This window comes from Winslowiella sp. 2C04 (genome assembly GCF_050037805.1).
GTDB lineage: Bacteria > Pseudomonadota > Gammaproteobacteria > Enterobacterales > Enterobacteriaceae > Erwinia > Erwinia toletana_A.
The window spans coordinates 4,144,042-4,201,712 of record NZ_CP188300.1; the positions used below are offsets into that span (position 1 = coordinate 4,144,042).

Sequence of the window (57,671 nt, forward strand, 5' to 3'; positions counted from 1 at the left end):
CATCCTGCGTGATGCCTTGCACGTCGAAAGCCAGCGGGTTACGTTCCCACTCAGCACGCTCCGCCTCTGCCGCTTTCAGCGCGGCCTCGACGCTGCTGATTTGCGCCTGATTAACGGTGGTATTCGTGATCTTCGCCCCACTGATGCTGACATTACCGTTGCCGGTGATGATGCCGTCAATGGTGCTCAGCGCCGTGGTCTCATCGGTGTTAAACACCGGATACCAGTGCACGGTATCGCGATCGTAATGATCGACGATATTTTCCTGTCGCCGTTCGTTGATCGAGTAACCTTTATTCTCAACGTTGCCGCCGCCTTCAATGCTCAGATTGCCATTCGCAGTAATCACGCTGGCGTCATTCAACAGTTGTTCCGTGATGCGCAACACCATGTTGCCACCTGCCAGAATGCGGGCACCGATACCTTCAGACACCAGCTTGTCGCGCGTAACCGTGCCGGTAACGGTGCGCTCACGGAAGTTGTTGTAATCGGTCACAAAAGGCACGTTAGCAATATCGAGATGCTTCTCGGGATCCCACTGCTCCAGGCTTCCCCAATCGAACTCGCGCCATACGGTATTCTGATAAGGGGTCGGCACGTTCTCCTGGCGGAATCCACGGGTTTCATAGAACGTCATGGCGTAGCTGCCGTCGGCATTCGGCTGCAATGCGAGGTAGTTAACCCACATATCGGTCATCACGCCCAGATTGTTCTTCACCCGAACCTGGGCGCGTTTGCCGCTGGCATCAATCGCCAGCAGCGTGCCGTAACGGTTGCTTTGCGCGGCGGCGTCATCCTGGAATGTCAGCTGCTGGGTAGTCGGTGCCATGGTGCTTTTATCGGGATTGACCGCCATGTCATAAGAGCGCCAGTAGTAGTTGTAGCGCTGCCATTTGTAGTCACTTTGCTCGGCATCGCGTTCAATCTCCAGCCCTTCACGCAGGTTATCCAGTCGGCGCGCTTCCAGCGTGACATCACCATCCGCTTCAATAAAGCTGGCCCGATTCTCAATCAGATCGTTGCTGCTGAGATGCAGACGATCGCCGCTGAACAGCAGAGCGCCGTCGCGGTTGGTCAGGCGCTCATTGGCCTGCAATTGCAGCGACCCGGTGGCCGCCATCACCGCATCACGGCCATGGTTATCAATGATGCGGCTCCGCACCGTGATCTCATCGCCCATCAGGGTCGCATCATTGTCGAGGGTATCGACCGCCAGCGTCATGCGGTCGGCTTCCAGCCGTCCGTAATTTAGCAGTTGCCCGGTAGTCAGCTGCACGACCTTGCCCACCAGCGAACCCTGGTTGGTAAAATCGGTGCTGGTGACGGTCAGATTGCCCGGCAGCAGCCAGTTACCCAGATTGGTCAGTACGCCCGCGACCGATAGCGTAACCGCGCTATTACTGCTGAGGGTATCACCGCTGCGCTGGGTGTAGTCCTGCTGCACGGCAAGCGTCAGTGCCTGCTGGCTCTGTAACGTACCGTTCTGATTATCGAAGGTGCGGGCGTTAAGGGTCAGCGTGTCGCCACTCTGAATGATCCCGCCCTGATTAAGCAGCGCCAGCGCTGAGGTGGCGGCTGGAATGCTGGCATTAAGGCCAAGTGCGCCATTCGCCAGAATGCGCCCCTGGCGGTTATCGAGGCTGGACAACCCGGAAAACAACAGCGAGCCACTGCTTTGCAAACGGCCAGCGGTATTGTCTATCTCGCGGGCGCTGACGGTGGTGCGCGTGGTGCCGAGCAGTAATCCGCCGTCACGGTTATTGAAATGGTCTGCCTGTAGCTCCAGTTCCGCCTGGCTACTGATGGTGCCCTGGCCGCTGTTGTCGAGCTGCTGCGCGTTCAGCTTCATCGCCCGGGTTGAGACCAGCTGGCCCGCCTGATTGTTTAACTGGGCAGTATTAAGCGTCAGCGCATCGCCACTGTGCAGCTTGCCCTGCTGATTATTCAGCGTATCAACGCGGTAAACACCGCTGCCCTGGCTGATAAAAGTGCCATTGCTGTTGTCCAGCCGCGCCGTTTGCAGAGTCAGCCCGCCGCCACTACTGACTACGCCCTGAACATTATCGACCTGCCCGGCGGTTATCTGCTGATCGCCATTACTGCGCAGCGCGCCGCCGTTATTATCCAGCAGCCCGATAATCCGCAGCCCAAGCTGCTGCTGGCTGTCGAAGGTGCCGCCGGAATTGAGAAGCGACTGCGCATCAAGCTGCAACCCTGCACCACTTTGTAACTTGCCCTGACGGTTATCCAGCGCCGCGTTTAACGTCAGTCGCATCTGCTGCTGACTGTACAGCAGACCGCTCTGACGGTTGTCCAGCGCCTGCGCTCTGAGTGTCAATGCGTCGCCGGACAAGAGCTGCCCAGCGGCATTATTCAGCTTGCCGGTTGCGGCATCGCCGGTGCTGCCCTGCACGCTCAGACGCTGCTGGGCACTGATTTTGCCCGCGCGGTTGTCAATATCCTGCGCGATGCGCAACACCAGGCTGGCAGCCGACTGCAATACGCCTTTGGCGTTATTCAGTATGCTGGCGGTGATTGTCGCATCTTGCTGGCTCTGAACGCTGCCGTTGCGATTATCAAAAGTTTTGCTGACGGCGCTCCAGCCCCCCTGGCTGCCGATCCAGCCCTGCTGATTAAAAATGTCCTGCGCCTGTAACGTCTGCGACAGCTTGCTGAAAATACGGCCGCTGGCGTTATCCAGCGCTCCGGTCAGCTGCATGTTCAGGCTGTCGAGCGAATTAATATTGCCCTGCGCATTGCGCAGCGCGGCGGCGCGCAGCACGGTACGGCCATTGCCGGTCAGGGTGCCGCTCTGGTTATCCAGCTCGCCGTTCAGGCCAAGTGAAAGCGCCTGCTGCGCCGTCAGTATCCCGGCCTGATTATTCACATTGCCGGTGCTGTTCAGCGTCAGCCCACCGCCTGACTGCAGTTTGCCGCTGGCATTATTAAGCGTGCCGGTTGTCGCCGTCACCAGACCGCCGCCCTGCGCGGTTCCGTTGCGGTTATCCCAGTTGCCGGTAGTGCGAAGGGATAGCGAGTTACCCGCTTCCAGCAGCCCTTTTGTATTATCCAGCGCCTGTTGCGCCAGCAAGTTCAGGTTTTGTGCGGCAATCACTTTACCCTGCGCGTTATCCAGCTGCTGCGCGAAGATCTCCAGCGATCCGCCGCTGATTTCACCCGCACGGTTGGACAGTGCACCCGCAGCGTTCAGCGTCAGCTGCTGGCCAGACAGCAGTTTACCCTCGTCATTGCGCACGCTCTGTGCGGCAACCGACAGCTGTTCGTTACCCTGTGCGGTACCGCCACGGTTATTGAGCTCGCCGTCGGTGCGGAGCGTCAGCCGCTCGCCAGCCGCCAGCAATCCCTCAGCATTATCCAACGCCTGACGGGCGCTCAGGCTGAGTGACTTCTCGCCTATCACTTTGCCCTGTGCATTGCTCAGGCGCTGCATCTGCAAATCAAGCGTTTCACCGCTGATTTCACCGGCACGGTTCTGCACCGCGCCCGCGGTTTTCAGCGTCAGCTGCTGACCTGACAACAGTTTGCCTTCGGCGTTATCGATGCTCTGTGCGCTGACGTTCAGCTGCGTTTCACTTTGTGCCGTGCCGCCACGGTTATTCCACTCGCCGTCGGTGTTAATCGTCAGGCGTCCAACGGCGCCAACCAGACCCTGCTGGTTATCCAACCGCTGGCTCGCCGTCAGGTTCAGATCCCCCTGACTGATCAGCTGCCCCTGATTATTGTTCAGGCGTTGCGTAGTCAGCTGTAACTGACTGCCGTTAAGCGTGCCGGAGCGGTTATCAACCGCGCCTCCGGCCTTCAGCGCCAGCTGTTTTCCGGCCAGCAGATTGCCGCTGCCATTGTTAATATCGCCGCGCGTATTAACATTGAGCGCCAACTGGCTTTTTACCGTACCAGACTGGTTATCCATACTGGCCGCATCCAGCGTCAGCTTGCCGTTGCTGCCCAGTTCACCGCTGCTGTTATTCAGCAGGCCGCCGATCTGCCAATGCTGATCAACGCCATCCAGCGCCACCAGACGACCGCGCTGATTAATCAGCGAGCCGGCATTCAGGCTGAGCTGGCGAGTCTCGATGCCGCCGTCGGTATTATCCAGCGTGCCGCCGAAGCTAAAGCGGCTCTCTCCGGCCCCCACCTGCGACCACGCGGCCTTCTGATTAAACAGATTACGCCCCGCGACATCCCACTGGCTGGCTTTAACCTGCGCCTGCTGCGCATCGACATCGCCTGCGGTATTGATCGCCAGCTTTCCGCTGTCGATTTTCGCCTGGCGCAGCGCCACGCCGCCTTGTTTTGCACTGACCGTAGCGCGGCTGGCTGCCAGCTGCGCCTGACTGATATCGACCCGCTGGCCGCTCAGGGTGACGTCCTTCTTACTCAGCAGGCTACCGCTGGCGCGGATATCGCCCTGACTGTTTAGCATCAGGTTTGACTCACGCACCAGCTGGCTGTTGATATCACTGCCTGCCAGCAGGTGACCACTGCTCTGAATATTGCCAGCGGCAGTCAGTTGAACATCGCCTGCCGCCGCCAGCGTACCGGACTGTTTTATTCCGCCACTGCGACTCTCGACAGACAGCGTGCCGCCGCTGTGCAGCTTGCCGCTGTGCTCAATGTCGTCTCTGGCAGCCAGCCGGATATCACCACCGGCCTGAGTGACCGCCTCCTGAGCGCCAGACTGCCAGATAAGCTTGCCTTCGCTGCTGACCGTCAGCGCTTTATCCGCCTGCAGCTGTCCGCCCTGATTACGCACTCCGACGCCCGCTTCGGTGCCGACCATGCTGATCAGACCGCTGTACATGCCGCCCATCTGTCCCATATCGATCGCCAGCTCGGGTTTGCTGCTGTCGCTGGCCAGTGCATTTACCGTTTTCGCGTCGGCGCTGATGCGGTTACGACCAGCAACTACCGAAACACCCTGTTTCGCCCAGACGCCAGCATTGATCTGCACCGCACGTGCCAAAATATCTACATATTCAGTATCATGACGCGTATCGCCGTTGAGGCCGCCGCCTTCAATGCGCACTACGCCGCGCTCAACCTGGTAGCCCGCCAGGCTGCCGTCAGCATTCAGCTGTGGCTTACCGGTGGTCAGCGTCATGCGCCCGGCGTTGATGGTGCCGCAGCCGTTACAGACGATTCCCGCCGGGTTAGCGACAATCACCTGCGCGCGACCACCGGCCACTTCAAGGAAGCCACGCAGCTGGCTGGGATTGTTACTGTTAACTTCGTTAAGGATCACCCGCGCCGGAGCGTTATTCGGATTGAGATTCGGGTTACCCTGGATCATCCCGGCCAGTTGGGTGGACGTCATCACCGCCGAGTTATTGAGGATCGCGCCTTTCTGGCCGACATCAAACTGCTGATAATGGTTATGCGACACGCCGGCCTGGTTGGGCGCGGTGATATTGACCTGCGGCAAGCCATTCTGCGTATTTATCACCTGCGGACGCTGACCCGGCGCGGCAGCGCCGTTCGCCACAATACCGTCGGCCAGTGCAGGCCCGGCAAACATTGCCAGCGCCAACAGCCATCCGGCACGGCGCAGCGTCACCCACAGTCGCGGCGCAGCGATGCCACGGCTTTGACCCGGTTCGGTACTGCAACTGCGTGCCAGCTCGGAGACCACCCGCAGTTCTCCGTGGGTGCGGCTGAAGATAAGGCGATAGCAATGTTTATTCATGGGTATTATCCGTAATAGAAGGCGGTCGCAACCGCCAGAATCCGTTCGGGCCTGTCAGGTCAGCATCAGCAAGCGTATAAGCTGCTCAGATTTCCAGATTGACGCTAAAGCCAGCCGTCGCCCCGGAGGTATGAAAGTTGTCCGGTTTCAGCAGCGGTACACCGGCAAACAGGTCATAGCTGAATCGCTGCCACAGTGCGCCACGCACGCCCAGCGCGCTGCCCGCCAGCTGATGGCCGACCAGATAACGCGTGCCCGGCCCCTCTACGCGACCGTAATCCAGCGCCAGATATAACTCGTGACCGCGCGACTGCACGTTCCACGCCAGCTCGTTGCGCCAGATCAGCCCTTTCTCACCGGACAGCACCTGTTCGCCATCGAAGCCGCGCACCGTATAACGCCCGGCAATGGCCATTCGTTCCTGCGGCGTCAGCGCGTTAGGGCTCCACTGCCCGCGCATCGCGCTGTTCACGCGCCAGGGCTGTTCACCCCAGTTAAAGGGCTGATTAACGCTGATATCACCCAGCAATATGCCGGTGCGGGCGCTGCCACTGTGCGTAGCCTCTTCCGGGGCCGGTATTGCACCGAATGCCCCGGTGCCGCGCCGCCAGTTGATATTGGCATCCAGCGTGGTATTGCCGAAATAACTGCGCTGATTAAATCCCAGTTCCCAGCCAGCGGTGCGGCGTTTTTGCTGATCGATCTCAATGCCGTCCACCGCATTGGTGGCGTGTTTACGGTAAGCGCGCAGATTCAGCGTGGTTTTATGCGACTGATTGCGAAACAGCAATCGCGAGACCGTCAGCTGCAAATTTTCGCTCTTGCCGCTGTAACTCAGTACTTCATTGGCGTTAGGGATATTCTGGTGATAGGTGTAATCGTTATAGTTGGCAGAAAATCCCCAGTAGCCGACCGGGAAAAAGTAGTTCAGGGTATGCGAGCGGTTGCCGAAGGGCCCTTTCTCGAACATATCCTTGCCGATATTGGCGTAAAACAGATCGTTCTGTGCAAAGGGCGCATCCACCGCCAGGGTGGCGGAGCCGAGATAACGGCCCGTGCTTTTGGAACCACTGTCGTCCATCCCCAGGCTGAGCCGCACCGGACGGCCCTCCTGCCAGTGCACCAGCAGATCGCTGGTCGCCTCCTGCTCGCCGGGCACAATTTTGATATCGGCGGCGGCGCTGGGCACCCGTTTAAAGTTCTCCAGCCCCTGTTCGATATCACGCAGATTGAGGATATCGCCAGACGACGCCGGAACAGCATTCCACAGCCGCCCCCGCCAGGAGACCGGTTGTTCAAAACGAATATTGTCAATGCGGCCGGGCTGAAGATTCAGCGTCAGCACGCCGGTAGTCAGATCCTGTTCCTGCGCCATCACCCGGGTGGTGACATAGCCGCCCGCCAGAATGGCGTTCTGCACCTTGTTGATCACCAACATAATTCCCTGGCTACCGAGGCAGCGGCCTTTGGCATCGTCTGCGGCATCCAGCGCCCACTGAAAACGCGCGGCGGAATCCCCCTCCAGGCGCAGGGAGTGAATAATAAAACAGGGCTTTTCATCGACCGGATAGTCAGGCAATGCCACGTCGGGACGCGTCAGGCGGACATCGCTGTTCGGGGTATTTTGCTCTCGCAGCGCGCGCTCACGCTCTTGCTGACGCAGCTGCTCGCGGGCATCAATCGTTGCGGCACTCTGGCCCGTCGTATCGGACACCGAAGCGGCAAACAGCGGAGCAGAGCTGATGGAAAGCCCCAACAGACCCCAATGGATAACACGAGGTAAAATTCGAGCGCAATCCCGGCGCATATATCGCTCCTTAAATTCGTTAATACCCCACTGCCGCCATTGCTGCCGTCAGCTTAAGAAAGTTGAGAAAGAGAATAATTAACATTTATATGAAATTATCGGAAAGAGACGATAATGTAGACGAATGTATTATGCTGATAATCACCTGGAGATCAATAAATATTTCCTGGTCGTGAGTGCGGCCGGAAATGTCTTATTAAAGTCCAGAATCTAACCGACGGGAAAAGTAAAGAAAGTGTAATTTACACATTAAAAACAGCAACTTAAAGGAATTTACAACACAGAAAATTAAAGAAATATCTTACTAAAGGTGATAACAAGACAAATAAGACACTCCTGCTGTTACCCTCAGACACTAAGAATATACCTGAATTTATTTGCTGGAAAGAATTGTAAATCGGTGAATTTATTAACTACATACGTTGATTAAATATCGACCATTGATGCTTGTGAAGATATTTATTTCTGCGAGTTTATTTTCTTAGAAAAGTGAAAGATGTGATTTTAATAATGCTGATTTCTTCTGTTTCTTTGAAAGCAACGGCGAAGGAGTGCTGCTTGCGGGGTATGCCGGGGGATGGAACGATGGTGAATTTATGAGCTTGCGATATTTCCTTACACGTTAATTTCTTGCTGATTAAACTCTTAAAACCATGGTTATTTAATCGTATAGGTAAATCGCTCACCTTTGGTGATTTTCCCTTTGTCATCCTGATAATATGTTTCTCCATTTGCTTTAAACTTTATAAGATTTTCACTGGTCGTGTTTATCTCCATTAGATTATTTTCTTTTCTTATACATCTGGCCTCAACGCTCATATCATTAAAACATAACAGATGATCGGTGCTTTTACTGGGGAAAAAAGTATTCTTATCGGGTTGCTCTATCTCATAGCCGTCACCAAAATCCCAAAAGCTGACGGAGAATCTGCCATTACTATCTGACACTGGTATACCATATTTTTCCCTGAGCATGATTTTATTACTTTCCCACCAGTTGACCTTCCCTCGACTTGTCAAAGGGAAATTTTTTACTAAAACCTTCGTCCAGTGCTGGTCTTTATGGACTGCAATTATCTTTACTGGCTTAGTACACAGCCAGATGAAATAAATCAATACTGAAAGAGAAACGATTATCACCATCTTTAAATAAATAATCTTCATTTGCGTCTCTCTTTGATCATAATATTCTCTTCCAAATTAGTCATGAGGTGAGCTATTCGTAGGCTTACAAGTCGATGAGCGAATCTTTCAAACGTCTCACAATAAATAAAATCTAGCAGATGCTTTAGAAAATCAAACCTTACTCTACGCACGCCAGCAAGACGTACCTCCATTAGTTCTTCATCGCTGGTATCAACTGTCACGGTTGCAACACCACGGGCATAGTAATTGATAGCGACAGCGCGCTGCATATCCTCCCGTAATGCATTCCCCTTTAACGCCGCCGATATGTTTATAGCCTTTTTCTTACTATTGCTTTTGCTGTTTTATCTGTATTGGTTAACTAGTTAATAAACAGTATACTATCTGCTTTTTATAATTTTACCGCTTTGATCCTGATAATAGCTACTATCACCCAAAGAAAAACTAATCCGATTATTAGGTATTGCGCTGATTCCCATTTTCCAGTTTTCTTTTCTTACACATCTGGCTTCCACTTTCATATCATAAAAGCAAAATAAGTGATCGGTGCTTCTGGATGGAAAAAATGTACTTCTGTCGCGTTCTTCAATCTCATAGCCATCACCAATGCCCCAGATAACGACAGAGTATATACCATCGTTATGAAGCTCTGGAATTCCATAATTTTCCTCAAGATATTGTTTATTAGATAACCACCAGTTCAGCTTTCCATGATCTGTATAAGGAAAGTTATCCACTACCAGATAGCGTCTGTTTTGGTCTTTATGAACATCGATGATTTTAACAGGTCGTGTAGATTTGTAGGCTGAATAAGTCGCAAAAGTTAATAGCATAAATAACGCTATCTGCCAGGAGAATTTTTTCAGTTTCATTCTAAAAAACCCTTAATTTCAACAGTTGCCTCCATATTGGTCATAAAAGGTTTATAACCAAATTTTTCCCAGCTTTGCAGAAGAAACCAGATGCGAAAAATAGGAAGGTTATGAAATCTAAGATCCATAATGTCGATATCATCAAGACCAAAATGATCCTGACCACGATAATGGATAGTTGCGTTGTACGCGTTCCCTTCTACCAGCAATGATATCATTGTGATATGGGTTGCATAAATGCCGTGAACGGAAATCCCCAATCCATTTACACGATCTATCCACCTGTCAAACCTGGGAAGAACCGTATAACTTAACTCCTCACCGAATCGTTCTCTATTACTTGCTGGATAAGCACCTGTATTCAAGTCAATATTGTTTTTAATGACCCATTTTATCTTTTCCAGCGAACTTTCTTTAGACTTATCACCCACTATCTGCTGATGATATGCCTTATCCAATAATTCATCCTTAAAAGGTTCACCTCTTCCTGTTTGCAGATGATCAACCAGACGGATAAACAATTTTCGATATCCCATAAAGGAGACGGGCGCGGAATAGCGCCGGAACTGCTCAAATAATATTGCCGCAATGTCTTCATGGCTGCGTTTTTCTGTAATGATTGCCGGTCGGGCAAAACTGTAGTTGCCTGATGGATAGCGCGATACTTCGCTGGTATAAGGGTTAACCCCTTCAACTATCTCCCTTAAGCCAAAATATTCCTTCAAATGAAATTCTGATAAATCACCATACCTCATATCATCAGCACGATAATCATTCATTTTATTCTTAGTCTGATATACAGTAAATGGAAAGCGTAACGGAGTGCAGTTAAGATCTGGGGTGGACGACATAGGGGATTCCTTTTCGATATAAAGTGGCTTCATGCCTTAAGCTGTAATTTATCGTTCAGCGAATTTTTTTGATAAGATTATTTTTGATAAATATTTATTATGCGTATTAATCTGGAGCGCGATCACACTTCTGCTGAATTTTCGATTGTGCATGGGCTACTGACAGGCTGGCGGCCATCTGCTGGTAACGACCTGGAGATGAACGACGTGCTAAAGCTTACTCCAGCTGGTTTATGACCTGACAGTGAGATAATTTTATAAGGAATAGCAGTGGATATCCGACAACTCGAGTACTTTGTTTGTGTCGCTGAACTGGGGAGTTTTACCCGCGCTTCAATTGCACTGAACGTGGCTCAACCCGTTCTGAGCCGCCAGATTCGTCAACTTGAAGTAGAAGTCGGTCAGAATTTATTGGTGCGTAACGGGCGCGGAGCCTTTTGCAGCGAAGCAGGAAAACTGCTGCTTGGCCATGCACGCGGGATATTGCACCAGATGGAACGCACGCGAGGAGAGTTAGAAAGATTGCGAGGAATCCGCACCGACCGCATCGCCGTGGGATTACCACCAACCCTTGCGCGTTCTTTGAGCCTGCCTCTGGTGAAGTCATTTCAGACGTTAATGCCTGATGCAACACTCTCAATTACGGAAGGCTTAAGCAGCCAGATTCAGGAGTCTCTGGTGAAAGCCCGGGTCGATATCGCCCTGCTTTATCACACTCAACCCACACCTGACATTGAGACGATACCGCTTCACAAGGAAGCTCTGTTTCTTGTTGAGCGTTGTGATGCGCCGGGATCGGGTGAAAACGTCACGCTGGAAGCGTTAGCGCAGATCCCGTTGGTTATGCCTGGCCGCTACAATGCTTTTCGTATTCTGGTCGAAGAAGCATTAAATACCCGCCGCCTGAAGCCGCTGATGGCAGTTGATGTTGATGGGGTCGGCACTATTCTTGAACTGGTGATAAGCGGCATTGGCGCGGCCATCCTGCCGAAAAATGCAATCGCCAATTTCGCCCATGCAGACAGGCTACGTCTGAGGGGCATCGCCCAGCAGGGCTTGTTTGCCCAGTTATCGCTGGCGACCAGCACTCGCCGACCGGGCACCCTGCTTCAGCAAGAAACCATCCGTCTTATTAAAGAATTATTATCTCGTTAGAGAGATGCCCTAATCTGCTTATCAATCATCAGCTAACCATCACATCTGCTGCTGCTCAAATTCAATTACCGGCGTAATTCAGGATTCCTGCAGAGGCGGATTTTTCAGATGCTGTTTAAGACAGTCGCGATCAAGTTCTTTCTCCCATGCCGCAACCACCAGCGTAGCAACACCGTTTCCGATCAGATTGGTCATTGCCAATCCGGTGCCTAAAAAACGATGCACGCCAAGAATCAGTACCATACCTTCAACGGGTACGACAGGCACCACCAGAAGCGTACTGGTAAGCATAATAAACGCTGCACCGGCAATGCCGCTGGCCCCTTTTGAGGTAAGCATAGCCACCCCCAATAACAGCAGTTGCTGACTGAGCGTAAGGTCGATGTTCAGCGCCTGCGCAATGAAAACTACCGCCATAGTTAAATAGAGATTAGTGCCGTCGAGGTTGAATGAATATCCGGTGGGTATCACTAAGCCAACCACGGAACGCGAGCAGCCAAGCTGTTCCATCTTTCGTAAGATCTGCGGCATAACCACTTCGGAGGAACTGGTACCCAGCACGATCAGCAGTTCATCTTTTATATAACTGATGAAGCTAAATATATTTATGCGGCATAAGTAACAAACCGCCCCCAGCACCACAATAATAAAAAACAGGCAAACAAGATAAAAACAGCCTACCAGTTTGAACAACGGGCCTAAGGATTCGGTACCATATTGCCCTACGGTAAAGGCAATCGCCCCAAACGCGCCAACAGATGAAAAGCGGGTGATCATATTCACTATTTTAAAAAACACCTGTGAAAAACCATCAATCATTAAAAATACCGGTTTTCCCTTTTCACCCAGTGCCGTCAGCGCCCAACCGAACAATACCGCCACCAGCAAAATACTGAGGATATCTCCCTGAACAAAAGCGCCAACTAAACTTTCCGGGATGATATGCAGCATAAAGCTGACAAAATCGAGATGATGCGCTTTATCGATATATCCCTGTACCAATGATGCGTCGAGGCTGGACTTATCAACATTAAAGCCAGCCCCAGGCTGCAGTAGATGGCTGCCAATCAGACCCACCAGCAGTGAGAAAGAGGAGATCACCTCAAAATAAAGAAGTGCTTTGCCACCCACCCGGCCTACTTTTTTCATATCCTGCATGCCAGCGATACCACTGACGATGGTGCAAAAGACCACCACGCCAATCATCATCCTGATGAGCTTGATAAAAGCTTCACCGAGTGGAGCCATCTGGACAGCAATAGAGGGCCAGTAATGGCCCAGAGCAATACCCAGCAACACACCAATAAAGACTTCAAAATAGAGCGTTTTATAAAAGGGCTTTTCCGAGCGGTTCATATGCGCCTCGTTAATTTGCACAGGACAAGAAAACGTCGTTTTAGTCAGGCAGACATCGCGTTATGGCTTTGTGGTATTGATGTCTTAAAGAAGTTCCGGCCAGTACAAATGAAGTGGATTATTAACCAGGAGTTTTTTCTGCAACTCTGCGGTTGGCGCGATAAACGGGATGATATCGACCAGAACACCATCATCTGGCATATGATCGTGAAGGTTTGGATGTGGCCAGTCTGTTCCCCACAACACGCGGTCAGGAAAATGGCCAACCAGATAGCGTGAGAAAGGCAGAACATCGCTGTAAGGCACACTTTCGCCCGGAGCGGGTAATGAACCAAGCTGACTGAGTCGTTCCGGGCAACTGACTTTGATCCAGATATGCGGATTATTTCGCATCAGACTTACAATTCGCTGAAACTGCTCGCCTTCAACAGGCTGGCTCACATCGGGTCTGCCCATATGGTCAATGACCACCGGCAAAGGGAGAGAAGTGAAAAAAGTTTCTAAATCAGACAGATCGCACGCTTCAAAGTAGACGACGACATGCCAGCCCAGCGGCGCAATGCGATAGGCAATACTTTCGAGCGTCTCACGTGAAGTAAAATCCACCAGCCGCTTCAGAAAATTAAACCTGACTGCCCGCACACCAGCATGGTGCATCTGCAACAGTTCTTCATCGCTGATATCCGCTGTGACGGTTGCAACACCACGAGCATAGCCAGCAGACGTGTTTAATGCGTCGATCAGTGCACGATTATCTGCGCCATGGCAGCTTGCCTGAACAATCACATTACGTGTGAAGCCCAATTTATCGCGCAGTGCAAATAACCCCTCTTTTCCGGCATCGCAGGGGGTGTATTTGCGCTCTGGCGCGTAAGGAAATTCATCGCCGGGACCGAATACATGACAATGCGCATCTACCGCGTCAGTGGGAAGTACATATTTCGGCGGTGAAGGGTGAGGATCAAAAGGGAGCCAGTTTGGTGATGGAATAAATTTCATTTCTTTCTCCTGTAGGGCTATTCATTGTTCTTCACAGGAGTATCAAATAACTTCACTACCGCTGATACCGACAAAGCTATCTAGCAGATATACCGAGAAAGCATAACGTGACAAGCTTCAAATTAAACTTGAGCGTTAATGCGTTCTGATGATGCGTCAATTAAGCGGTATTTCGACCATTAACCTCTATGGCTGCTCCTGCTGTTACAGGTCTTTTTATAGCGAATTAGAACCCTGTCGCTAAAAAATAATACAGCTCATATGCAGGCTAACTATTCCTCTGAACTGTTATGGACATCACGAATTTCCGGCAGAATGTGATCTTTGTGGCATCAGCTTTCCGGTTTCATCTCTGATGACTTTTACTAGCTTCAACAGCCACAGGCCCGTACTTTTCAGAGAGTTTCTGCGGGGCCAGTTCCAGAGGTGCGTTTCCGGCCAGCGCCGGGAATATTTTTTAAAGTCTGATTCTTCTTGCCCTGCTCCACGCTGATAACACACTGCGATGTCAGCAATGTCTTCATCAGCGAGATGAGGCGATCCCGATGTAGAGGCGTTTTATAACGAACGGAATATCATTATTCTCCGTGAGGCTAAAGCCGTCATTATTCTATTGAGCATTTTTCCAGGATTTTATTTTCGGTTTTTTAACTTTAAATTCAATGAGATGAGTTCTAAGACTTAAACGCTAGCATTGGTTAGTGTGTCATTGTAAGTCTGCTCTGGCTCTGCCAGAAATTAAACACTGTATGCAGACTTATTTTCAGGACAAAGTATAGAATTTCCTTCTGCGACACTGTTCATCTGCTAATAGTATTGTCTGATTCAATGATATAGTAATAAGATTGGTTGACTATTTCGTAGGGATGTAAATTTTAAGTCATAAAAGTTATCTTTTTGTTATATAACTTATTCGGATGGAATTATGTGGAAAAATAAGATCAATCTTCAGATCATAGTATGGACGACTTTGGTTGGTGGTTTTATCAGTTCACTGGTCAAATGGGGATCTGAAGTCAACATGCCGCCACGCGTACCGGGCGAGATTTCACCTCCTGCGGCGCATATAGATGCATGGCTGGGATGGTTAGGTATCAATTCCCACTCGCTTGATTACGTCTATCAAGGAGTCAGCATTCCTGGTGCTGTTACTTTATATCACTGGCTTTTCAGCTTTATCTTCGCTTTTGTCTATGTCGCGTGGTCTGCTTACTGCCCTAAAATCAGGCTTTTCTGGGGCGCTCTCTATGGCTTAATCATCACTGTCGTTATGCACGGATTCCTGATCCCTTTGCTGGGATTCAGAAATCCCGTCTACGCTGATGGCGCAGTAGGTTGGCTGTGGAACCTGAACTCCGCTGAACTATTCAGTGAGATTTTGGGGCATATCTATTGGTCGGTATCGATTGAAATTTGTATGGTGGCTGTGCTTGCTTACTTTTCAAGACCGATTAAAGGTGTGTGGGTGCAGAGATAATTCGTTCTTAAATGTTGGCTATGTGTAGACGTGGTATTTATATCCAGAGATCCTCCGGCATGCTCATCATGCCAACGAAGGAAATCGCGATAAGTGAATCCCGTTTAGATCATCACCGTGTTTAATACGGTTAAAATTAGTCGAACTGAGAAAGATATCTGCCGTCAGGCAGGTATCTTTAAAGTCATATACCAGATGGAAGTCTGAATAGGGTGGCATTAAGCTTCATATTTATTAAAAGGATAATCGTTTACTAATATAAGAATCGACGTCTTAAACAGATGTATGCTGAACTGTGCGAAGGCCGGACTCGAACATCGCAACTATCCTTATGATATTTAGTAATTAAAGCAATCCACATTGTCGATGATACCATCATTGATACCATCAGTCCCGATTAGTGATAATCGAACAGAATGTATTCGTCATTACGGGTTGATAGTGTAAAATCTATACATATTCTAATCAATGACCCTGAGCAATAGTTTATTAATGGAACTATAAACAATGTATAGAGCAAATCAAATCATAAAAGAAATAAGTAAAATGAATACTTATGCCCCCTATAATCAGATACATAAAAAAAGTAACTTACTTAGAAAGATTCAAGTATGTTCTTTTCTCACGTCTCTCATTTCTCTCGTCTTAATGGTCATAATGGCCGTTATCTACAAAGTCTTTGGCCTTCCCAAACAACCGTTTATTTTACCTGCATTCGTCCTGTATGCCCTCAATTCAATTGCCGGTATAATATACTTATTTACCCCTATAATTCCTGGCGTGAAGTTCATGCTCAACTTCAAAAAGGAAATTTTCAATGACCTTATTTGTGAAATTGATAATGATGAACAAAACATAGAAAAACTGATGCCTTATTCATTGACTGAATTAAACTATTCAATAGATTGGTTAAATATAAAGATACAAAGAGTAAAATCAAGGATAAATGATTTCTTTGGAGAAAAAACTGCTGTTTTATCAATAATTGGATTAGCTTACTCTGCAGTTCAAGGTTTTGGTGGGTTAGACAAATTAGGTGATACCATATCAAAAGGGCTCTTCAACTCTGGCACAACAAATACACTAATTGTATTTGGGTTGGCTTTTCTTTTAGGGTTATCACTTGGAGCATTAGCACTTAAAAATGTTGCAAATCATTTGCAATATCTAAAAGAGGTACTTGAATTAACGAAAAAAATAAAGCAAACGAATAATGAGTAGATCATTAGCATTTGTAACCTCCGTTACTCACAAAGTAGATTCATTGTTCATCTGAATATTTACATATTGATTTGATGGATTCAATGTTGGTAGTATGGTAAAGTTGCGATTATTTTTTACTGAGTTGATAACGGATGCTAAAGCCTTCTCATTTCAAAACCCCCCTCCGTTATCCTGGAGGTAAAGCAAAATTCTATCCACATATAGAGCAAATTCTCCGTTGTAACAACTTAGCAGGAGGTTGCTATGCGGAACCCTATGCTGGTGGAGCAGGTGTTGCCTTAGGTTTGCTACTCAACGGTCTTGTTGAAGACATTTTCATTAATGATATAGACCCAGCACTTTATGCTTTTTGGTCTGCCGTTGTAAATCATAACGAATCATTATGTGAAATGATTAATGAAATCCCCGTAACTATTGAGAACTGGCATATACAAAGAGACATACTACTTAATAATGATAATTATAGTATGCTTGAAGTCGCTTTATCGACTTTCTTTTTGAACAGGACAAACCGATCTGGCATTCTAAAAGCTGGAGTCATTGGCGGTAAAGAACAAAAAGGAAAATGGAAATTAGATGCCAGATTTAATAAACAGGACTTAATCAAAAGAATAAAGTTAATTGGCACCTATAGAGATAAAATCCATGTATCGAATCTGGATGCTGTAGATTTTCTATTGAACCAGAAAAATTCATTGCCTAAAAAAAGCCTGATCTATCTTGACCCACCTTACTATGTTAAGGGTGCTGAGTTATATCGTAATTTTTACTTGCATGATGATCATGTAAAAATCGCTAATACCTTGCGAAATATCACACTACCCTGGATTGTTTCTTACGATAATGTTAATGAAATAAGAGAAATCTATCAGGGCCTTAACATGGCTGATTATTCATTAAGTTATACAGCTCAGGATAAGAAGAAAGGGCTTGAGGTTATTATTTATAACGACGGGGTGAAGATCCCTGAGATTTGATTTTAAGGATGAGTTGAAATGATTAAAGAGATTGGCTTCAAAAAATTCAAGAAACTTATCGACATCGATTTTTCATTCGATAAGGATATTAACATCATCTCAGGAACCAACGGCACATGTAAAACGACATTGCTTCACTTAGTTAGCAATGGTTTTCAAATGCCACCCACTCGGTCCGCAAACTATTCAAATAATAATTGTCTCAAAGTAATTAAAGCTATAAATAAAATTGCCAATCCAAAAATGGAAGCAATAGTCAGGGAATCAAAAAGCTATACAGACCCTGCAGAGGGAGCAAAAGGAAACCTGTTTTCCATAAACTATTTAGATGGAAGTGAGTTGGGCTTTAGAAAACATAACTCACGAAATCCAGACGAAGCTCAAAGATACGCGATTAAGCCATTATACCCAAGAGGTGGTCCAAAACAATCACTGCCTTCAAAGCCAGTTTTATATTTAGGTTTATCACGATTATTTCCTATTGGGGAAACAAAGGATGGGGACCTTACAAAAATTGCTTTAAATCTACCCGATCAATATGTAAGTTACATATCCCAACTTTACAAAGATCTTCTCCAAATAAATATAACTAACATTGAGTCAAATAACATCGGTGATTTTAAGTCTGGACCTTTATTTGACACCGATAATCCCGAAATTGATTCCAACACAATATCTTCTGGAGAAGATAATTCGTTTATTATAATAAAAGCTTTAGTTAGTTTAAGGTATTACTTCGAATCATTAATTGAATCTGTTGATATTAAAGAAAGCATATTGTTGATTGATGAATTCGATGCAACTTTACATCCTTCATTGCAAATAAGGCTACTCGATAAAATAAATGAATATGCTAAGGCATATAAAATACAGGTTTTCTTTACCACCCATAGTTTAACTTTATTAGAATATGCTTTCTCCAAGAAATTTAATGCTATATATCTAATGAATAACATGAGTAAAGTTTTTTGTCTTGAAGATCCAGACTACCTCAAGATATCGATGTTCTTGAAAAATCAAAATAGAGATGAAACATATACCCGTAAAAAGATACCACTCTTCACAGAAGATGAAGAAGCTCGTTTCTTTCTCGAAGAACTATTTTCTTTTTGGATACATAGAAAGCCTGAAATGGCAATAATAAGAAGTTATTTCCATTTTGTAGAATGCTTTATTGGGGCTGATAACCTAAGAACAATTTTCAGAGATCCACATTTATCAGAAACTTCATTGAAATCGATCTGTATTCTCGATGGCGATCATCAAACTGATTTAAACCTAAGTACTATTGCACTTCCAGGCTCTTTAGCTCCGGAAGAATTATTTTTTGAACATGCCGAATTAATCTATAAAAGTGATGACGAATCTTTTTGGATCAACCCTGATATATATAATCAAGGTTTTACAAAAGAATATTATTTAACAAAAATTCAACCCCAAATATTGTCTATTGAGATTGATTACCAAAATAAAAAAGAACTTGGTCAATCGACTAAAGGGTTTAAGCGAGAGAGAAACAAGGCTCTTTTTAATGATAATATAAACTTCTTCCGTATGGTTTTACGCAATTGGTTAGAGAGGGAGGAGAACTATAAAGCTAACGAAGCCTTTTATAAAGGATTAAGAATCTTATTCCAAAAAGTTTGTGCTCAAAATGGTATCGATAGAAACACATGGAATTTTGAATTTAAAGAACTATCAGATCATTAACCTAACAAGACAGAGGAATAAAAAATGTCGAATAGATTTTTTGTATACTCAATATTCGTACCCAAAAACATAATGATTAATTACATAGGTTCTAATGCATCAATTCCAAATTTTAGTGATGATTCCAATGCAACAACAGAAATTTTTTTGATTTTTGATATGAAAAATAAAGTATCACTTCCCTATGCTTTCACTGATAATACGCTTGCATTAGAAAAGTGCAATTCTGAAAACAAAAGTTTTGGTGCAGATAATTTTGAATTTGATATAAGTGTAAAACCTGAGAATACAGTTAATATAGATGACAATGATTATATTTTTATATGTAACACTGAGCATGTGAAAATAATAAAAGATGCGTTAACAAAGTCTTCTACCAGCGAACGTAACATCGTGAATGGTATTAAGAAAATTGCTTTTGATTTAACTCCATCCCCTTCCTCAAGTAGCAGTTCCTACAAAGTATAGATAGCTGTAATAGAGGTTGATTTCATTCAACCTCTATCAAATACATTTTATCCTTTATTCCATTAATATGCAGTTGCAGCTTTTTACCATTATCAACATACCCATTACAGCATTTGGCATATATATTCGTTATGTTAATTCTAACTCGTTCTAAATCAATCATTGATTTTACGCATCTTTTCAGATAAAAAATATTATTCGCATTGAAAAATTCACTAAACTCACTTTCTATTTTTTAAAGAATTTATTTAGTATTACATCTGCAATTGACTCTAATTCATAAAAATAATATAACTGAATGATTTTCATGGCTTGAATTGGATTAAACTTTAATAATAGTTCATAACCTAATATTATCATTTCATTATTTTTATCTGTAATGCATTATCAGATAAAATCATCCGACTTTTTTGTATGTATAAAAAAATGGAATCCATTACATCAAAATGTTGATACTCTCCAGACCAAAAAGCAAATGCGAAGTATCTCATGAAATAGCCATAATTATTGTACGTCCTAATAAAAGGTCCATCCATAATATCTATATACTCAATCCCTCCTCTTCCAAAACATAAAAACAAATCCGATATCTCAAGCGTTTTCTTAACATCTAAAACACGCCTAATAAAATAGTCAGCACTAAGTTCACTTATCAATAAATTGTTCCTGTACATTTGATTATTTTCATTTATAAAAATACTTGCTGATTCATATTTAAGATAATCTTGATATAGAAAACGTGAATTAAATATGCTTAAAATGACTTCTGATATAATTTCTAGTTTATTATCAGGTAAACTAACGGGACCAGGACACTCTCTTATAAACCCTAATTCTTTACTTAATTTCATTTAATCACCTCCTAATCTATTATTAATGCATAACAATTAAAACATCAAATATTTATTAAGCAAGGGCTAACAAATAGAAGCTATGCTTCTATTTGTTCCCTTGTTTTTCGCCCTGCGGTTGAAAAAATAAAGAATTAAAATTAATAATTTGACTCTCAAATCATAGAAAGTTGTTCAAACTTTTGCATGATTAGACTCAGCTTTACTTCATATCTGTAAAAAATTTTTGTAACCCACTTAGCCTCACAATTATAACTTATTGATTTTTATGTATTTTACAAAAACTTCTTAGTATATTCTTGCAGTCACAATATCAACCTTACCAGTATGATTGACCGTAAGTAGAAGAAGGGATAAATTATCAGATAGAATCCAAGTACCGACGAGAGATTAGAATGAATGAACAACAGTTTGGTATCTATAGTTCTCTTGAAACTTTTATAGAACAGGAAATATTTAGAGAACTTTGCAGTAATATTTTTGGAATAGGTGTAACAAACAAAATTGAAGGTATTGATGGTGCTTTAGGTACACACCCAGGTTTAAAGAGAAAGCGGAACGAAGACAGGTTGGCTGTTGGCTCTATCACCCTTAACAATAGTCTCATTTATTGTGCAATTCTCTGTGATGGTGTCGGCGGTTCTGCCTTTGGTGACTTGGCTTCTTCATTAGCTATCGCAACTATATTCGGATATTTAAGTACAGAAAATACAAACGAGCATCTTCAGAAAAAAATAGAGAATGCTGTTCTGTATGCCGATAAAACTATACAAGATAAATTATTAGGAGATGGAGCTACAACTTTAAGCTTGTTAGTTGCTTCCTCGTCTGGTGAAATCTATGCACTTAACATTGGTGATAGTAGAATTTTTTCTTGGGAGCCATCTAAAAAGGCACTAACACAAGTAAGTTGTGATGACACTATTGAAAATGAAGTTAGTAAACTAAATATTAAAGATAAAACCGCCTTGGAAGCATTTGGCTTGAAGGGCACACTATCTCAGGCTTTGGGTGAATCCAATCGTAATAGTAATGATTTAAATTTTGTTTTCTATGATAAGTCATATTTCAATGAAGGTTTTATTTTAGTAAGCGATGGTGCATGGAAAGATTCTGAGACATCTTTCGATAAAGTTATAAAAAATGCAGCTAATTCTTTAGATGTAGTAAGAAGAACATTGGCTTTAGCGACCTGGTGCGGTGGAACCGATAATTCTTCGATTATTGCTTTTTCATCAAATCCTGTATTGACTACCGAAAATAAAAATTTTAGGCATAATCATTCAAATATAATCATAGGGGATACCAAATATAGTTTCCTTAACGAAAAGACAAATATTAAAAGAGCCTCTCTTTCATATAAAAACAAAAAGAAACCCCCTACTAAATCAAAGAAAGATGACACTAATTCAAAAGAGATAACGATTGTACCTATTGGAAACAATGACAAATAAGGCCTAATCTTTATAAAGAAAGGATACATTATGATGGCTAATAGATATGTAGATGTAGGCGAGGATTTACAATTTGGCGGATTTGGAGAAGTTAGGTTATTACATGACAACTTTCTTGGAAGGAAAATCTTATGTAAATCAATGTCCAACCCAGATAATAATGACCAACTTTACAATGAAATTATCGCTTTATCTAAGGCAAGATCTCGTCATGTAGTAGAGATATACGATGTTTTATTTGATCAAAATAGGAATGTCAGTGGCATTATTATAGAGTATCTTGATGGCAGAGATTTCTCTAAATTCTATTTAGAATATGATAATAATCCAGAAGAATTTCTAAAAATCTTATTCCAAATAGCCAGTGGTCTCTATGATCTTCACAAAGCTGGAATTACCCATAGGGATTTGAAGTTAGAAAATATTAAAGCCTCCAACGCCGGAGTCGTTAAAATTTTTGATTTCGGCATATCAGCAATAACAGATGACTATATCACGAAAAACAATCGTGGAACATTGATTTATGCGGCCCCAGAATTATATTATGAAAATGCAAGGATTAGTAGGGAAATGGATATCTATGCATTTGGGATAATTGCCTGGAATCTTGTCACCACCCAAAATAATTTTGACAGAGCATTGTTAGATACTCCTCCACATTCTAAACATCAATATCAATCCCTAGCTCATGTATGTAAAAATAAATTACCAGAAGAAATAATAAATTTAATTGATGCAACATTATGTCCAAATCCAGCTAATCGCCCCACAATAGAGGAAATAGTACCTTTATTGGCAAAATACTTAGTAATACACAAGCATAAAGGGATTTTCACGGAAAACACAAGAAATGTATATGAATTATCATCTACCCAAAAAGGTGTTAAATTAAAAATAGCTCCGCTGGGAGAGATAGATATATATTATGACGGCCTCGAATTTAAAATAACCTACGTTGATGGCGATGTTTTCATCAATAATATGAGACCAAAGGTAAACACCGTCTTACCTAATTCTTGTCTATTGACATTTGGTGCCCCCCATTTACGCAACAGACGGTTTATGACTTTTTCATCTTCACATCCAGAGGTGGTATTATGACCAAAGTTTCGTTTGAAAATGACACATTACTAATTGGCAGATACCATATAATTCGCTATTTAGCCGCAGGCGGTATGCAAGAAGTATATTTATGTCATGATACTGTTCTAAATAGAGAAGTAGTTTTAAAAACGCCAAAAGCAGGGACTAAGGATAGAAGATTTAAACGAGGCGCTGAAATGGGTGCCAGAATAAATCATTCCAATGTTGCATCTACTTTAGATTACTATGAAGATGAGAATTTAACATTTTTGATAGAGGAATTCATTTCTGGGCAAGATCTTTCCAAACGAATGTCTACTGAATTTCATTATTTAGACCCACATACATGTGCCCATGTAATAAAAAATCTTGCAAAAGCACTACATGAAGCTCATAAAGTAGGAATCTGTCATAGAGATTTAAAACCCAGCAATATAATGGTATCAAATGATTTTAATCTATCTATGGTCAAGTTAACAGATTTTGGTATTGCTAAACTAGCTGAAAGCGAAATCGAATCTGAAATAGAGCTTTTTGAGAAAGATGAAAGTACCTTAACAACATCTCAAACACTATTAGGAGCAGTACCTTACATGGCCCCTGAATGTTGGGATGACTGGAAAGGCGCAGGTAAGGAAATGGATATTTGGTCATTAGGGTGTATTGCTTACCATTTATTATCAGGTCAACTTCCTTTTGGTTCTGGTCGGAGAGCAATTAGAGAAGTTGCTAGATTCCAGGATAATAATACAAAACTTTTAAAACCGCAAAATATTGGGCTCCACGCATCTTCTGCAATTTTAGAAAAAGAATTATGGGCTTTGATCACAAATTGTATTGTTGCTGACCCTCAAAAACGGCCTACCGCTGAGAATATTCTAGATGCATTCGATTCTATTTGTTATTCGAATGAGCCACGTCGTTTCGGTACAATTTATGATTTTGGTGTGCCTTATCGAGAAACAGGCCATATAATTGACAACGGTAGACAAACGGGGATGTTATTTTTCCACTCTTCAGAGTTTTACGGTAACTCGTTACCTCAGCAGGGGAAAAATGTTACCTATTCAGTATATCCCGGATTACCACATGATAGATGCTCTACAATTCTATTATTGAAATAACATTAGAGAGATCTCATTCGAGATCTCTCTAATAACATACTATATAAAAAGTATTTATATAAAAACCTTCTGTAAATGAGGCATTTGACAATCAAAATAAATGATATATATATTTTGTAAAAGGGAATTTATGAAAATATCAAGAAAATATTCTAAATCATATATTTTTTCAAATGATAGTGATACAACAACTCCTTTAAATACTTCATTAAACAATCGTACATATTGTGTGAGTGTCCGTTTCAATGAAAAAGAACTGAAAATAATTAATTCTAAAAGAGGAGAGGTTAGTAAAGGTAAGTGGCTCCGTTTACTTGCACTTGAAAAAAATACACAAACCATACCTATGACCTGCTCCCCGTTGATTAGTACACCCCGATATTAGTAATGTCTTCATAAGCCACATGAGGACATCCCCATGAAGAAGCGTTTTTCCGACCAACAGATCATCAGTATTCTCCGCGAGGCCGAAGCCGGAGTATCCGCCCGTGAACTCTGCCGCAAGCACGCCATTTCCGATGCCACGTTTTACACCTGGCGTAAGAAGTATGGTGGTATGGAGGTGCCTGAGGTTATGCGCCTGAAGTCGCTTGAAGAAGAGAATGCCAGACTCAAGAAGCTGCTTGCCGAAGCCATGCTGGATAAGGAGGCGCTTCAGGTGGCTCTGGGGCGAAAGTACTGACGACAGACCAGAAGCGGGAAGCCGTGGTGTTGATGTGTGATGCGACCGGTCTGTCGCAACGTCGTGCCTGCAGGTCGACAGGTTTATCCCTGTCGACCTGCCGCTATGAGGCTCAGCGTCCGGCTGCAGATGCACATTTATCAGGACGCATCACTGAGCTGGCACTGGAGCGCAGGCGTTTTGGCTACCGTCGCATCTGGCAGTTGCTGCGCCGTGAAGGGCTTCATGTTAATCATAAGCGCGTGTACCGGCTTTATCACCTCAGTGACCTGGGCGTAAAACGCAGAAGACGTCGTAAAGGTCTGGCAACAGAACGTCTGCCGCTGCTCCGTCCGGCGGCGCCCAATCTGACCTGGTCGATGGATTTCGTCATGGACGCATTGGCCACCGGTCGCAGGATCAAGTGCCTTACCTGCTTGGACGACTTCACGAAGGAATGCCTGACGATCACTGTTGCCTTTGGGATTTCAGGCGTGCAGGTCACGCGTATTCTGGACAGCATTGCGCTGTTTCGCGGCTATCCGGCGACGATAAGAACTGATCAGGGCCCGGAATTTACCTGCCGCACGCTCGATCAATGGGCCTTTGAGCATGGCGTGGAGCTGCGGCTTATCCAGCCCGGCAAGCCGACACAGAACGGATTTATTGAGAGTTTTAACGGACGCTTTCGCGATGAATGCCTGAATGAACACTGGTTCAGTGACGTCAGTCATACCAGGAAAACCATCAGTGAATGGCGTCAGGATTATAATGAGTGCCGCCCGCACTCCGCGCTGAATTATCAGACGCCGTCTGAATTTGCGGCGGCCTGGAGAAAGGGTAATTCTGATAGTGAAGGATCCGACATTACTAAGTGAGCGTTGTATCTAATCCTGGGGGCAGGTCAAATGCTTCACACCTTCCAGTGGTTCACGCTCCCCAGGAATCGTCCACATCGCAGTTTCAAAATCTACTTCTGACCAGCGTGCGAAGCGCAGCTCACTAGAACGAATAAATACCAATAACGTTAGTCCTACAGCTAGCCTTGTTAGTGGTCTGCCGGTGTAGGTATCAACTCGATGAAGTAGTACAGGAATGCGATTAAGTTCCAGCGCAGCGCGATGCTGTCGTTTAGCCGTAGCAACTGCACCTGCTATCGCTTGTGCGGGGTTGTAATCGATTAAACCGCTCTGCACGGCAAATCGCATAATTGCTGTTGTTCGTTGCTGTAGACGTGCTGCCACCTCAAGACGTCCAGACATCTCCACTGCCTTAATCGGTGTAAGCAGATCTCTGGTTTTTAACTCTGCGATATTTCGCTTACCAATCGCATCGAACAAATTATCTTGCAGACTTTTAAGAACACGGACACTGTGCGATGCAGACCACTTCTGATTGCTGGCGTGCCACTCTCTGGCTACCACTTCAAACGTTATCGCCTCCTGCTCCTGCTCCACCTTAACAGCTTTCTTGTTCTCACTGGGATCAACACCATTAGCTAACAGCTTACGGGCTTCGTCCCGGTGCGCTCTGGCATCCGCCAGAGAGACTTCGGGGTATTTCCCCAGCGCCAGCATCTTCTCTTTACCACCAAAGCGATAACGCAGTCGCCAATATTTGGAACCGTTAGGGTGAACCAGCAACACCATGCCTTCACCGTCAGTCAGTTTATAGGCTTTTGCTTCAGGCTTAGCCGAACGAACCTTCACATCACTCAGAGCCATGATGAGTATCCTTTCAAGGGTTCTGTGTGGGTACAAACATTATCGAACCGAGATACACCCGCAGTTGTACCCGCATCAGTAAGTTGATGTAGATTGAATCAGGTTGACTTAGGTTGAGTGAAAAAGCGAGGAAAGCCTTGCGGGAACTGGATTTTAGGCATAAAAAAAGACCTCAGTTGAGGTCTATTTACGTACTGTTGGTGCCGAAGGCCGGACTCGAACCGGCACATCTTTCGATGGTTGATTTTGAATCAACTGCGTCTACCGATTTCGCCACTTCGGCACGAAGAGGTACGCGGAAAACGTTGGGGATTATACCGTTACCCCAGATCCGCGCAACCTTAATCCTCCGGGTTGCGATCTGAGTGCTGAAAAAAACAGCGCCGCAGCCCCAACCGCCGTATTTTTCAAGCTTTTAAACTTATACAGGCAATCACGTATGCAGCCGCTTTTATCACCGCTCAAATGCTCTCGCCGGAACTTCTGCAGCCGGTTAAAGTCCGAAAGTAACTGATGTCAGACGTAAAACGGTTTTTACGCTTCAAAAAACAGGAGTTTCCAATGAAGAAGTTTACTCAGCGGGTGTTGCTGGCGGCAAGTCTCTCATCTGCACTGGTGGCCGGCAGCGCCGCAGCAGCCAGCTGGCAGGATCAGCTGCACAGCGCGGCAACGCAACTTGGTCAGCAGAATAGCGGCACCAGCAGTGCTTCACAGGGCGGTTTGTCGCTTTCCTCACTGGCTGGCCTGCTGAACGGCGGCGATAAGGCGGTGAGCGCCAATAATATGACCAACGCTGCCGGTATTCTTGAATACTGCGTGAAGAATAACGTGGTGGATAACAATGTTGCCTCGGTTAAAGAGCAGGTGCTGGATAAGCTGGGTCTGACTACCCAGACGCAAAAAACTCAGCAAACTGATTATCAGCAGGGTCTGGCAGGTCTGTTAAATACCGGCAATGGCCAGCAGCTGAATCTGAAGAGCCTCGGCGAGACCGAAATGGGCAAGAAGGTGAAAACCAAAGCCTGTGATGTGGTGCTGAAGCAGGGCAAAAACTTTATCGCGTAAGCCACTTTTGGGCGGAAGCCATTCCGCCCTGTCTCTCCCCTTCCCCTTCACGTTGGCAAAGGATGCGCCTGATGTGCGCTAACCTGATATTTAGCCGATACTTATTGGTAAGTCGCGCATGATGAAAATAATGAATTTCACCAGCAATGCCGATGTCGTGAAGTTTTCACTAAATAGTCATGCCCGCTAATGGAGCCGCCACTATGAGCACACCCCTGTTGATTGCCCGCACTCAAGAAACTCAGCTGCATCTGCTGTCGAATATGGCAAACCGCCACGGCCTGATTACCGGCGCGACCGGCACCGGTAAGACCGTGACGTTGCAGAAGCTGGCGGAGTCGTTTTCAAATATCGGCGTGCCGGTGTTTATGGCGGATGTCAAAGGTGATTTGACCGGTATTGCCGCCGAGGGCGTCGCGTCTGAGAAGCTGTTGGCGCGGCTGGCAGCTATCGGCGTTAACGACTGGCAACCTCAGGCGAATCCTGCGGTGCTGTGGGATATTTTTGGCGAAAAAGGCCATCCGGTGCGCGCGACGGTGTCGGATCTTGGCCCGCTGCTGCTGGCACGTTTGTTGAATCTGAATGAGGTGCAGTCGGGCGTGCTGCAAATTATTTTCCGCATCGCCGACGATCAGGGATTGCTGCTGCTCGATTTTAAAGATCTGCGCGCCATGACGCAGTATATCGGTGATAACGCCAAATCTTTCCAGACGCAGTACGGCAATATTAACAGCGCCTCGGTCGGTGCGATTCAGCGCGGGCTGCTGTCGCTTGAGCAGCAAGGTGCCGAGTACTTTTTTGGCGAGCCCATGCTGGATATCAAAGACTGGATGCGCACTGATGCCAACGGAAAAGGCGTGATTAATATTCTGTCGGCGGAAAAGCTGTATCAGATGCCAAAACTGTACGCCACTACCCTGCTGTGGATGCTGTCGGAACTGTATGAGCAGCTGCCGGAAGCCGGTGATATCGATAAGCCAAAGCTGGTGTTTTTCTTTGATGAAGCGCATTTGCTGTTTAACGATGCGCCGCAGGTGCTGCTGGATAAGATTGAACAGGTGATCCGTCTGATTCGCTCGAAAGGCGTCGGCGTCTGGTTTGTTTCGCAGAACCCGTCGGATATTCCGGATGTGGTGCTCGGCCAGCTGGGTAACCGCATTCAGCATGCGCTGCGCGCCTTTACCCCACGCGATCAGAAAGCAGTAAAAGTTGCTGCGCAAACCATGCGCGCCAATCCGGCCTTCGATACCGTGACGGCGATTCAGGAGCTGGGGACTGGTGAAGCGCTGATTTCATTTCTTGATGAGAAAGGTAGCCCGTCGGTTGTGGAGCGTGCGATGGTGATTGCGCCTTGCTCACGGATGGGGCCGGTGAGCGCCGATGAGCGTAACGGGCTGATTAATCACTCGCCGCTGTCGGGCAAGTATGACGAAGCCGTCGATCGTGAATCCGCCTATGAGATGCTGCAAAAAGGCGTGCAGGCGGCCAGTGAACAGCAGCAGGCTCCTCAGGCTAAAGGCCAGTCCGCCGGTGTGGATGGCGGAATTCTCGGTGGACTGAAAGATATTCTGTTCGGCACTACCGGCCCGCGTGGCGGTAAGCGCGATGGCGTGGTGCAGACTATGGCGAAGAGCGCCACCCGCCAGATTACCAATCAAATTATCCGCGGTGTGTTGGGCAGCATTATGGGAGGCCGCAAGCGCTAAGCGAAGGTTATGGATAAAGAGACTGAATTAAAGAGAGTGAAGCGCATCGCCCTGCTGCTGCTGTGTATCGCGGCCGGGGTGTTTGTCACCACGCTGTTTTTCCCGCCGGGCTTTTGGGTCAGCGGGATTAAAGCGATCGCCGAAGCGGCGATGGTCGGCGCGCTGGCCGACTGGTTTGCGGTGGTGGCGCTGTTTCGCCGGGTGCCGGTGCCGTTTATTTCGCGCCATACGGCGATTATTCCGCGCAATAAAGATCGTATCGGTGACAATCTGGGCCGCTTTGTGCAGGAGAAGTTTCTGGATACCCAGTCGCTGCTGGCGCTGATCCGTCGGCACGATCCGGCGCAGATTATTGCCAACTGGCTGAGTGCGCCAGCGAATGCCGAGCGGCTTGGCCGTCATCTGTTGCAGCTGATGCGCGGCTTTCTTGATATGACCGACGATGCGCGCATTCAGCGCTTTATACGCCGCGCGGTGCATAAAGCGATCGATAAGGTCGATCTTACCCAGTCCAGCGCCATGCTGCTGGACAGCCTGACCAAAAATAATCGCCATCAGGAGCTGCTCGATGCGGCGATTGAGCAACTGCTGAAGCTGATTAATAAGCCCGGTACCCGTGATTTTATCGCCCTGCAGCTGGTGCGCTGGCTGAAGCGCGAACATCCGATTAAAGCCAAAATGCTGCCGACCGAGTGGCTGGGTGAACACAGTGCCGATCTGGTGTCGAACGCGGTGAATTCGATTCTTGATGATATCGGTCAGGATCGCGGTCACGAGCTGCGGCAGGGTTTTAACCGCGCGGTAGAGCGGCTGATTGAGAAGCTGAAGCACGATCCGGAGATGAAGCAGCGCGCTGAGAGTATCAAGGCTTATCTGAAAGAAGATGAGGCGCTGAATAATTATATTGCTGAACTGTGGGGCGATTTACGCGGCTGGCTGAAACAGGATCTGAACAGTGATGATTCGGCGGTACAGGCAAAAATTACCGCTGCCGCGCAGTGGTTTAGCGAAACGCTGCTGAATGATGCCAGCCTGCGCGCCTCGCTGAATCAGCATATGGAAGACGCCGCCAGCACCGTTGCACCGGATTTCGCCGCGTTTCTTACCCGCCATATTAGCGATACGGTGAAAAGCTGGGATGCACGCGATATGTCGCATCAGATTGAAGTGAATATCGGTAAAGACCTGCAGTTTATCCGCATTAACGGCACGCTGGTTGGCGGGACTATTGGGCTGATTCTCTATCTGCTGTCGCAGATACCGGCAGTGCTGCCGTTAATCGGGTAGCCAACGTACGGGCGGCGAGAATGTCGCCCGTACGTTTAACGGTGTTACCGGCGTTTCAGCAGCATAAACATGCTGATAGCGAAGAACGCCGCGCTGGGTAGTACTGCACCGAGGAAAGGTGGAATGTTATATACCAGACTGAGCGGGCCGAAGATCTGGTCCAGCACATAGAACAGGAAGCCAAAGCTGATACCGGTGACCACGCGCATACCCATCGACACGCTGCGCAGTGGGCCAAAGATAAACGACAGCGCCATCAGCATCATCACCGCCACTGATAACGGCTGGAAGATTTTACTCCACATATTCAACTCGTAACGTCCGGCTTCCTGACCACTCTGCCTCAGGTATTTGGTGTAGTCATACAGGCCGGTAATCGACAATGCGTCCGGGTCCAGTGCGACCACACCGAGCTTATCCGGGGTCAGGCTGGTTCGCCATTCACCGCTGACGGTCTGGCTGCCCGTTACCTGCAACGGATTGGTCAGGTTCGACTCATCCACCTGCGACAGCTTCCACACTTTATTGTCGTGATCATAGGTTGCAGAGGCGGCATAGCGCACGCTCTGTAAACGCCGCTGATCGTTAAAGCTGTAGATACTGATACCGCCGAGATCGTTATTGTCTTTCAGCCGCTGGATGTAGACAAAGTTGTTACCGTCTTTAGCCCACAAGCCGTTTTTGGTCGACAGCAGTGAACCGCCCAGCTGCTGCTGCGCACGATAGTTACGCGCCATCTGCTCGCCTTGCGGCGCAACAAATTCACCAATCACCATCGTCAGGATAACCAGCGGAATCGCCGTTTTCATCACCGACAGCGCAATCTGCAACCGGGTAAAGCCCGATGCCTGCATCACCACCAGTTCGCTACGCTGCGCCAGCGTACCAAGACCAAGCAGTGCGCCCAACAGCGCCGCCATCGGGAAGAAGATCCCAATATCTTTTGGCACGCTAAGGATGGTGAACAGACCCGCACCGAGCGCGGTGTAATCGCCCTGGCCCGTTCTGCGCAGCTGATCGACAAACTTTATAATGCCGGAGAGCGACACCAGCATGAACAGCGTCATCATGATGGTGTTAAAGATGGTTTTACCGATATATCTGTCGAGTACGCCAAACATTACACGCTACCTCCCTTGTTAAAGCGTGCACGAATCCGACGCATCGGTACCGTGTCCCACAAGTTAAGTGCAATGGCTAATGCCAGATACAGCAGGTTGACCATCCACATCCAAATCGCCGGGTCGAGACGCCCTTTCGCGCCGTTTGACCGTAACGAGCTTTGCAGCAGGAAGAAGATCAGATACAGCAGCATCGCCGGCAGCATCGACAGTACCCGGCCCTGACGTGGATTCACCACGCTGAGCGGCACCACCATCAGCGCCATCGCCAGCACCGCAAACACCATCGTCAGACGCCAGTGCAGCTCGCTGCGGAACTCCGGGTTGTCAGATTTCAGCAGATTAGCAAAGCTGGACTGCGCCGAGTCGTTAGGATCAATCACTGCCGCTTTGTAGCCGACTACCGCCTGATAATTCTCGAAATCGGTAATGCGGAAATCACGCAGTAACGCAGTGCCTTCGAAGCGGGTGCCGCGGTCCAGCGTCACCACCTGAGAACCGTCACGACGCTGCTCCATATGGCCGCTGTCAGCCAGCACCACCGAGGGACGCGCGTTGCCGCTTGGGCGCAGCTGTGCCAGGAACACATTGCCAAAGGCATTGCCTTTCACGTTCTCAATAAACAGCACCGAGTTACCATCGCTGGACTGCTGGAACTGTCCGGCGGCCAGCGCTGCCGCGCCAGGGTTAGCCTTGGCGTTTTGCGTCACTTCATTTTGATAACGCGCCGACCAGGGCCCGAGCCAGACGACGTTGATCGTTGCCACCACGGAGGTAAACAGCATCAAAATCATCGCGGCTTTGACCAGCACGGCTTTACTTAAGCCGCAGGCGTGCATCACCGTAATTTCGCTTTCGGTGTATAACCGGCCCAGCGTCATTAAGATGGCAAGAAACAGGCTCAACGGCAGGATAAGTTGTGCCATTTCCGGCACGCCGAGGCCTAACAATGTCAGAACTAAATTTGTCGGAATTTCGCCATCTACCGCGGCACCCAGAATCTTGACTAACTTCTGACAAAAGAAGATCAGCAGCAGGATAAAGAGGATTGCCAGCTGGCTTTTGAGCGTTTCCCGAACCAGATATCTAATGATGATCACGCTTAGTACGCCTGTGAAAACTTGTCTTTTTGCAGGAAAATCGATAGTTTCATCGCTTGTTCGCCATTTTTTCTCATCAATGGCAGTCGTCATAGCTAATATTGTATGACACAAGCGTTTAGATGACACAAAAAACCACGATTGTCATCGAAACTCAATCTGACGTCCGTTTACTAAACGTCGATACGCAACGGTTTTATGCGTTACGAAAGCGCTACATTCTAGCCGTAGCAGACGCCGTTGTCTTTAAGATTCAGGAGAGTGCATGGAGTTCAGTGTAAAAAGCGGTAGCCCGGAAAAACAGCGCAGTGCCTGTATTGTCGTTGGCGTCTTTGAACCGCGTCGGCTGTCACCGATTGCTGAACAGCTGGATAAAATCAGCGATGGCTACATTAGCGCCCTGCTGCGCCGTGGCGAACTGGAAGGAAAAGTAGGCCAGACTCTGCTTCTGCATCATGTGCCGAACATCCTGTCTGAGCGTATTCTATTGATTGGCTGCGGTAAAGAGCGCGAACTTGATGAGCGCCAGTACAAGCAGGTGATCCAGAAAACCATCAATACCCTGAATGATACCGGCTCGATGGAAGCAGTGTGTTTCCTCACCGAGCTGCACGTTAAAGGCCGTAATACCTACTGGAAAGTACGCCAGGCGGTAGAGACCTCGAAAGAGTCGCTGTACAGCTTCGATCAGCTGAAAAGTAACAAAGTCGAACCGCGTCGTCCGCTGCGTAAAATGGTGTTTAATGTGCCAACGCGCCGTGAACTGACCAGCGGTGAGCGTGCCATTCAGCATGGTCTGGCGGTCGCCGCCGGCGTGAAAGCGGCGAAAGATCTCAGTAATATGCCGCCAAATATTTGTAACGCCGCGTATCTGGCTTCACAGGCGCGTCAGTTGGCCGACAATTACAGCAAAAATATTACCACTCGCGTTATCGGCGAACAGCAGATGAAAGAGCTGGGCATGAATGCCTATCTGGCCGTCGGCCAGGGCTCACAAAATGAGTCGCTGATGTCGGTGATTGAGTACAAAGGCAATCCGGATCCGGACAGCAAGCCGATTGTGCTGGTCGGTAAAGGCCTGACCTTCGACTCCGGCGGTATCTCGATCAAACCCGCTGACTCGATGGACGAGATGAAGTACGACATGTGTGGTGCCGCGTCGGTCTATGGCGTGATGCGCATGGTGGCCGAACTGAATCTGCCGCTGAACGTGGTCGGCGTGCTGGCCGGGTGTGAAAATATGCCGGGTGGCCGCGCCTTCCGTCCGGGCGACGTGCTGACGACGATGTCCGGCCAGACGGTGGAAGTACTGAACACCGATGCCGAAGGTCGTCTGGTGCTTTGTGATACCCTGACCTACGTCGAACGTTTCGATCCGGACGTGGTTATCGATATTGCCACCCTGACCGGTGCCTGCGTGATTGCGCTGGGCCACCATATCAGCGGGCTGATGTCGAACCATAATCCGCTGGCGCATGAGTTGATTGGCGCGTCAGAGCAGGCCGGTGACCGCGCGTGGCGTCTGCCAATGGCCGATGAGTATCAGGATCAGCTGGAGTCGAACTTCGCCGATATGGCCAACATTGGTGGCCGTCCGGGTGGTGCGATTACCGCAGCCAGCTTCCTTGCGCGCTATGCGCGTAAGTACAACTGGGCTCATCTTGATATCGCCGGTACCGCATGGCGTTCAGGTAAAGCTAAAGGGGCGACCGGTCGTCCGGTCGCGCTGCTGTCGCAGTTCCTGTTAAATCGTGCGGGCTTAAACGGCGACGATTAATCGCGTATCATCTCCCGTCGGGGCGGCGTTTTCGCCGCCCGTTTCAATAACAGGCATCACAAATGAAAAACGCAACCTTCTATCTGCTGGAAACCGATACCCCGGTTGATGGACTCAGCGCACTTGAAGCGCTGGTGTGTGAACTGGCGGAAGCGCGCTGGCGCGCGGGGAAGCGTGTGCTGATTGCCTGCGAATCTGAACAGCAGGCGATTAAACTGGATGAAGCCTTATGGCAGCGTCCGGCCAGCGCCTTTGTTCCACACAATCTGGCTGGTGAAGGCCCGAAATATGGCGCACCGGTTGAGCTGGCCTGGCCACAGCGTCGTGGCAATGCGCCACGCGATCTGTTGATCAGCCTGCTGCCGCAGTTTGCAGATTTTGCCACTGCTTTCCATGAAGTGATAGACTTCGTACCTTACGAAGAATCTCTCAAACAGCTGGCGCGCGACCGCTATAAAGCTTATCGCAGCGTCGGATTCCACTTGAATACGGCAACGCCGCCTTTGCCCAGAACGACATAGCAGAAATGGAAAAGACATATAACCCGCAAGATATCGAACAGCCGCTTTACGAGCACTGGGAAAAGCAGGGCTACTTTAAACCGAATGGCGATACCAGCCAGGAAAGCTTCTGCATCATGATCCCGCCGCCGAACGTCACCGGTAGCTTGCATATGGGTCACGCTTTCCAGCAAACCATCATGGATACCATGATCCGTTACCAGCGCATGCAGGGTAAAAATACCCTGTGGCAGGCCGGTACCGATCACGCCGGTATTGCGACCCAGATGGTGGTTGAGCGCAAGATCGCCGCTGAAGAAGGCAAAACGCGTCAGGATTACGGTCGCGACGCGTTTATCGACAAAATCTGGCAGTGGAAAGCTGAATCCGGTGGCACCATTACCCGTCAGATGCGTCGTCTGGGTAACTCCGTGGACTGGGAGCGCGAGCGCTTCACCATGGATGAAGGCCTGTCCAATGCGGTGAAAGAAGTGTTTGTTCGCCTGCATAAAGAGAATCTGATTTATCGCGGCAAACGCCTGGTCAACTGGGACCCGAAACTGCGCACCGCCATTTCCGATCTGGAAGTGGAAAACCGCGAGTCCAAAGGTTCCATGTGGCACGTGCGTTATCCGCTGGCTGACGGCGTGAAAACCGCTGATGGCAAAGATTACCTGGTGGTTGCAACCACCCGTCCGGAAACCGTGCTGGGTGATACCGGCGTGGCGGTTAACCCGGAAGATCCGCGCTATAAAGATCTGATTGGCAAATTTGTGGTGTTGCCGCTGGTGAATCGCCGTATTCCGGTAGTCGGTGATGAACACGCCGACATGGAAAAAGGCACCGGCTGCGTGAAAATCACCCCGGCGCACGATTTCAACGACTATGAAGTCGGCCGTCGTCACAAGCTGCCCATGATCAATATTCTGACCTTTGACGGTGATATCCGTGAGAGCGCTCAGGTTTACGATACTAACGGCGAAGAGTCTGACGTCTATGACGGCGCAATCCCGGCTGAGTTCCAGAAACTGGAGCGTTTTGCCGCGCGTAAAGCGATTGTTGCCGCAGTTGACGCACTCGGCCTGCTGGAAGAGATCAAACCGCACGATCTGACGGTGCCTTACGGCGACCGTGGCGGCGTGGTGATTGAACCAATGCTGACCGATCAGTGGTACGTGCGCACCGCGCCGCTGGCGAAAGTAGCGGTAGAAGCGGTGGAGCAAGGTGATATCCAGTTCGTACCGAAGCAGTACGAAAACATGTACTTTTCATGGATGCGTGATATCCAGGACTGGTGTATTTCACGTCAGCTGTGGTGGGGTCACCGTATTCCGGCCTGGTACGACGAAGCCGGTAACGTCTATGTTGGCCGCAGCGAAGAAGAAGTGCGCGCGGAAAACAATCTCGGTGCAGAAATCGCCCTGAAGCAGGATGAAGACGTACTGGATACCTGGTTCTCTTCCGGCCTGTGGACTTTCTCAACTCTCGGCTGGCCAGAAAACACCGAAGCGCTGCGTACCTTCCATCCGACCAGCGTTATGGTCAGCGGTTTCGACATCATTTTCTTCTGGATTGCGCGCATGATCATGCTGACCATGCACTTTATGAAAGATGAAAACGGCAAGCCGCAGGTTCCATTTAAGACCGTGTATATGACCGGCCTGATCCGCGACGACGAAGGGCAGAAGATGTCCAAGTCAAAAGGTAACGTCATCGATCCGCTGGATATGGTTGACGGTATTTCGCTGGAAGCGCTGCTGGAAAAACGTACCGGCAATATGATGCAGCCGCAGATGGCCGAGAAGATCCGTAAGCGTACTGAAAAACAGTTCCCGAACGGCATCGAACCACACGGCACCGACGCACTGCGCTTTACGCTGGCTGCACTGGCTTCGACCGGTCGCGATATCAACTGGGATATGAAACGCCTGGAAGGTTATCGCAACTTCTGTAACAAGCTGTGGAACGCCAGCCGCTTTGTGCTGATGAACACCGAAGATCAGGATTGCGGTCAGAACGGTGGCGAAATGGTGCTGTCACTGGCCGATCGCTGGATTCTGGCAGAATTCAACCAGACGGTGAAAGCATATCGAGAAGCGCTGGATAGCTATCGCTTTGATATTGCTGCCAACATTCTGTACGAATTCACCTGGAACCAGTTCTGTGACTGGTATCTGGAGCTGACCAAGCCAGTTATGAACGGCGGTTCTGAAGCGGAACTGCGCGGTACGCGCCATACGCTGATTGAAGTGCTGGAGTCGCTGCTGCGCCTGGCGCATCCGATTATACCGTTTATCACCGAGACCATCTGGCAGCGGGTGAAAGTGCTGAAAAATATCAGCGACGACACCATTATGCTGCAACCGATCCCGGCGTTTGACGTTGAGAAAGTGGATGCAGCCGCGTTGGCCGACACCGAGTGGCTGAAGCTGGCAATTGTCGCAGTACGTAACATTCGTGCTGAGATGAATATTGCGCCAGGCAAGCCGTTACCGGTTCTGCTGCGTGGCGCGAATGCTGAAGCCCAGCGTCGCGTTACCGACAACCGCAGCTTCCTGCAGACGCTGGCGCGCCTGGAGAGCATCACCCTGCTGCCTGCCGATGACAAAGGCCCGGTATCGGTCACCAAACTGATCGACGGTGCTGAGCTGCTGATTCCAATGGCAGGCCTGGTGGATAAAGCTGCCGAGCTGGATCGTCTGGCGAAAGAAGTGACCAAGCTGGAAGTGGAGATTGACCGTATCGCCGGTAAACTCTCCAATGAAGGGTTTGTGTCACGCGCGCCGGAAGCGGTTGTGGCGAAAGAGCGTGAGCGCATGGAAGAGTGCGAGCAGGCTAAAGTGAAACTGATTGAACAGCAGGCGGTTATCGCCGCGCTGTAATCTGTACCAGCGTGGTCGGGTTCGCCCGGCCACGCTGCTGAGTTCCCCCTTCCCGGTTTAATTCCCGACATTCAGTAATGCCAGATTGCCCTCCAGCACGGTGGTTTGTGCCAGATAGCGCGCCAGGCGAATTTCAGCCAGCGGCGTACCAAGACCGAAGGTAAAAATAACAAGCAAACTGTTAGTCAGCATCAGGCCAATAAACGCCAGAGGGTGTGCGGTTGATTTCAGTTGGATATTCTCGCCCAGCCGGGTTTTATTTAAGATATCATTGCGCTGCGCCACCGACAGCCAGGCGGTGGAAATTCGGCTGCCGACCAGCAATACCATCAATATCATGGTAAGACGGGTAATATTTCCCATCATCAGCGCAAGGCTCATCTGCCAGTCTCCGGCAAACAGCATGGCGTATAATAAGGTTAAAAACAGCGAATCAATCATTAATCCGGCAGCAATAATAAATGGCATGATAATTAAAATACTAATAAGTACCATTTTGATAAAATCGCGCCTAATCAGATCTGCCTTAAAGCGCCTGTTAGCGAAGAGCATATTATTGATATACAGACTGTAGTACAGAGTGGTAACCATCCCCTTCACCACCGCCAGCCCAATAATAAACATCACCAGCGCTAAGCCAGCCAATACCAGTGAACGGGTAAGGCTTTCGCAATCGCTCGCCACCAGCCCGACGATGCTCACCACCAGATACCACGCGATAAACAGTAAAAGCGGGCAGAGATACAGGCTCCAGTAAGCACGCGCTGGGCGGCAATGATAGTTAAATTGCTGGCCTCGATAGCGGCTCATCAGCGCATTGTAGCGCCAGCGATTAATAATCAGCCACGGCATCAGCGCCAGAAATACCAGTATAAAGATGACGACAAAATCCGGCATCGTCGCTGACAGAATAAGCAGTAATATCAGCGCGGCAATGACAATAATACGCCCTTGCAGAATATCCAGCGGGCGGCCATGATAAGTAAAGCGGTCGCCATCAATTTCGGTATTTTGATAAAAATAACGCCGACGATGAACGGTTGCCCAGGCGGAATAGATGCCCAGCGTAAGAATCGTCAACGTCAGATTACTCAGCCACAGCGCGAGGTATTCCGTACACTTACCATGAAAAAGCACCGCATGTTTTTGCGGAACAGCAGGATCGGTTGCCATAAATTTTCTTCCTGAAAATTAATTATCCATTAAATACGCCGCAGGCAGCGTCCAGCATGATTATTGATCCGCTTATTTAAACCGGGCGTGTCATCGACGACAATAGTCATTCTTATCAGAAATCACGCGCTGACGGGCACTGGCCAGCGCACAGATAAGCGCAACAGCATTGCATCCACCCGCCAGCGGTGTTATTAAAACACTCCTCTTTTGCAAAATTATTATCGAGTGAGCAGTATGACAACCGCAACTCAGGCTGACGTTCGGGTACGCCCCATTATGCCAACTGATAACCCGCTGATTGCTCAGGTCATCCGCGAGGTATCCGCCGAATTTGGTCTGACGGCTGATAAAGGCTATACGGTATCCGATCCAAATCTGGATCGCTTATTTGAACTCTACAGTGAAGCCAACAGCGCATACTGGGTTGTCGAGCTTGATGGCAAAGTGGTCGGCGGCGGCGGTGTCGCACCGCTGCTGTGCAGTGAACCCGATATCTGCGAACTACAGAAGATGTATTTTTTACCCGGCGTGCGCGGGTTGGGTCTGGCGCGTACGCTGGCACTACAGGCGATGGAATTTGCCCGTGAACGCGGCTTTCAGCGCTGCTATCTGGAAACTACCGCGTCGCTGACGCGCGCAATCAAACTGTATGAACAGTTAGGTTTTCGCCATATCGACGGTCCGATGGGATGTACCGGGCATGTGGATTGTGAAGTGACGATGCTGCGGGATTTGTAACGCAGAAATCCCGCAGCATTGACGCGGGCGTCGAAAACGACGCCCTTACAGTGGCGTCCCCTGCGGAACGCCACTGTGAAAACGCAGCTCGCTGTCGGGTTGCTGAATCAGTTTCGCTTCGGTTTCACCAATCTTTCTGACCCGCGCGCTGATCTCTGTCGGCGAGATTCGGGCCGCCAGCGCCAGATAATCCTGATAATGGCGCGCCTCTGAACGCAGCAGCGACAGATAGAATTTCTCCAGCTCCTCATCCAGGTAAGGCGCCAGGCTGGCAAAACGCTCGCAGGAACGCGCTTCGATATACGCCCCGCAGATCAGTTTATCCACCAGCGTATCCGGCTCATGAGTGGTGACCTCACGCAGCAGCCCTTTGGCATAACGGCTGGCGGTGATTTTGATATACGGAATATTGCGCGACTGCATAATTTCCAGTACCTGATAAAAATGGTGCAGCTCTTCTTTAATCAGCAGCACCATCTTTTCCACCAGCTCATCGGCATACGGCAAATCGCCACGGGTTATCACGCTTTTCGACAGGCTTTTATGCGCATCTAAAAAGTGCAGATCGTAGTTTTCGCTATGGACGAAGTTTTCGTAAGGTTTGAGCCACGCCAGCAGCGCATCACCGCTCTCTTTGTCGGCGACATACTTACGGATTAGCCAGATGGCGGTTTGTGCCGCTTTCAGCTCACACACCAGGTGGTCGGTCAGCAGGATTGGCAGATTTTCGGCTTTGCGCGCCTCATCAATCCAGGCTTGCGGCGTCGTGCAGTGTAAGAAGCGGTGGATTGGAGCAAGCAGTTCAGAATAGTTCATTACGCCAGATTAAGTTCAGGGGCGGCGTTTTCGCCGCCCAGGTTAATGGTCTGCACCCAAATTAGTGGCGAACGCCAGTATCGTCTTCGTCGACTTCACCCTCTTCACCCTCTTCGCCTTCGTCATCCTGAGCATCAGGATCTTCAAAGTAGGTGCCCCAGCCGTCGTAATCCACGTTGTACTTCGCCGCAAGGATAACCAGTTGCTCAACCTGGGCATCAATCAGCTCAGCGTTCAGCGCACCTTCACTGATAATGTCGCAGCACATCACTTTAGTGCCGTCATCCAGATCCAGCTCTTCCGGTTCACTCACCTCGTAACCCAGCTTGAACGCATCCACCGCCACTTTTTCCAGTGAGTCGAAATTGTTACAGGAAAGATGATGTTCAATGGCATAGAGCGCATCGGGATCGCTGCCATCTTCCAGCAGTTCTTCGATAATCAGACGCGTTTCTTCGCGCTGCTCTTCCAGCAATTCTTCGTAAGCCATGATCCTGTTCCTCAAAATATTCGACAGTAAGTTTGATTATTTTCCCACAGCGCCGTTCGCGCCACTACACAAAACGAAAAGTTTCTTTTGGTCAGGCTTGAAAATGCATATTCATACGGTTAAATTGAATTTAAATTCAATTAAAGTGACACACGGAGTGCTGTATGAGTCAGTTATATCAACGCCATTTCCTCAGGCTGCTCGATTTTACCCCCGCTGAAATCAACGCCCTGCTGGCGCTGGCCTCAGCGTTAAAAAGTGATAAAAAAAACGGTGAAGAAGTTCAGCATCTGAAAGGAAAAAATATCGCGCTCATCTTCGAAAAAGACTCGACTCGTACCCGATGCTCTTTCGAAGTTGCCGCATTCGATCAGGGCGCTAACGTCACTTATCTTGGCCCAAGCGGCAGCCAGATTGGTCATAAAGAGTCGATCAAAGATACCGCCCGCGTGCTGGGCCGCATGTATCACGCTATTCAGTATCGCGGTCACGGTCAGGAAATCGTGCAGACGCTGGCGGAATACGCCGGAGTGCCGGTGTGGAATGGCCTGACCAACGAGTTCCATCCCACCCAGCTGCTGGCCGATCTGCTGACCATGCAGGAACATCTGCCGCAGAAATCCCTGCGAGAGATGACCTTTGTCTATGTTGGCGACGCCCGCAATAATATGGGTAATACCATGCTGGAAGCGGCGGCGCTGGTCGGGCTGGATCTGCGCCTGGTGGCGCCGAAAGGCTGCTGGCCGGAGGAGGCGCTGGTCGCTGAGTGTCGCCAGGCGGCAGAAAAAACCGGCGGTAAAATTACCCTGACGGAAGATATTGCCGAAGGCGTCAACGGAGCTGACTTTATTTACACCGATGTCTGGGTTTCGATGGGCGAGCCAAAAGAGGTGTGGCAGGAGCGTATCGCATTACTGCGCAATTACCAGGTTAATATGGCGATGTTGCAGCAAACCGGCAATCCACAGGTGAAGTTCCTTCACTGTCTGCCGGCATTTCATGACGATCAGACCGCGCTTGGTAAGCAGATGGCAGAGCAATACGGCCTGCATGGCGGCATGGAAGTCACCGATGAAGTATTTGAATCCGCCCACAGTATTGTGTTCGACCAGGCTGAAAACCGCCTGCACACCATCAAAGCCGTGATGGTGGCAACGCTGGCAAAACTGCCGTAGCAATCGCCAGGCAAACGGTTACTTCAACGACGATTTTCGCTTGATGCGAAATTTTGATTCAGTATAATGCCCGACACTTTGCCGGGAGGAAGTATGTATCTGAGCACCTTTGAGATTACCGCTCAACCACGTCTGCTTGCAGGCGGTGCACCTTTTTCCTTCCGTTGCATACCCGATCTTAAAAAAAGCCCCTCATTGAAGGGGCTTTTTTTTGTCCGTTTTTCGGCACGCCCAGAGGAGAGTGAAGATGGCCAATCCGCTGTATCACAAACATATTATTTCGATTAACGATCTGAATCGTGCTGAGCTGGAGCTGGTGCTGAACACTGCCGCCAGCCTGAAAGCCCGGCCACAGCCAGAACTGCTGAAGCACAATGTGATTGCCAGCTGCTTTTTTGAAGCCTCTACGCGTACGCGCCTCTCTTTTGAAACGGCGATGCATCGTTTAGGCGCGGCAGTGGTGGGCTTTGCCGACGGCAGCAACACCTCGCTGGGTAAGAAAGGCGAAACCCTCGCCGACACCATTTCGGTGATTGGCACCTATGTCGATGCCATTGTGATGCGTCATCCGCAGGAAGGCGCGGCACGGCTGGCGACCGAGTTCTCCGGCGGCGTGCCGATTCTGAATGCCGGTGACGGTGCCAATCAGCATCCTACCCAGACCTTACTCGACCTGTTTACCATTCAGGAAACCCAGAGCCGCCTCAGCAACCTGAATGTGGCGATGGTCGGTGACCTGAAATATGGCCGCACCGTGCACTCGCTGGCGCAGGCGCTGGCGAAATTCGACGGGAACCGTTTCTTCTTTATCGCCCCGGACGCGCTGGCCATGCCTGCCTACATCACCGATATGCTGGATGAGCAGGGCATTGCCTGGAGCCGCCACGACACCATTGAAGAGGTGATCCCGCAGGTCGATATTCTGTATATGACGCGGGTGCAGAAAGAGCGTCTTGATCCGTCGGAATACGCCAATGTGAAGGCACAGTTTGTACTGCGCGCGGCCGATCTGATCGGTGCGCGCGACAATATGAAGGTGCTGCACCCGCTGCCGCGCATTGATGAAATCACCACCGATGTTGATGCCACACCTCATGCCTGGTATTTCCAGCAGGCGGGCAACGGCATTTATGCACGTCAGGCGCTGCTGGCGCTGGTCCTGAATCGCGAACTGACTCTGTAAGGGGAAACAATTATGACGCAGGATACTAAACTGCAGGTTGAAGCAATTAAACGCGGCACGGTCATCGACCATATCCCGGCGCAGATCGGATTTAAATTGTTAACGCTGTTTCGCCTGACGGAAACCGATCAACGTATTACTATCGGCCTGAACCTGCCTTCCGGCGAGCTGGGACGCAAAGATCTGATCAAGATCGAAAATACCTTTCTGACCGACGATCAGATCAATCAGCTGGCGGTTTATGCGCCGCACGCCACGGTGAACCGAATTGATGAGTATGAAGTGGTCGGCAAGATCGCCCCGACGCTGCCGGATCGCATTGAGCGGGTGCTGACCTGCCCGAACAGCAACTGTATCAGCCGCAGCGAGCCGGTTACCTCCAGTTTTGCGGTGAAAAAACGCCACGATGATGTTCACCTGAAGTGCAAATATTGCGAAAAAGAGTTTGCCCATCACGTGGTGCTGGCGAACTGGTAATCACTTTGGTGCCGCCTATAATGGGCGGACAATCAGCAAAAAATGACAGGAGAAACGATGTCTCGTGAAATCAGTACTGAAAACGCACCCGCTGCGATTGGCCCGTATGTCCAGGGTGTCGATCTGGGCAGCATGATCATCACTTCAGGCCAGATTCCGGTCGATCCGAAAACCGGCGCAGTGGCGGATGAGGTCTCCGCGCAGGCACGCCAGTCGCTGGAAAACGTAAAAGCGATCGTTGAGGCGGCTGGCTTGCAGGTCGGCGATATCGTCAAAACCACGGTATTTGTCAAAGATCTGAATGATTTCGCTACCGTGAATGCGACTTACGAAGCATTTTTCAGCGAGCATAACGCCAGCTTCCCGGCGCGCTCCTGTGTTGAAGTGGCGCGTTTACCAAAAGATGTGAAGATTGAGATCGAAGCGATCGCCGTGCGTCGTTAAAGATGACGGGAGCCGAAAACGGCTCCCCTACGCTTAATTGGCGCGTAATAATTTCTCTATCGGATAGACCAGCGCAATAACCACTTCATCCTGCGTTTTTGCCGCCTCATCCAGCGTAGCCTGCATCTGTGCCACCTGATGGGCACCAAATGCCCGATGGCTCTCAAACGCATTTACCAGCGCAATCCCCATCTCACTGATTTGTGCCACCTGGCTGGCGAGCGGCTGCATCGCCTTCAGCTGATAGTTACTTTCGATCAGCGGCATCACCTGCGGAATATTGCTCTGCCATCGTAACAGCTGCTGACGAATCGCCTGCGCCGCCTGGCTGTTGCCGCGATCGGCAATTAACGCATCGACCTGTTGATCCAACTGACGCACTTTATCGCTCTCCGCCGGTAGCGCATCGGCCAGACGATTAAGCGGCTCAAACTGGTGGTAATTACCGGCCTGGAACTTCAGGTGCTGACGGGTGTAATACTGTGCCGGTTCCAGCGCTTCACTGAAAATCTGTAGCGGCACGATATCGCTGCTGTTCGCCAGACGCATCATCTGGCTTTGCGTCTGGGCATGCTGCTGCAATCCAACCGATACCGCAGACCAGCGATCGACCGCCGCCAGCCGTCGGTACATATTGGCTTCGTCAGTGACGTCTTTCGCCGACCATAACCGTTCAGCCACCGCAAATGCCCGTGGCCACAGTTTGATATCCAGTATGCTGGCATTGATATTTTCTGCCCACAGCGCCGCCTCACCCCCCATCAGGTTTTCCTGCTGCTGTTGCTCATCCGGCACCACCGGCTGAATCCCTGTCGGAATCTGCGCCAGCTTGCTGCCAGTGGCCGGATAACGCACATTCCCGACCCGCAGATAACCGCTGAGCTGCTCTCCGCTTAAGCTGACCACCGGCTGCACCTCGCCCATCCAGCTGTCGACGCTAAAACTGAGCTGATTCGGTGACAACCAGTGGATATCGCGCACCATACGCCGCGACTTGCCGCTAAAGTCTATAAAACCGCGCCAGCCATCAGCGCCATCGATCAGCGTAAAACTGCCGGTGACCGCACTGCCTTTCAGCCGTGGCATGCTGAATTGCCAGCTTTGTGCATGTTCATCGGCGTGTAGGCGATCGGCCCCCTCCAGCCCGTGCGGAGAGACTTCATTGCGATAGTGATAAGCAGCCGGCTGCGGCTGATCAAGATAGAAACCGGTGGATAAAATACCGCGAAAATTGTCCTTCGCCACCGCACCGAACGCATCCTGCCCCTGCCACGACTGAATCAAAATAGATCGCGGCAGATCGGGATGATAAATTTCATCCCAGCCCACCATCTGACGCTGATGTTTTTCGAGGATCTTCTCGACCCGCGCATTAAACCAGGCCTGTAAGGCATGCTCATCTTTCAGATTGTGCTGCTGCATAAACTGCTGAATCTGAGCGGACGCCTGCCACTGGCTGGCATCCACTTCATCACCACCAATATGCAGATAAGGATCAGGAAAAATTTCGGCCATCTCCCCCACCAGCGTATCGATAAAGCGATAAACCTCGTCGCGGGTTGGGTCCAGCAGCGGTTTAAACACCCCCCAACCGCGTTCCATGCTGTAAGGGCCAGGCGCAGCGATCAGCTCCGGCATCGCCACGGCTATCGCTGACGCATGCCCCGGCAGGTCCAGCTCCGGCACCACGCGAATGCCGCGATCGGCGGCGTAGCGCACGATACTCTTCATCTGGTCCTGAGTGTAAAACAATCCATCGCTGGCTTGCTGCTGTAGCTGTGGATAGTGGCTCGAGGCAAAGCGCCAGCCCTGATCGTCAGTCAGATGCCAGTGAAATACGTTCATTCGCGCAGCGGCGATGCCGTCAATCTGGCGTTTAATGGTCTCCAGCGGCATAAAGTGACGCGCCGAGTCGATCAGTACGCCGCGCCAGGGAAAGCGCGGTTTATCACTGATGCTGACCAGTGGAATAGCGCTGTTCTGGCTGTCGTTCTGAATCAGCTGTAATAGCGTCTCCATGCCTCTCATGGCGCCGAAGCGGCTATGAGCATTGAGAGTCACCCCCTGCTCCGTCACATCCAGCCGGTAGCTTTCGTCACTGTCCGGCAGCGGTTGTGGATCGACCGCTTGCTCAATAATTATCCTGATGGTCGGATTCGCGACCTGCGCCGGTTGCGGTTCCAGCTCCCAGCCAGTTTGGCGCGCAATGCGCTGTCGCCAACGTTGTTCGGCACCGGCCAGATAATCACCGCTGATTTGCAGCGTCAGCTGACGATCCAGCACCAGCTTGCCGCCGCTGGCGGGTTGCTCAACCTGCTGTGGCCACGGCATTAACGGCAAATCGCCAGCCGGAGCAGCAAAAGTATGAAAGGTAAACAGTAACGAAGCGGCAAGCAGGGTATGGCGGAAATGCATCATTAACTCCCTTTTTAAGACGACGGAGCAAAAATCAGGCAGACCTCCATAAAACATAATTCGCGATTAACAGCAAGTTGGCGATGGCGAAACTTTGGCCTGCTCGTAAATTTTTGCAACATCCTTATTAACGGATTTACTTAACTTTTTTTCCGCGGCCGAGTGACGCTATCTTGTTGTGTCACGGTTATTTCTCGCGTCTTGATGTTCCCGGCTGACTTAATTTCAGACTGATTCCTGGTCAGCTTTGGTATCGAACCGCCAGTAACTGGCTAATCTTATAGGATGCAAAAAAGACCGAAGATACTGAACCGCTAATTGGGTGGAACATTTCGCCCCTTAAATTCAGGACTGAGCAATGAATAAAATTCCACCGTGGTGGCAGAACGGCGTCATCTATCAAATCTATCCCAAGAGCTTTCAGGATACGACCGGTAGCGGAACAGGCGATCTGGCGGGTGTGATTCAGCGACTCGACTACCTGAAATTGCTCGGGGTGGATGCCCTCTGGCTGACGCCGTTTTATATCTCTCCGCAGGTCGATAACGGTTATGACGTGGCTAACTACACCGCTATCGATCCCTCGTTTGGCACCCTGACCGATTTCGATAACCTGGTTGAACAGGCGCACAAGCGCGGTTTGCGCGTTATTCTCGATATGGTGTTTAACCACTCTTCAACCCAGCATCACTGGTTTCACGACGCGCTCGATCGCGAAAGCCCTTACCGCTCTTACTATATCTGGCGCGATCAGAGTGAAGCCGGTGGCCCACCCAATAACTGGCGTTCCAAGTTCGGTGGCAATGCCTGGCGCTGGCACGCCGAGAGCGGCCAGTACTATATGCATCTGTGGGCACCCGAGCAGGCGGACCTGAACTGGGAGAATGATAATCTGCGCGCTGAGCTTAAGCAGATTGTTAACTTCTGGGCCGATCGCGGCATTGATGGCCTGCGCCTCGACGTGGTGAATCTGGTTTCCAAGCATCAGGATTTCCCGGACGATCCTGCCGGTGACGGCCTGCGGCTGTATACCGACGGGCCGCGTATTCATGAATATATGCAGGAGATGAGCCGCGATGTGTTTCGCCCACGCGAACTGATGACGGTGGGAGAGATGTCCTCCGCCACGCTGGAGCATTGTCAGCGCTACGGTTCGCTGGAAGGTGAAGAGCTGTCAATGGTGTTTAGTTTTGACCATGTTGAAGTCGATTTTTATCAGGGTCAGAAATGGACGCTGACGCCGCTCGATCTGGTAGCGCTGAAAAATATCTTCACCCACTGGCAGCAGGGCATGCATAACGTAGCGTGGAACGCGCTATTCTGGTGTAACCACGATCAGCCACGAGTGGTTTCACGCTGGGGCGATGAGGGAGAATACCGCGTGCAGTCGGCCAAGCTGCTGGCGATGGCGCTGCACGGTATGCAGGGCACGCCGTATATCTTTCAGGGGGAAGAGCTGGGGATGACCAATCCGCACTTCACCCGCATCATCGATTATCGCGATATTGAAAGCCACAATATGTATGCCGAGCTGCGTGCGCAGGGGCGCGACAATGACAATCTGCTGGAAATTCTTGCCAGTAAGTCACGCGACAACGGCCGTACGCCGATGCAGTGGGATGCCAGCGAAAATGCCGGTTTTAGCGCAGGTACGCCGTGGATTGGTATGAGCGATAACTACCAGACGGTTAATGCCGAAGCGGCAATTGCTGATGAGAACTCGGTATTTTATACCTATAAGCAACTGATTCAGCTGCGTAAAAGCCATGGCATTCTTACATGGGGTGATTATCAGGATCTGCTCCCCGACCATCCGTATTTATGGTGCTATCGTCGGCAATATAACGATGAAACGCTGGTGGTGGTGGCGAACCTCAGCGGTGAAGCGCAGTCGTGGCAACCCGATGTATTCGCTGGCCGCTGGCAGGTATTGATGAGCAACTATGATGATGCTCGCCCGGCACCGGGTGAAATGATGTTGCGCCCCTATGAAGCGGTGTGGTGGTATCAGAAAGCACGCTGACAGTGATACCGGCGGCGTTTCCTGCCTTCATACCCTGCATAGCATCTTAACGGGAGTGGTAAACGGCTCCCGTTCGTTCTTCTGGTCAATTTTTCTCTCATCGAAAGCCGTTTGCCGATCTTTTCTGCCGCAATCATCAATCTTTGCTTTGCATCAACAAAGATGCGGATAATTACGATCAAAACACCACATATAGCGCTTACACTGCCTGTCAAAGTCTACATATAGATATTTCACTAACAGGAGAGCGGCGGTGGCAATAGTTGTGATCAAAAGAGATGGCTGCCAGGTAGCCTTTAACGAGCAGCGCATCTGCGCGGCGATTGCCAGTGCAGCGCGCGCGGTACAGATTGAGGATTACGACTATTTTGCCACCGTGGCGAGCCAGGTCAGCCGGAAAATTGTTGGCAAAGATCGCGTCGATATCCACGAGATCCAGCACGCAGTGGAAGATCTGCTGATGGCGGGGCGCTATCCACAGCTGGCACGCTGTTATATTGAGTATCGCCACGATCGCGATCGGGCGCGTGAGCAGCGCGGCAAGCTGAATAAAGCGATTCGCGGGCTGGTCGAGCAGACCGATCCGACGCTGCTGAATGAAAATGCCAACAAAGACAGCAAAGTGATCCCCACGCAGCGCGATTTGCTGGCGGGCATTGTGGCGAAACACTATGCGCAACAAACGATGTTGCCGCGAGATGTGGTCTCGGCGCATGAGCGCGGTGAAATTCACTATCACGATCTCGATTACTCCCCCTTCTTCCCGATGTTTAACTGCATGCTGATTGATTTAAAAGGGATGCTGAACAACGGCTTTAAGATGGGCAATGCCGAAATTGAACCGCCTAAATCGATCTCGACGGCGACCGCGGTTACCGCACAAATTATTGCTCAGGTCGCCAGCCATATTTACGGCGGCACCACCATTAACCGCATCGATGAAGTGCTGGCACCGTTTGTACAAGCCAGTTTTGCCAGGCATCAGGCGGTGGCAGAACAGTGGCAAATTCCGGACAGCACCGGCTACGCCCATGCGCGTACCGAGAAAGAGTGCTACGACGCCTTTCAGTCGCTGGAGTACGAGGTCAATACCCTGCATACCGCCAACGGGCAGACGCCGTTTGTCACCTTTGGCTTTGGCCTCGGCACCTGCTGGGCGGCACGTCTGATCCAGCAATCGATTCTGCGCAATCGCCTTGCCGGACTGGGTAAAAATCATAAAACCGCCGTCTTCCCCAAACTGGTGTTTGCCATCCGTTCCGGCGTTAACCACCAGCCGGGCGATGTAAATTACGATATTAAACAGCTGGCGCTGGAGTGCGCCAGCAAGCGGATGTACCCCGATATTCTTAACTATGATCAAGTGGTTAAGGTTACCGGCTCGTTTAAAACGCCTATGGGCTGCCGCAGCTTTTTGGGCGTTTATCAGCAGGATGGCGAACTGCTGCATGAAGGGCGCAACAATATTGGCGTGATCAGCCTGAATCTGCCGCGTATCGCGCTGGAAGCCGCCGGCGATGAAGCACGCTTCTGGACGCTGCTCGATCAGCGCTTGCTGCTGGCGAAGCGTGCCTTAATGACGCGTATCGCCCGGCTGGAAGGCGTGAAAGCGCGGGTTGCGCCGATTCTGTATATGGAAGGCGCGTGCGGCGTACGCCTGCAGCCCGACGATGACATTGCGCCGATCTTTAAAAACGGTCGCGCTTCGATTTCGCTGGGCTATATCGGCATTCATGAAACCATTAATGCACTCAGCGGCGGAAAAACGCATCTTTATGACGACGCCGCGCTACAGGAAAAGGCGCTGGCTATCGTCGCACGTATGCGTGATGCCACAGAGCAGTGGAAAGAGGAAACCGGCTATGGTTTCAGCCTCTACAGTACGCCAAGCGAAAACCTGTGTGACCGTTTCTGCCGTCTTGATGCGGCGCAGTTTGGCGTTATCAGCGGCGTTACCGATAAAGGCTACTACACCAACAGCTTCCATCTCGACGTCGAGAAGAAGGTCAATCCCTACGATAAAATCGACTTTGAAGCGGCCTACCCTCCGTTGGCCAACGGCGGCTTTATCTGTTACGGCGAATATCCCAATATTCAGCATAACCTGAAAGCGCTGGAAGATGTCTGGGACTACAGCTATCACCGCGTGCCTTATTACGGCACCAATACGCCGATCGATGAGTGCTATGACTGCGGTTTCAACGGGGAATTCGACTGCACCAGCAAAGGCTTCACCTGCCCGAAATGCGGCAATCATGATGCCAGCCGGGTTTCCGTTACCCGCCGGGTATGCGGCTATCTTGGCAGTCCTGATGCCCGCCCGTTTAACGCCGGCAAACAGGAAGAGGTGAAAAGGCGCGTCAAACATCTGGGCAACGGACAGCTGGGATGAATATCCATCAGTACTATCCGGTCGATATCGTCAATGGCCCCGGCACGCGCTGCACGCTGTTTGTCGCCGGCTGCGAACACCAGTGTCCAGGCTGCTATAACAAAAGCACCTGGCGGCTGAATTCCGGGGTGCCGTTGACCATCGAGATGGAAGAGAGGCTGATTAACGATCTTAACGACCGCCGTATTCCGCGTCAGGGGCTGTCGCTGTCCGGCGGCGATCCGCTGCACCCGGCCAATGTGGCCGATGTGCTGCGGCTGGTAAAACGGGTGCGCCGCCAGTGCCACGGCAAGGATATCTGGCTATGGACCGGTTATACCCTGTCGCAGCTGACGGTCGCGCAGCAACAAGTGGTGGCGGAGATCGATGTGTTGATCGACGGTAAATTTGTTCAGGCGCTACATGATCCCATGCTGCCGTGGCGCGGCAGCAGTAATCAGGTGATTCACTATTTACGCTGATTCGGCTGTAGATCGGCCGATTCGATCACGGTAATCTCCGCATTTGCGGCAGTAAATGCCTGCCGCACCATCACTTCAGCGACGTCACGCGCCTCAACCGCCCGCCAGTTTCCAGGCAACAGTTTAAACAGTGGCGCAAACAGCGATTCACCGCCGCGCTGCTGATGGCGTTCGCCTAGCAACAGCGAAGGCCGGACCAGCGTCAGCCGTGGCCAGCCCTGATGCCGGAGCGCATTTTCCATCTCACCTTTTACGCGGTTATAGAAAAATGGCGAGCGGGCATTGGCACCGTGTGCACTGACCACCAGCAGATGTTTAGCGCCCAGCCGCTGTCCGGTCAGCGCGCTGTCCACCACCAGCGTATAGTCGACATGAATAAATGCTTCTTTGCTGCCCGCCTGTTTACGCGTCGTGCCAAGACAGCAAAATACGAGATCTATCGGCGTTTCCAGCGGACGCAGTACGTCGGTTAAATCCTCTTCCACCAGATTGGTCACTTTGTCCTGTGCTGGCAAAGGCCGCCGCGTCGGAACAATAATCTCACTGACGCGTGGGTCTGCCACCAGCAAACGCAGTACATGGCCCCCCACCAGTCCGGTGGCTCCGGTCAACAATACTCGGCTCATGATGTTCTCCCTTTACTCTCAGTATAGTCTCGGTCAGAAACGATTTGTTACTGGCACAGTGTTAAGCTAACTCACTGTAAATCTTTATTTTTATAGATTAACTCATTATATGACATTGCTAACTCAGCATAGTTGTCCAAAATTAATAATGTAATCAATATAAACGGAGGAAAAGATGAGCAAGAAGATTGCGGTGCTGATTACCGATGAATTTGAAGACTCAGAATTTACCTCTCCTGCCGAGGCTTACTCCAAAGCGGGACATGAGCTTGTCACTATCGATACGGAAGCGGGTAAAACGGTAACCGGTAAGCAAGGTAAGGCAAAAGTGAAGATCGATAAAGGTATCGATCAGGTCGATGCTGCCGAATTTGATGCGCTGCTGTTGCCCGGTGGCCACTCGCCAGACAGCCTGCGCGGCGATGACCGCTTTGTTGCCTTCACTAAGGCCTTTGTCGACAGCGGCAAGCCGATATTTGCCATTTGTCACGGTCCACAGCTGCTGATCAGCGCCAACGCCGTACGTGGTCGCAAAATGACCGCGGTGAAAGCCATCGCCATTGATTTGAAAAATGCCGGTGCAGATTTCTACGATAAAGAGGTGGTGATCGACGACGAGAAACTGGTCACCAGCCGTACGCCTGATGATTTACCGGCGTTTAATCGTGAATCGCTGCGTATTTTGTCACTCTGACCGACAGCACGGGAGCCGAAAGCGGCTCCCGTCGTTTTATGCGCGTTGCCAGCGCAGTTTCTTACCGAATCCCAGCGCATTATCCGTCATTTTCAGCTCATCCAGACGGATTTCCCACAGCGGTGCGGAAACCTTTCTTGCTACCGGAAAACGCTTACAGTAAGCGGCACGCGCCAGCGCTTCGCGTTCGCCAGCTAAGCGGATAATTTGACCGCGGTACTGCACGCCTTTAATCAACAAGACGCTTTTGGGCTGACCGTTAATGCTTCCGGCGACCACTGGCTGCTGCTGCATCAGTTCGCCATGGCGGGTATCCGGTTCGGTCATCAGCCAGAACACCGTCTGGCTGGCATCAAACACGTAAAAACAGTTGGCGCACCATAAGTCTTCCGCCGTGCCACAGCATAATGACAGCACATGCTGTTTTTTCAGATAACGGCCAATCGCGGCAAGCGTTTCAGTTTCGGACAAAATAACTCCGTGTTTTCCGCAAAAGTGGCGATAGCCGCCAGATTTGAATCACTTTAGAATGCTGACAGATCTTCGCAAACTGAGAGTCTTTATGGATAACTCTGCTACGCCAGTCTGGCAGCTGTATATTCTGCGCACCGCCAGCGGCATGCTGTACACCGGCATCACCAACGATGTGGCGCGTCGCTTACACCAGCATCAGCAAGGCAAGGGGGCAAAAGCCTTGCGCGGTAAAGGTCCGCTGGCGCTGCTGTTTCACTGTGAAGCGGGCGATCGTTCCAGCGCGTCAAAGCTGGAATATCAGGTAAAACAGCTGAAAAAGCAGGACAAGATCAGGCTGGTCGAAAGCCAGCCTGTCTCACTGCCACAGTGGCTGGCTAATCGAAACGGTTAAACGGCTCGGCAAACTCAATCTGCCCTTGCGCGTCAACAAACGCGTCATCTGCCAGTTTGTAGACCTGGAATGCCGCTTCGGCGCCCAGCCATTTACAGTGGAGCTGATGGCGCGCGGCCGGTTCAAAGCCGAAACGGCCATAAAATGCCGGATCGCCTACCACCACCACGGCGGCATAGCCGAATTCATTTAAGGTATCCAGCCCTTCGTAAATCAGCTGTTTGCCAATACCCTGCTGGCGTACGCTGTCATCCACCGCCAGCGGTGCCAGCCCCACCCACTGTCGATCCTCACCCTGCATGGAAACCGGGCTGAATGCCGCATAGCCCAGCACCTGGCCTTCATCATCCGTGGCGACAACGCCCAGCGTCAGCAGGCCGTCTTCGCGCAGCTGCTGTACCAGCTCGGCTTCTGCCGGCGTCGGGAAGCAGCGGCGCAGCAGACTGTCGATACCTGCGGCATCAACCCCGATTTCTGTCCGAATTAACATGGCGCACCTGCGCGATTCTCCGGGGAGTTCGCGTCCTTGTTCAGCCCAGCCTCAACAAACTGAGCCAGTTGCATTAGCCCGATACGCAGCGGTGTCGGCATCATTTCCAGTTCAATCGCATCCATTAAATTCTTCACCTCAAGTCCAAGCTCGGTATCACCTTCTATCACCAGCCGGCGCTGGAAAAACAGCGTATCCGGATCGCGTTTACGCGCCGCCACTAATATTAAATCATTAGCGTCACCCCGAAACCATACATCGATCTGCTGAGCATCGCTAACTTGTAGCTGCCCCTCTGACACACTGGTCGCCCAACGCAGATCAAGATCGCGAATTTCAATGCCTAACCAGCGTCCCTGCAGAAAGTCTAACTCACCTTCAGCCAGAGCTTGCGCAAATTGCCAGTTAAGCAGTTGCTGCAACAAACGTTTTTTCAACGCGAAAGGGGTAAATTGTAGCGGAAAACGCAGAAATTTCGGACCATTTTGTACGCACTGTGCGCGAAGCTGATTCAACACCCGTTATCACTCCTTTTGAAAAATTTCGGACATTTTGCCATATCGACAAAATTCATCAGGTAGCGGGATCAACAAAGTGAACGAACTTTACTCTTTTTGAACTACCAATATACATTCAATACGCCATTCGCTGCCTTAAATCAAAATTTGTCATCGGCAGCAGATCTACACTCGTCGACTGTTATCGCTCATTACAGAGAATAATCATGGAACTTCTTTGTCCGGCCGGGAACCTCCCTGCCCTGAAAGCAGCCATCGACAATGGTGCCGATGCGGTGTTTATCGGTCTGAAAGATGAGACCAATGCTCGCCACTTTGCCGGCCTTAACTTTACCGAAAAGCGCTTACACGAGGCATCGCGCTTTGTGCATCAGCGGCGACGCAAACTGCATGTCGCGATTAATACCTTTGCTCATCCCGATAATTATCAGCGCTGGCAGCGGGCGATCGATGTGGCGGCGGATCTCGGTGCCGATGCGCTGATCCTTGCCGATCTGGCGACGCTGGATTACGCCGCTGAGCGCTATCCGCATATTGAACGACATGTTTCCGTACAGGCGTCAGCCACCAACCTCGAAGCAATAAAGTTCTATCAGCGTAATTTTGCTGTTTCCCGGGTGGTATTGCCACGCGTGTTGTCGATGCATCAGGTGCGCCAGCTGGCGCGCGTCACGCCAGTACCGCTGGAAGTCTTTGCCTTTGGCAGCCTGTGCATTATGGCCGAAGGCCGCTGCTATCTCTCTTCCTGGCTTACCGGAGAATCGCCTAATACCGTCGGCGCCTGCTCACCAGCACGCTTTGTGCGCTGGCAGCAAACCGAAGCGGGTCTGGAAGCGCGTCTGAATGAAGTATTAATTGACCGCTATGCCGATGGTGAACATGCCGGTTATCCGACGCTGTGCAAAGGACGTTATAAAGTCGATGAAATGCGCTATCACCCGCTGGAAGAGCCAACCAGTCTGAATACGCTGGCACTGCTGCCGGAACTGCTGCAGGCCAATATCGCCTCAGTAAAAATTGAAGGACGCCAGCGTAGCCCGGCGTATGTCGCTGAGGTGGCGCGTATCTGGCGTCAGGCAATCGATCGCTGCAAAGCGTCTCCCGATGAGTTTAAGGTCGAGCAAAACTGGATGAATGCCTTAGGTGCGTTATCTGAAGGTACGCAAACCACACTCGGCGCATACCACCGTAAATGGCAGTAGGAGCCTCAATGAAATATGCCCTGGGGCCGGTACTGTGGTACTGGCCAACTGAAAAACTCAGTGATTTTTATCAGGCTGCCGCCAGCAGCAGTGCTGACATTATTTATCTCGGCGAGAGCGTGTGCAGCAAGCGCCGCGCCACCAAATTCAGCGCCTGGCTGGATATCGCCAGACAGCTCAGCCAGAGCGGTAAACAGGTGGTGTTCAGCACGCTGGCGCTGGTGCAGTCGCCTTCCGAGCTGAGTGAAATAAAGCGCTATGTTGATAACGGTGAGTTTCTGATTGAGGCCAATGATTTAGGCACGGTGAATCTCGCCGCAGAGCAGAACTTGCCGTTTGTCGCCGGTCACGCACTAAACTGTTATAACGCCGTTACCCTGAAGCTACTGCTGAAACAGGGCATGACGCGCTGGTGCATGCCGGTCGAACTGTCGCGCGACTGGCTGACGAATATCCTGCGCCAGTGCGATGAGCTGGGAATTCGTCAGCAATTTGAGGTGGAAGTAATGGCCTATGGGCATCTGCCGCTGGCACTGTCGGCGCGCTGTTTTACCGCCCGTTCCGAGAATCGCGCCAAGGATGAGTGTGAGACCTGCTGTATTAACTATCCACAAGGCCGTCGCGTGTTGTCGCAGGAGAATCAGCAAGTGTTTGTGCTGAATGGGATCCAGACCATGAGTGGCTACTGCTACAACCTCGGTAACGATCTGGCGTCGATGTCCGGGCTGGTAGATATCGTGCGTTTATCGCCTGAGGATCAGCAAACGCTGACGGTGATCGATCGTTTCCGGGCCAATGAAAATGGCGGCTCACCGCTGATGGTCGCGCAGCGAAATGACTGTAATGGCTACTGGCGCAATCTGGCCGGGCTGGTACTGGAAAACTAACACGGCACAGGGTGTAAAGCCGCTGGCGATAAATACAGCTTTAATAGAGGGACAGTCAGTTAACACTGATACTTATTGATAGCAGGCGACGTTGTTCGTCGTGCATAAAAAAGTGAGTTCCTATGTCTGATAAAAAAACTGTCCCTCTGTCAGTTCTCGATTTAGCCCCCATCCCGCAAGGCTCTTCGGCGCGGGATGCGTTCCATACCTCGCTGTCGCTGGCTCAGCAGGCGGAAAAGTTGGGTTATCATCGCTACTGGCTGGCAGAACACCACAATATGACCGGCATCGCCAGTGCTGCCACCTCGGTGCTGATTGGTTATCTGGCTGCGGGCACTACCACACTGCGCCTCGGTTCTGGCGGCGTGATGTTACCTAACCATGCGCCGCTGATGATTGCGGAGCAGTTCGGTACTCTTGAGTCGCTCTATCCTGGGCGTATCGATCTGGGACTGGGACGCGCACCCGGCTCTGACCAGCGCACCATGATGGCACTGCGCCGTCATCTCTCCGGTGCC

The 57,671-nt window shown here is 49.9% G+C and carries 48 protein-coding genes, 1 tRNA gene and 1 pseudogene (2 of these 50 only partly in view); 30 read left to right on the forward strand and 20 right to left on the reverse strand.

The genetic code is table 11. The annotated features are described in order from the left end of the window. The 5 genes from ACP3TC_RS18790 to ACP3TC_RS18810 form a co-directional block, all read right to left on the reverse strand. Positions 1-5,704, reverse strand: the 5' portion of a protein-coding gene (locus tag ACP3TC_RS18790; RefSeq protein WP_426817036.1) for a hemagglutinin repeat-containing protein. Its footprint begins 4,877 nt before the window's first position; the window shows 5,704 of its 10,581 coding nt (coding positions 1-5,704); its start codon is at positions 5,702-5,704; its stop codon lies beyond the left edge, outside the window. Positions 5,705-5,789: 85 nt separating this feature from the next. Beyond that, positions 5,790-7,511, reverse strand: a complete 1,722-nt coding sequence (locus ACP3TC_RS18795; protein ID WP_426817037.1) for a ShlB/FhaC/HecB family hemolysin secretion/activation protein — start codon at positions 7,509-7,511, stop codon at positions 5,790-5,792. A 657-nt stretch (positions 7,512-8,168) separates the two neighbouring features. After that, positions 8,169-8,675 carry a DUF943 family protein gene (locus ACP3TC_RS18800; RefSeq protein WP_426817038.1) on the reverse strand — a complete coding sequence of 169 codons (507 nt, stop codon included), beginning with the start codon at positions 8,673-8,675 and terminating at the stop codon, positions 8,169-8,171. Positions 8,676-9,037: 362 nt separating this feature from the next. Then, positions 9,038-9,529, reverse strand: a complete 492-nt coding sequence (locus ACP3TC_RS18805) for a DUF943 family protein (RefSeq protein WP_313855445.1) — start codon at positions 9,527-9,529, stop codon at positions 9,038-9,040. After that, positions 9,526-10,380, reverse strand: a complete 855-nt coding sequence (locus tag ACP3TC_RS18810; protein ID WP_426817039.1) for a DUF3289 family protein — start codon at positions 10,378-10,380, stop codon at positions 9,526-9,528. The genes ACP3TC_RS18805 and ACP3TC_RS18810 overlap by 4 nt, the downstream gene beginning before the upstream one ends. A gap of 270 nt (positions 10,381-10,650) precedes the next feature. Between ACP3TC_RS18810 and ACP3TC_RS18815 the strand changes: the two genes are divergently transcribed. After that, a complete protein-coding gene (locus ACP3TC_RS18815) occupies positions 10,651-11,535 on the forward strand; it encodes a LysR substrate-binding domain-containing protein (RefSeq protein ID WP_426817040.1) in 885 nt (294 codons plus the stop codon). Positions 11,536-11,613: 78 nt separating this feature from the next. On the opposite strand, the gene dctA is transcribed toward ACP3TC_RS18815, so the two are convergent. Next, positions 11,614-12,891 carry a C4-dicarboxylate transporter DctA gene (dctA, locus tag ACP3TC_RS18820; protein ID WP_313855439.1) on the reverse strand — a complete coding sequence of 426 codons (1,278 nt, stop codon included), beginning with the start codon at positions 12,889-12,891 and terminating at the stop codon, positions 11,614-11,616. An 84-nt stretch (positions 12,892-12,975) separates the two neighbouring features. Beyond that, complete coding sequence (locus ACP3TC_RS18825; protein WP_426817041.1) at positions 12,976-13,890, reverse strand: amidohydrolase family protein; 915 nt, start codon at positions 13,888-13,890, stop codon at positions 12,976-12,978. Positions 13,891-14,815: 925 nt separating this feature from the next. Between ACP3TC_RS18825 and ACP3TC_RS18830 the strand changes: the two genes are divergently transcribed. The 5 genes from ACP3TC_RS18830 (at position 14,816) to ACP3TC_RS18850 (ending at position 19,746) form a co-directional block, all read left to right on the forward strand. After that, positions 14,816-15,367 carry a YagU family protein gene (locus tag ACP3TC_RS18830; protein WP_313855437.1) on the forward strand — a complete coding sequence of 184 codons (552 nt, stop codon included), beginning with the start codon at positions 14,816-14,818 and terminating at the stop codon, positions 15,365-15,367. Positions 15,368-16,024: 657 nt separating this feature from the next. Then, positions 16,025-16,588, forward strand: a complete 564-nt coding sequence (locus ACP3TC_RS18835; protein WP_426817042.1) for a hypothetical protein — start codon at positions 16,025-16,027, stop codon at positions 16,586-16,588. Between the two features lie 134 nt (positions 16,589-16,722). Next, positions 16,723-17,568 carry a DNA adenine methylase gene (locus ACP3TC_RS18840; RefSeq protein ID WP_426817043.1) on the forward strand — a complete coding sequence of 282 codons (846 nt, stop codon included), beginning with the start codon at positions 16,723-16,725 and terminating at the stop codon, positions 17,566-17,568. Positions 17,569-17,586: 18 nt separating this feature from the next. Further along, positions 17,587-19,278, forward strand: a complete 1,692-nt coding sequence (locus tag ACP3TC_RS18845; protein ID WP_426817044.1) for an AAA family ATPase — start codon at positions 17,587-17,589, stop codon at positions 19,276-19,278. A gap of 24 nt (positions 19,279-19,302) precedes the next feature. After that, positions 19,303-19,746: a hypothetical protein gene (locus ACP3TC_RS18850; RefSeq protein WP_426817045.1), complete on the forward strand. Its 444-nt coding sequence runs from the start codon at positions 19,303-19,305 to the stop codon at positions 19,744-19,746. A gap of 356 nt (positions 19,747-20,102) precedes the next feature. Here ACP3TC_RS18850 and ACP3TC_RS18855 read toward each other — a convergent pair whose 3' ends face one another. Beyond that, complete coding sequence (locus ACP3TC_RS18855) at positions 20,103-20,597, reverse strand: hypothetical protein (protein WP_426817046.1); 495 nt, start codon at positions 20,595-20,597, stop codon at positions 20,103-20,105. A 395-nt stretch (positions 20,598-20,992) separates the two neighbouring features. Here ACP3TC_RS18855 and ACP3TC_RS18860 point away from each other — a divergent pair, with 395 nt between their 5' ends. From ACP3TC_RS18860 to ACP3TC_RS18875, 4 genes are all read left to right on the forward strand, one after another. Next, the gene (locus ACP3TC_RS18860; RefSeq protein WP_426817047.1) at positions 20,993-22,051 is read left to right on the forward strand and encodes a PP2C family protein-serine/threonine phosphatase; all 1,059 of its coding nucleotides are present in this window, start codon (positions 20,993-20,995) and stop codon (positions 22,049-22,051) included. Positions 22,052-22,081: 30 nt separating this feature from the next. Then, positions 22,082-23,152, forward strand: a complete 1,071-nt coding sequence (locus ACP3TC_RS18865) for a serine/threonine-protein kinase (RefSeq protein WP_426817048.1) — start codon at positions 22,082-22,084, stop codon at positions 23,150-23,152. Beyond that, the gene (locus tag ACP3TC_RS18870) at positions 23,149-24,258 is read left to right on the forward strand and encodes a serine/threonine-protein kinase (RefSeq protein WP_323644230.1); all 1,110 of its coding nucleotides are present in this window, start codon (positions 23,149-23,151) and stop codon (positions 24,256-24,258) included. Before ACP3TC_RS18865 ends, ACP3TC_RS18870 begins: the two co-directional genes overlap by 4 nt. Positions 24,259-24,676: 418 nt before the next feature. Continuing rightward, a protein-coding gene (locus ACP3TC_RS18875; protein WP_426817049.1) for an IS3 family transposase occupies positions 24,677-25,797 on the forward strand; the annotation gives its coding sequence in 2 pieces (ribosomal slippage) (positions 24,677-24,935 and positions 24,935-25,797; 1,122 coding nt in all). A 30-nt stretch (positions 25,798-25,827) separates the two neighbouring features. Here ACP3TC_RS18875 and ACP3TC_RS18880 read toward each other — a convergent pair. Both ACP3TC_RS18880 and ACP3TC_RS18885 read right to left on the reverse strand, forming a co-directional pair. Beyond that, a pseudogene (locus ACP3TC_RS18880) lies at positions 25,828-26,643 on the reverse strand (tyrosine-type recombinase/integrase); the annotation flags it as partial. Positions 26,644-26,841: 198 nt separating this feature from the next. Next, positions 26,842-26,926 (reverse strand) — tRNA-Leu (locus ACP3TC_RS18885). A 278-nt stretch (positions 26,927-27,204) separates the two neighbouring features. Here ACP3TC_RS18885 and ACP3TC_RS18890 point away from each other — a divergent pair. From ACP3TC_RS18890 to ACP3TC_RS18900, 3 genes are all read left to right on the forward strand, one after another. Continuing rightward, positions 27,205-27,708, forward strand: coding sequence for a DUF2501 domain-containing protein (locus ACP3TC_RS18890; RefSeq protein ID WP_426817050.1), 504 nt, complete (start codon positions 27,205-27,207; stop codon positions 27,706-27,708). A gap of 203 nt (positions 27,709-27,911) precedes the next feature. Continuing rightward, complete coding sequence (locus ACP3TC_RS18895; protein WP_426817051.1) at positions 27,912-29,414, forward strand: helicase HerA-like C-terminal domain-containing protein; 1,503 nt, start codon at positions 27,912-27,914, stop codon at positions 29,412-29,414. 9 nt (positions 29,415-29,423) lie between these two features. Beyond that, positions 29,424-30,701 (forward strand): DUF445 domain-containing protein, encoded by a 1,278-nt coding sequence (locus ACP3TC_RS18900; RefSeq protein ID WP_426817052.1) that lies wholly within the window; start codon positions 29,424-29,426, stop codon positions 30,699-30,701. A 44-nt stretch (positions 30,702-30,745) separates the two neighbouring features. Here the strand turns inward: ACP3TC_RS18900 and lptG are convergent, their stop codons facing one another. After that, positions 30,746-31,822: an LPS export ABC transporter permease LptG gene (gene lptG / locus ACP3TC_RS18905; RefSeq protein ID WP_313855403.1), complete on the reverse strand. Its 1,077-nt coding sequence runs from the start codon at positions 31,820-31,822 to the stop codon at positions 30,746-30,748. Beyond that, positions 31,822-32,922 carry an LPS export ABC transporter permease LptF gene (gene lptF, locus ACP3TC_RS18910; RefSeq protein ID WP_426817053.1) on the reverse strand — a complete coding sequence of 367 codons (1,101 nt, stop codon included), beginning with the start codon at positions 32,920-32,922 and terminating at the stop codon, positions 31,822-31,824. The genes lptG and lptF overlap by 1 nt, the downstream gene beginning before the upstream one ends. 265 nt (positions 32,923-33,187) lie before the next feature. On the opposite strand from lptF, the gene pepA reads away from it, so the two are divergent. The 3 genes from pepA (at position 33,188) to ACP3TC_RS18925 (ending at position 38,081) form a co-directional block, all read left to right on the forward strand. Next, positions 33,188-34,699, forward strand: coding sequence for a leucyl aminopeptidase (gene pepA, locus ACP3TC_RS18915; protein WP_052898331.1), 1,512 nt, complete (start codon positions 33,188-33,190; stop codon positions 34,697-34,699). A 62-nt stretch (positions 34,700-34,761) separates the two neighbouring features. Next, positions 34,762-35,220: a DNA polymerase III subunit chi gene (locus ACP3TC_RS18920; protein ID WP_313855400.1), complete on the forward strand. Its 459-nt coding sequence runs from the start codon at positions 34,762-34,764 to the stop codon at positions 35,218-35,220. Positions 35,221-35,225: 5 nt separating this feature from the next. Further along, on the forward strand, positions 35,226-38,081 hold the full coding sequence (locus tag ACP3TC_RS18925) for a valine--tRNA ligase (RefSeq protein ID WP_426817054.1): 2,856 nt from the start codon (positions 35,226-35,228) through the stop codon (positions 38,079-38,081). Between the two features lie 57 nt (positions 38,082-38,138). Here the strand turns inward: ACP3TC_RS18925 and ACP3TC_RS18930 are convergent, their stop codons facing one another. After that, positions 38,139-39,254 carry a YjgN family protein gene (locus ACP3TC_RS18930; RefSeq protein WP_426817055.1) on the reverse strand — a complete coding sequence of 372 codons (1,116 nt, stop codon included), beginning with the start codon at positions 39,252-39,254 and terminating at the stop codon, positions 38,139-38,141. Between the two features lie 237 nt (positions 39,255-39,491). Here ACP3TC_RS18930 and ACP3TC_RS18935 point away from each other — a divergent pair, with 237 nt between their 5' ends. After that, positions 39,492-39,995, forward strand: a complete 504-nt coding sequence (locus tag ACP3TC_RS18935; protein WP_313855396.1) for a GNAT family N-acetyltransferase — start codon at positions 39,492-39,494, stop codon at positions 39,993-39,995. A 45-nt stretch (positions 39,996-40,040) separates the two neighbouring features. Here ACP3TC_RS18935 and miaE read toward each other — a convergent pair whose 3' ends face one another. Next, positions 40,041-40,811, reverse strand: coding sequence for a tRNA isopentenyl-2-thiomethyl-A-37 hydroxylase MiaE (gene miaE, locus ACP3TC_RS18940; RefSeq protein ID WP_426817056.1), 771 nt, complete (start codon positions 40,809-40,811; stop codon positions 40,041-40,043). A 61-nt stretch (positions 40,812-40,872) separates the two neighbouring features. Then, on the reverse strand, positions 40,873-41,301 hold the full coding sequence (gene rraB / locus ACP3TC_RS18945) for a ribonuclease E inhibitor RraB (RefSeq protein WP_313855394.1): 429 nt from the start codon (positions 41,299-41,301) through the stop codon (positions 40,873-40,875). 164 nt (positions 41,302-41,465) lie between these two features. Here rraB and argF point away from each other — a divergent pair, with 164 nt between their 5' ends. From argF to ridA, 5 genes are all read left to right on the forward strand, one after another. Then, positions 41,466-42,476 (forward strand): ornithine carbamoyltransferase, encoded by a 1,011-nt coding sequence (gene argF, locus ACP3TC_RS18950; protein ID WP_313855393.1) that lies wholly within the window; start codon positions 41,466-41,468, stop codon positions 42,474-42,476. A 93-nt stretch (positions 42,477-42,569) separates the two neighbouring features. Continuing rightward, positions 42,570-42,764, forward strand: a complete 195-nt coding sequence (locus ACP3TC_RS18955; protein WP_426817057.1) for a hypothetical protein — start codon at positions 42,570-42,572, stop codon at positions 42,762-42,764. Beyond that, complete coding sequence (gene pyrB / locus ACP3TC_RS18960) at positions 42,724-43,659, forward strand: aspartate carbamoyltransferase (RefSeq protein ID WP_313855392.1); 936 nt, start codon at positions 42,724-42,726, stop codon at positions 43,657-43,659. The genes ACP3TC_RS18955 and pyrB overlap by 41 nt, the downstream gene beginning before the upstream one ends. Before the next feature lie 12 nt (positions 43,660-43,671). Beyond that, the gene (pyrI, locus tag ACP3TC_RS18965; RefSeq protein ID WP_313855391.1) at positions 43,672-44,136 is read left to right on the forward strand and encodes an aspartate carbamoyltransferase regulatory subunit; all 465 of its coding nucleotides are present in this window, start codon (positions 43,672-43,674) and stop codon (positions 44,134-44,136) included. Positions 44,137-44,193: 57 nt separating this feature from the next. Further along, positions 44,194-44,580: a 2-iminobutanoate/2-iminopropanoate deaminase gene (gene ridA / locus ACP3TC_RS18970; RefSeq protein ID WP_313855390.1), complete on the forward strand. Its 387-nt coding sequence runs from the start codon at positions 44,194-44,196 to the stop codon at positions 44,578-44,580. A 33-nt stretch (positions 44,581-44,613) separates the two neighbouring features. On the opposite strand, the gene ACP3TC_RS18975 is transcribed toward ridA, so the two are convergent. Then, positions 44,614-46,995 carry a beta-N-acetylhexosaminidase gene (locus ACP3TC_RS18975; protein WP_426818303.1) on the reverse strand — a complete coding sequence of 794 codons (2,382 nt, stop codon included), beginning with the start codon at positions 46,993-46,995 and terminating at the stop codon, positions 44,614-44,616. A gap of 358 nt (positions 46,996-47,353) precedes the next feature. On the opposite strand from ACP3TC_RS18975, the gene treC reads away from it, so the two are divergent. From treC to nrdG, 3 genes are all read left to right on the forward strand, one after another. Then, positions 47,354-49,018, forward strand: a complete 1,665-nt coding sequence (treC, locus tag ACP3TC_RS18980) for an alpha,alpha-phosphotrehalase (RefSeq protein ID WP_426817058.1) — start codon at positions 47,354-47,356, stop codon at positions 49,016-49,018. A gap of 253 nt (positions 49,019-49,271) precedes the next feature. Continuing rightward, positions 49,272-51,410, forward strand: coding sequence for an anaerobic ribonucleoside-triphosphate reductase (gene nrdD / locus ACP3TC_RS18985; RefSeq protein WP_313855386.1), 2,139 nt, complete (start codon positions 49,272-49,274; stop codon positions 51,408-51,410). Continuing rightward, on the forward strand, positions 51,407-51,871 hold the full coding sequence (gene nrdG, locus ACP3TC_RS18990; protein WP_426817059.1) for an anaerobic ribonucleoside-triphosphate reductase-activating protein: 465 nt from the start codon (positions 51,407-51,409) through the stop codon (positions 51,869-51,871). The genes nrdD and nrdG overlap by 4 nt, the downstream gene beginning before the upstream one ends. Here nrdG and ACP3TC_RS18995 read toward each other — a convergent pair. Next, complete coding sequence (locus ACP3TC_RS18995) at positions 51,859-52,497, reverse strand: NAD(P)H-binding protein (RefSeq protein ID WP_313855382.1); 639 nt, start codon at positions 52,495-52,497, stop codon at positions 51,859-51,861. The two genes, nrdG and ACP3TC_RS18995, sit on opposite strands and share 13 nt — an antisense overlap. Positions 52,498-52,672: 175 nt before the next feature. On the opposite strand from ACP3TC_RS18995, the gene ACP3TC_RS19000 reads away from it, so the two are divergent. Further along, entirely contained in the window at positions 52,673-53,191 is a 519-nt protein-coding gene (locus ACP3TC_RS19000; RefSeq protein WP_426817060.1) for a type 1 glutamine amidotransferase domain-containing protein, read from the forward strand. A gap of 36 nt (positions 53,192-53,227) precedes the next feature. On the opposite strand, the gene ACP3TC_RS19005 is transcribed toward ACP3TC_RS19000, so the two are convergent. Continuing rightward, a complete protein-coding gene (locus ACP3TC_RS19005) occupies positions 53,228-53,662 on the reverse strand; it encodes a YhbP family protein (protein ID WP_313855379.1) in 435 nt (144 codons plus the stop codon). A 91-nt stretch (positions 53,663-53,753) separates the two neighbouring features. Between ACP3TC_RS19005 and ACP3TC_RS19010 the strand changes: the two genes are divergently transcribed. Next, positions 53,754-54,056 carry a GIY-YIG nuclease family protein gene (locus ACP3TC_RS19010; protein WP_313855377.1) on the forward strand — a complete coding sequence of 101 codons (303 nt, stop codon included), beginning with the start codon at positions 53,754-53,756 and terminating at the stop codon, positions 54,054-54,056. On the opposite strand, the gene ACP3TC_RS19015 is transcribed toward ACP3TC_RS19010, so the two are convergent. Together ACP3TC_RS19015 and ubiT are read right to left on the reverse strand one after the other, a co-directional pair. Beyond that, on the reverse strand, positions 54,040-54,546 hold the full coding sequence (locus ACP3TC_RS19015) for a GNAT family N-acetyltransferase (RefSeq protein WP_426817061.1): 507 nt from the start codon (positions 54,544-54,546) through the stop codon (positions 54,040-54,042). The genes ACP3TC_RS19010 and ACP3TC_RS19015 overlap by 17 nt on opposite strands. Next, on the reverse strand, positions 54,540-55,064 hold the full coding sequence (gene ubiT, locus ACP3TC_RS19020) for a ubiquinone anaerobic biosynthesis accessory factor UbiT (protein ID WP_313855374.1): 525 nt from the start codon (positions 55,062-55,064) through the stop codon (positions 54,540-54,542). Before ubiT ends, ACP3TC_RS19015 begins: the two co-directional genes overlap by 7 nt. A 206-nt stretch (positions 55,065-55,270) precedes the next feature. On the opposite strand from ubiT, the gene ubiU reads away from it, so the two are divergent. The 3 genes from ubiU to ACP3TC_RS19035 all read left to right on the forward strand — a co-directional run. Beyond that, complete coding sequence (gene ubiU, locus ACP3TC_RS19025; protein ID WP_313855373.1) at positions 55,271-56,266, forward strand: ubiquinone anaerobic biosynthesis protein UbiU; 996 nt, start codon at positions 55,271-55,273, stop codon at positions 56,264-56,266. An 8-nt stretch (positions 56,267-56,274) separates the two neighbouring features. Further along, positions 56,275-57,153, forward strand: a complete 879-nt coding sequence (locus tag ACP3TC_RS19030; protein ID WP_313855372.1) for a U32 family peptidase — start codon at positions 56,275-56,277, stop codon at positions 57,151-57,153. 122 nt (positions 57,154-57,275) lie between these two features. Further along, positions 57,276-57,671: the start of a luciferase-like monooxygenase gene (locus ACP3TC_RS19035; protein ID WP_426817062.1), read on the forward strand. The gene runs 615 nt beyond the window's last position; only the first 396 of its 1,011 coding nucleotides appear in the window; it begins with the start codon at positions 57,276-57,278; the stop codon falls past the right edge of the window.

What these genes read in the sequence shown, in the direction of transcription:
- ACP3TC_RS18845 (WP_426817044.1), top strand. Translation starts at nt 17,587, where the DNA reads ATGATTAAAGAGATTGGCTTCAAAAAATTCAAGAAACTTATCGACATC.
- ACP3TC_RS18840 (WP_426817043.1), top strand. Translation starts at nt 16,723, where the DNA reads ATGCTAAAGCCTTCTCATTTCAAAACCCCCCTCCGTTATCCTGGAGGT.
- ACP3TC_RS18975 (WP_426818303.1), bottom strand. Translation starts at nt 46,995, where the DNA reads ATGCATTTCCGCCATACCCTGCTTGCCGCTTCGTTACTGTTTACCTTT.
- ridA (WP_313855390.1), top strand. Translation starts at nt 44,194, where the DNA reads ATGTCTCGTGAAATCAGTACTGAAAACGCACCCGCTGCGATTGGCCCG.
- ACP3TC_RS18920 (WP_313855400.1), top strand. Translation starts at nt 34,762, where the DNA reads ATGAAAAACGCAACCTTCTATCTGCTGGAAACCGATACCCCGGTTGAT.
- ACP3TC_RS18810 (WP_426817039.1), bottom strand. Translation starts at nt 10,380, where the DNA reads ATGTCGTCCACCCCAGATCTTAACTGCACTCCGTTACGCTTTCCATTT.
- ACP3TC_RS18805 (WP_313855445.1), bottom strand. Translation starts at nt 9,529, where the DNA reads ATGAAACTGAAAAAATTCTCCTGGCAGATAGCGTTATTTATGCTATTA.
- dctA (WP_313855439.1), bottom strand. Translation starts at nt 12,891, where the DNA reads ATGAACCGCTCGGAAAAGCCCTTTTATAAAACGCTCTATTTTGAAGTC.
- ACP3TC_RS19010 (WP_313855377.1), top strand. Translation starts at nt 53,754, where the DNA reads ATGGATAACTCTGCTACGCCAGTCTGGCAGCTGTATATTCTGCGCACC.
- ACP3TC_RS18800 (WP_426817038.1), bottom strand. Translation starts at nt 8,675, where the DNA reads ATGAAGATTATTTATTTAAAGATGGTGATAATCGTTTCTCTTTCAGTA.
- ACP3TC_RS19000 (WP_426817060.1), top strand. Translation starts at nt 52,673, where the DNA reads ATGAGCAAGAAGATTGCGGTGCTGATTACCGATGAATTTGAAGACTCA.
- ACP3TC_RS18895 (WP_426817051.1), top strand. Translation starts at nt 27,912, where the DNA reads ATGAGCACACCCCTGTTGATTGCCCGCACTCAAGAAACTCAGCTGCAT.
- ACP3TC_RS18865 (WP_426817048.1), top strand. Translation starts at nt 22,082, where the DNA reads ATGATGGCTAATAGATATGTAGATGTAGGCGAGGATTTACAATTTGGC.
- ACP3TC_RS18900 (WP_426817052.1), top strand. Translation starts at nt 29,424, where the DNA reads ATGGATAAAGAGACTGAATTAAAGAGAGTGAAGCGCATCGCCCTGCTG.
- ACP3TC_RS18955 (WP_426817057.1), top strand. Translation starts at nt 42,570, where the DNA reads ATGTATCTGAGCACCTTTGAGATTACCGCTCAACCACGTCTGCTTGCA.
- argF (WP_313855393.1), top strand. Translation starts at nt 41,466, where the DNA reads ATGAGTCAGTTATATCAACGCCATTTCCTCAGGCTGCTCGATTTTACC.
- ACP3TC_RS18830 (WP_313855437.1), top strand. Translation starts at nt 14,816, where the DNA reads ATGTGGAAAAATAAGATCAATCTTCAGATCATAGTATGGACGACTTTG.
- pepA (WP_052898331.1), top strand. Translation starts at nt 33,188, where the DNA reads ATGGAGTTCAGTGTAAAAAGCGGTAGCCCGGAAAAACAGCGCAGTGCC.
- ACP3TC_RS18850 (WP_426817045.1), top strand. Translation starts at nt 19,303, where the DNA reads ATGTCGAATAGATTTTTTGTATACTCAATATTCGTACCCAAAAACATA.
- ACP3TC_RS18925 (WP_426817054.1), top strand. Translation starts at nt 35,226, where the DNA reads ATGGAAAAGACATATAACCCGCAAGATATCGAACAGCCGCTTTACGAG.
- ACP3TC_RS19030 (WP_313855372.1), top strand. Translation starts at nt 56,275, where the DNA reads ATGAAATATGCCCTGGGGCCGGTACTGTGGTACTGGCCAACTGAAAAA.
- ACP3TC_RS18890 (WP_426817050.1), top strand. Translation starts at nt 27,205, where the DNA reads ATGAAGAAGTTTACTCAGCGGGTGTTGCTGGCGGCAAGTCTCTCATCT.
- pyrI (WP_313855391.1), top strand. Translation starts at nt 43,672, where the DNA reads ATGACGCAGGATACTAAACTGCAGGTTGAAGCAATTAAACGCGGCACG.
- ACP3TC_RS18795 (WP_426817037.1), bottom strand. Translation starts at nt 7,511, where the DNA reads ATGCGCCGGGATTGCGCTCGAATTTTACCTCGTGTTATCCATTGGGGT.
- ACP3TC_RS18870 (WP_323644230.1), top strand. Translation starts at nt 23,149, where the DNA reads ATGACCAAAGTTTCGTTTGAAAATGACACATTACTAATTGGCAGATAC.
- ACP3TC_RS19015 (WP_426817061.1), bottom strand. Translation starts at nt 54,546, where the DNA reads ATGTTAATTCGGACAGAAATCGGGGTTGATGCCGCAGGTATCGACAGT.
- ACP3TC_RS18825 (WP_426817041.1), bottom strand. Translation starts at nt 13,890, where the DNA reads ATGAAATTTATTCCATCACCAAACTGGCTCCCTTTTGATCCTCACCCT.
- nrdG (WP_426817059.1), top strand. Translation starts at nt 51,407, where the DNA reads ATGAATATCCATCAGTACTATCCGGTCGATATCGTCAATGGCCCCGGC.
- ubiU (WP_313855373.1), top strand. Translation starts at nt 55,271, where the DNA reads ATGGAACTTCTTTGTCCGGCCGGGAACCTCCCTGCCCTGAAAGCAGCC.
- pyrB (WP_313855392.1), top strand. Translation starts at nt 42,724, where the DNA reads ATGGCCAATCCGCTGTATCACAAACATATTATTTCGATTAACGATCTG.
- treC (WP_426817058.1), top strand. Translation starts at nt 47,354, where the DNA reads ATGAATAAAATTCCACCGTGGTGGCAGAACGGCGTCATCTATCAAATC.
- ACP3TC_RS18935 (WP_313855396.1), top strand. Translation starts at nt 39,492, where the DNA reads ATGACAACCGCAACTCAGGCTGACGTTCGGGTACGCCCCATTATGCCA.
- ACP3TC_RS18855 (WP_426817046.1), bottom strand. Translation starts at nt 20,597, where the DNA reads ATGAAATTAAGTAAAGAATTAGGGTTTATAAGAGAGTGTCCTGGTCCC.
- ACP3TC_RS18835 (WP_426817042.1), top strand. Translation starts at nt 16,025, where the DNA reads ATGGCCGTTATCTACAAAGTCTTTGGCCTTCCCAAACAACCGTTTATT.
- ACP3TC_RS18995 (WP_313855382.1), bottom strand. Translation starts at nt 52,497, where the DNA reads ATGAGCCGAGTATTGTTGACCGGAGCCACCGGACTGGTGGGGGGCCAT.
- miaE (WP_426817056.1), bottom strand. Translation starts at nt 40,811, where the DNA reads ATGAACTATTCTGAACTGCTTGCTCCAATCCACCGCTTCTTACACTGC.
- lptG (WP_313855403.1), bottom strand. Translation starts at nt 31,822, where the DNA reads ATGTTTGGCGTACTCGACAGATATATCGGTAAAACCATCTTTAACACC.
- rraB (WP_313855394.1), bottom strand. Translation starts at nt 41,301, where the DNA reads ATGGCTTACGAAGAATTGCTGGAAGAGCAGCGCGAAGAAACGCGTCTG.
- ACP3TC_RS18930 (WP_426817055.1), bottom strand. Translation starts at nt 39,254, where the DNA reads ATGGCAACCGATCCTGCTGTTCCGCAAAAACATGCGGTGCTTTTTCAT.
- ACP3TC_RS18860 (WP_426817047.1), top strand. Translation starts at nt 20,993, where the DNA reads ATGAATGAACAACAGTTTGGTATCTATAGTTCTCTTGAAACTTTTATA.